Below are 57,069 nucleotides of genomic sequence, written 5' to 3'. Positions count from 1 at the left end.
AAAGCTTTACGTGTGATGGCCAGTAAACCTGCAGCACAAAGGTATTTTTTCTCTTTCGCCCACATTCCCATAACTAACCTCATCTAATGGTTTACGAAAAAAAATTTCTTTTTTAGTTTATCACAGAGGGAATTTTTTTCAGCGGGAATTGCTGAGCTGTGATAGCTGCCTTATCTCCGGAGGAAGGGTGTTGAGCTGGTTGTTACTTAAATCAAGCCTTTGCAGCTGAGATAGCTGCCATATCTCTGCAGGAAGGGTGTTGAGCTGGTTGTTACTTAAATCAAGCGCTTGTAGCTGTGATAGCTGCCTTATCTCTGGAGGAAGGTTGGTAAGTTGGTTACTGCCTAAGATAAGCCATTGCAGCTGAGAGAGCTGCACTATCTCTTTAGGAAGGTTGGTAAGTATGTTGTTATTTAAATTAAGTACTTGCAGCTGAGATAGCTGCCCTATCTCTGCCGGAACAGTGGTGAGCTGGTTGCTACTTAAACCAAGCACTTGTAGCTGAGACAGCTGCCCTATATCTACCGGAAGCGCGGTGAGCCGGTTGCTGCTTAATCCAAGCACTTGTAGCTGAGACAAATGCCTTATCTCTACTGGAAGTGTGGTGAGTCGGTTGCTGCTTAAGCCAAGCTCTTGTAGCTGAGAGAGCTGCCATATATCTACCGGAAGAGAGGTAAACTGGTTGTGATCTAAGCTAAGGCATTGCAGCTGCAAGAGTCGTCCTATCTCTGAAGGAAGGAAAGTAAGTTTGTTGTTGTTTAAGTCAAGCCGCCGCAGCTGAGAGAGCTGTCCTATCTCTGCCGGAAGGGAGGTAAGCTCGTTGCTGCTTAAGATAATCTTTTGTAACTGCAATAGCTGCCCTATCTCTACCGGAAGAGTGGTGAGCTGGTTGTCGCTTAAGTCCAGATCCCTCAGGTTTGATAATTGTCCTACCTCTGGAGGTAAAAAGGTTAAGCCAATTCCTTGTAAGTCTAGCTTCGTAAGTTTTTTGCCATGCCTTTTAATCCAATTAATAAAAAGCCCTCCTTTTTTTTCTAAAGGTAAGTACTTAATTGTTTCTCGACTTAAGTATTTCTCTCCACGGGGTAATTTTTTCCACATTAAGAGGCGATTAATATTTAATAGATAAGAGGAGTAATTAGCCAATGTGAAATATCTATTTTCCTCAAGTCCTTCTTTAAACTCTAAAGGTGAAAGCGAGCGGGCTAAAGTAAAGATTTGCCTAAAGATTGCATTTACCTTTGCTTTTTTAGAAAGCTCTTCTTCTAGCTTATAGATCCTATCTAAAGCAAGAACCTGCTCGTTAACATCTCCTTGAGGAACATGCACTTTACCTATTTGCTTATAAAGAGAAGGCATGACTTCATTAGCTAGGAGATGGTACCATCTTCCACACACGCTAAATAAGGAAGGGCTAGCATAGGCCTTTAAAATAGGGGTTAGTATTTCATTAGGTAAATGTTCAATGGTGATAGAAGAATTAGGATTCATTATAGGGTCTCTTTAAGTGCCAGACATGTTTTATGAGTTTTTTAGAGCAAAACATACATGAATAAAACAGAATGTACAAGAAAATTTTAGAGACAGATTCTTAGCCTTTAAATTTAAAAATAGAGAAATGCAATAGGCCGATAAAGAATCTTTAATAAAGAAAACTTTCGATGTTAATGTCTCTTGATAGGCCGGAAGGTTTATTTATATCCTTAAAACTTTCCAAGAATATCAATATGTTTCTTTAGCTTATTGGGTGATGAAGGAACAGACTTTTTCAGCTAAAGGCAAAAACGCTCCCTTATTTCATCTGGAATGCTTTGCAGCGGATTCCCATTCACCTGGAGCTTTTTTAAAGCAGTCAGCCCCTTCATTTCTACAGGAAGGGAGGTAAGTTGGTTGTTGCTTAATCCAAGCTCTTGTAGCTGTGATAGCTGCCTTATCTCTACCGGAAGGGAGGTAAGCTGGTTGCTGTCTAAGTAAAGTTTACTGAGCTGGGATAAATGCCCCATCTCTGTAGGAAGAGTGTTAAGCTGATTGTTGTTTAAGTTAAGTACTTGCAGCTGAGACAGCTGCCCTATCTCTACCGGAAGAGAGGTAAGTTGGTTGCTACTTAAACGAAGCACTTGTAGCTGAGAAAGCTGCTCTATCTCTGTAGGAAGGGTGGTAAGTTTGTTGTTGTTTAAGTTAAGTACTTGCAGCTGAGATAGCTGCCCTATCTCTGCCGGAAGTGCGGTGAGCCGGTTGCTGCTTAATCCAAGCACTTGCAGCTGAGATAGCTGACATATCTCTGAAGGAAGAGTGGTAAGTTGGTTGCCGTCTAAGTAAAGGTATTGCAGCTGAGAGAGCTGCCATATCTCTGCAGGAAGATTGGTAAACTGGTTACTTTTTAAGTCGAGATCTTGTAGTTGCAATAGCTGCCCTATTTCTACCGGAAGGGTAGTAAGCTGGTTATCCTTTAAGTAAAGTTTTTTCAGCTGAGACAGTAGCCCTATCCCTGCAGGAAGGGTAGTAATCTGGTTGTTGTTTAAGCCAAGCGCTCGTAGCTGTGATAGATACCATATCTCTGTAGGAAGGGAGGTAAGTTTGTTGTGGCTTAAATTAAGTACTTGTAGCTGAGAGAGCTGCTCTATCTTTGTCGGAAGAGAGGTAAGCTGGTTGCTACTTAAATCAAGCGCTTGCAGCTGAGACAGCTGCCATATCTCTACCGGAAGAGAGGTAAGCTGGTTGCTGTCTAAGTAAAGTTTACTGAGCTGGGATAAACGCCCTATCTCTGCAGGAAGGTTGGTAAGTTTGTTGTCATTTAAATTAAGTACTTGCAGCTGAGACAGCTGCCATATTTCTGCCGGAAGAGAGGTAAGCTGGTTTCTATTTAAATCAAGCGTTTGCAGCTGAGACAGTAAACCTATCTCTGCAGGAAGGGTATCGATCTGGTTGTCATTTAGGCCAAGTGCTTGCAGCTGAGAGAGCTTCCCTATTTCTGCAGGAAGGGTGGTGAGGTGGTTGTTGAGTAAGCGAAGCAATTGCAGCTGAGACAGTAGTCCTATCTCTGGAGGAAGGGAGGTAAGCTGGTTGTGATCTAAGCCAAGTCTTTGCAGCTGAGATAGCTGTCCTATCTCTGCCGGAAGGGTAGTGAGCTGGTTGTTATTTAAGCCAAGCGCTTTTAGCTGTGATAGCTGACATATCTCTGTAGGAAGGTTGGTAAGTTTGTTGTCATTTAAATTAAGTACTTGCAGCTGAGACAGCTGCCATATTTCTGCCGGAAGAGAGGTAAGCTGGTTTCTATTTAAATCAAGCGTTTGCAGCTGAGACAGTAAACCTATCTCTGCAGGAAGGGTAGTAAGGTGATTATCGGCTAAGCCAAGCTTTCGCAGCTGAGATAGCTGCCCTATCTCTATCGGAAGAGAGGTAAGCTGGTTGTGGTCTAAGCCAAGCGCTTGTAGCTGAGATAGCTGCCCTATCTCTGCTGGAAGGAAAGTAAGTTTGTTGTTGTTTAAGTCAAGCTTTCGCAGCTGAGACAGTAGCCCTATCTCTGAAGGAAGGGTAGTAAGGTGATTATCGGCTAACTCAAGCCTTTGCAGCTGCAAGAGTTGTCCTATCTCTGCAGGAAAAATGGTCAGCTGGGTATCGTTTAAAAAAAGGGCTTGCAGCTGAGATAATTGTCCTATTTCAGGAGGTAAAAAAGTCAATCCTGTTCCTGCTAAACTTAAGTTTTTAATGTCTTTGCCATATCTTTCAATCCATCCTTTAAAAAGTTCTCCTTTTCTTGCTATAGGCAAGTGCTTGATTCTTTGTTGATCTAAGTATTTCTTTCCCCCAGGGAGTTTATTCCATATTAACAGGCGACTGATATTTACCACATAAGAGGAGTAATTAGCTGATGTGAAATATATGTTTTCTTTAGGGTAATCTTTCCATCTTAGTGGTGAGAGAGGTTTAGCTAGAGTAAAGATTTGTTTAAAGATTGCTTTTACCTTTTGTCCTGGAAGAAGCTCATTATCTAGCTTATAAATTTTGTTTAAGATAACAGCATGCTCCCTAACATTTCCTCGAGGGACATGAATTTCAACTATTTGCTTATAGATAGATCGCATTATTTCACTATCATTAGCTAAAAGATCACGCCATTTTCTGCACACGCTAGATAAAGAAGGTGTGGCGCAATACTTCAAAATGTGTGTGAGCATCTCATTAGGTAGACTTTCAATGCTGATAGAAGGACTAGTATTCACTGTACAACCTCTTTAAATGTCATGCATGTTTATGATAACTTTTTAAAAAGTATAAGAAAGAAATAAAACATGCAAGAGAATATGAGGAATAGGCTATTAAGGGGTGTAAACAAAAGTATTGGCAATTTTTTTAAGCAGCCACTTTATAGCAATTTCGGTAAGCTTTGCGATAACCATTCAATTTACCTGTTTTAACCTTAGCATCAACTTACCATTTCCTGCCTTCTAACAAGCGCTTACTATTTTAACCTCTTTTTATAACAGATGCCTTCTAGCGAAATTAGGAAGCTAATTTTTGCTGTATGGAGCGTATTTTGTTGAATGGATAGGCTAGACGATAGGACGGCAAACGCAGTCTCTTTTTGCAAATTCATTCTTCCCAAATAGCTGTGGCAGTCGCGTATGCTTGACAATGGCTAATGGATATATGAATAAGAGGGTTTTTGAAATGTTTTTTGAAGGTGTCTGTAAGAGCAAGATAGGGTTTACCTTGTTCATTATTGAGGATAGCAAGATCTGTCCAACTCAGGCCTCCAGTTAAGCCTGTACCTAATGCTTTTACAACCGCCTCCTTAGCAGCAAATCTACCTGCAAAGTTTTTACTCGGTTGCCGGAAGGATTGGCAATATTTTTGCTCTTCTTCGGTAAAAACCCTATCAAGAAACTTTTGGCCATACTTATGTATGTTTGCCTCAATACGAGCCACTTCAATAATGTCAATACCAATGCCACGAATCATTTTAGTTGCCTTGTAATCTATCCAGTAAAAAAATATATCCCTTTTTAAAAGAAGGTAAGTCAACATCTGCGATAAAGCTTGCTGCAATTCTATTTAAAAGAAGCTTACACGCTATCAAACGTTCTGAGGTACTATGTTTTAACGTCCATACTTGCGTTTTAATGCACTCTCTAATAGGCTCAAGCACCTTCATTGGCCTCCTTCCTCACAGCTTTAATTTTAAGATAGCCAATAGCTTACCAAGTGGCAGGAATATATACCCTAAAATTAAGGGTGGTGCCACTTCACATAGGAGGCCAATGAAGTGAGGGGAAAGGCTTATCTCACTCACTGCCTTGAGTAATGAATTTTGAAATTTAGCACCTCTAACTAGAGAATGAGTGGGTATAACTTCAGAGCTTTTTTCTTAAATGTAGAAAAGATATAAAAAAATGGCCTTTATTTGTCTATCATTTAACCCTTTCTTTTTTCTTTATCTTATATCTTTCAATAGGTTAAATTTCTTTTTTATGAATACCATGTAGGAGAGGAAAATATGTTAAAATTAAGCCATAAAGCATTAATTGTTTTTTCGGGAATCATCTGGTTAGCGGTTGGAAGCTTTTTACTTTCCTTGGGGCTAAATTTTCTACTTCACGCTGCCCAAGATATGCATGTTCTAGAAAAAAATAGTTATCCTTTGCTTAATCTTTTTTCTTCTATTTTTTCAAATGCGGAAAATATTATTGTGTTTTTGATTGCTCTAGGATTGATTATAGGCTACTCCAAAGGACGTTATGTATTGGGTAAAGCGGCTGTTAAAGGGGTAGAAAGGATTTATTCTTTGCCTAATCCTACCTATTTACAGAATATATATGATTCCAAATATTATATTCTTTTAGCGGGGATGATGGGGCTTGGCTTCTCTATGAAATATTTAGGCATACCTGCCGACATCCGCGGCTTAATCGATGTAGCCATAGGCTCTGCTCTCATTAATGGCGCCATGATCTATTTTAGGCTTGCTTTTACAAAGCCTCTAGAAGATCGAAGTTAATAGAGAGCTCACGGGTAATAAATAAAGCGTGCTTCTTTAGAGTGGGTAGACTAGCCAGTGGATGGAGAAACGTCTAGCTTATTTATGGTAAGGAGTGCCTTTAGCAATTTCAAAAGCACGATAGACTTGTTCTATGAGTACTAATCTAATAATTTGATGAGTCATGGTTAAAGGGGAGAGGCTAAGGCAAGGATAGGAAAGTTTGATTTTCTTTGGCAATCCACTTGCTCCCCCGATAACTAAAGTTAAGCGCGAGCCACCTTCTATAAATTGCACCTGCAGGAAGCTGGCAAATTTTTCGCTATCGAAAAGCCTGCCTGCCGCATCCAAACAGATCACTCGCTTTTCTTTTAAAATGAGTTCTTGGAGGTGCTCATTATTTCTAGCTTCTACAAATTCAAATTTTAAAATAGAGGATAGACGTTTAACATATTCTTGGATGGCGTCATTGAGCCATTCTTCTTTTGTTTTACCAATAGAAATAATTTTCAGTCTAAGCATTTAATTATATATAAAAATTCAAAGAAAGCTTTCCTTAAACCTTAGGGAATTAACGGCTTTTCAGCATTTTTTGCATATAGCGTTTTTCGTCTCTTTCTTTAATGGCTTCTCGTTTATCAGCAGACTTTTTTCCTTTAGCAATAGCAATTTTTGCTTTCACTTTTCCCTCTTTTAAATAAAGGGCCAGGGCTACAATCGTTAAACCTTTTTCCTGCACGCTCTCGCGTAGTTTAAAGATCTCTCGTTTGTGTAAAAGAAGCTTGCGATCACGAGTTTCCAGATGATTGTGAATGTTGCCATACTTATAAGGAGCAATATGGGATCCAATAAGCCATGCTTCCCTGTTAATCACTTTGATATAAGATTCTTGCAGGCTCCCCCCATTATCTCTTAGCGATTTGATTTCCGTACCTTCTAGGGCAATACCTGCTTCAAAGGTTTCGAGGATTTCAAAATGATGGAAAGCGCGTTTATTAGATACGAGATCGGAAGATTTATTATTCATATGCAAATATATTAAATGAAGGCGCATAAACGAAGCAAGAGAGATTGCAGAATTCATCTCTCTTAGCGCCTTTACAGGCACCTCAAGTCTATAAATTCTTTCCTTGCTTGATTTTTTAGATAGGCAAGCATGAACACATCGAGAGCCCTATGTTTATTGCTTGACAAAGAGCTTATGGTCACTTATCTTGAGTCTCTCTTTTATTTAGCTTAAGGAATTATTCATGAAATTCGTCATAGCCACGCAAGAGCTTAATTATTTAATTAATAAGTGTCTTAATGCAGTAGCTCAAAAATCTACCATCCCTATCCTTTCCAACTTTTTAATCGAAGCTATTAATAATGAACTTATTATTACAGCTACGGATTTAACAGTAGGGGTCCGCTGCTTTACTGAAGCAAAAATTCTTGAAGAGGGGTCAACAACATTGCCTGCAAAGCGCTTGGCCCAGTTAATACGCGAGTTGACAGCAACCAATGTGGAAATTTCTACTTCAGCAAATGAAATCACTGAAATTAATGCCCAAACTTCGCGCTTTAAGTTAAATGGAATGAATAAAAATGAGTTTCCCGCCTTACCTAATGTGACAGATGCCGTGCATTTTAAAATTAAACAAAAAGTTTTGAAAGATATGCTTTACCGCACAGCTTTTGCAGTTTCTCGTGAAGACAATCGTTATGTGCTTACGGGAGTATGTTTGCAAGTGCAGGGAAAAACAGCTTCCTTTATTGGAACGGATGGAAAGCGCTTAGCAAAATCCCAAACTACCCTTAATATCGATCCATCTTTCCAAGGTACTTATGTGATTCCACTTAAGGCGGTAGAGGAAATTCTTAAAAATCTGGAAGAAGAGGGCGAAGCTATAGTGTTTTTAATGCAGGACAAAATTGCTATCAAAGCTTCTAATACGACGATTATTAGTAAACTATTATCAGGGGAGTATCCTGATGTTAACCGTGTCATTCCTTCTCAAACTGGGATAACCGTTAATCTCCACCGTGAAGAATTGATGACTTTATTGCGCCAAATTTCCCTTTTTGCTGCAGAAAATAATCATTCCGTTCGTTTTACTTTTAACGAAGGGGAGTTGAAATTGACAGCCAACACGATGGAAATAGGAGAAGGTAAAGTAAGTATGCCGGTAAATTATAAAGGGGAGAAGTTAGAAATTGCTTTTAACCCTCATTTCTTTTTAGATATTTTGCGTCATAGTAAAAATGAAACTATTTCTCTTGGGATTACCGATCCTTATAATCCTGGCTTGATTAGTGACTTTAATGATGATCAAAATGAAGAGGAGAAAGAAGCAGAACAAAATTCGCTGTTTGTACTAATGCCAATGCGCTTGAGTGAAGATTAGCTAAAATAAAAGGTGATAATTTTGAGTAGTGGTCTTTTTCTTCAAAAGCTATATTTACGATATTTCCGTCGTTACGAGGAAGCCACTTTTCACTTTACCCCCACCATTAATACGATTGTAGGCCCTAATGCTTACGGTAAAACAACTATTTTAGAGGCGATACAATTGCTGATAAATGGTCGCTCTTTCCGTACCCAGCAAATTTCCGATATGATTCAATATGGGCAAAAGTATTTTCATATTGAAGCATGCTTCATTAAGCAAGGTATAGCGCAAACACTCAAAATTCTTTATGATGGCAGTGAACGAAAAATTATAAATAATAGTACAGCTTTTTCGTCAGTAGCTAACTTATTAGGCATTTTGCAAGGAGTCGTCTTAACTCCTGATAGCACTTCTTTAATAAAAGGTTCTCCTTTATTGCGGCGACATTTTCTCGATCTGCAGATTGCCCAGATAGATCCTTTATATGTACATTATTTGACGCGCTATATAGGCGCTATGAGGCAACGTAATGCTTTATTAAAGAGGAACGAAATGCTTGCTATCCAAACTTGGGAGCAAGAGATGGCAGGAGCCGCGGCTTATGTGACTCTGCAAAGAGAGCAAACGATTGCAGACCTACAAAAATGGGGAAACGGATTGTATGGAATGTTAACTGCAGAGACTGCCCCTTTGAGTTTGGAATACAAAAATAGTAGCCGCCAAATAAAGGATCTGCAGCTTTTGCGTCAACATTATCTGCAGCAATGGGATAAGCTTCGTTTACGCGAAAAAGAAGTGGGAATGACCTTATATGGTCCCCATCGTGATGATCTATTAATAAAGATAGGAGATCGCGAAGTGCGTTTGTTTGCAAGTGAAGGGCAGCAGCGTAGTTGCGTCATGGCTCTTCGATTAGCGGAATGGCAGCGGCTACGGGAATTAAGCCAAGAACTGCCATTGATGCTGATTGATGATGTAGGGGTTAGCTTAGATACTACACGCCGTCAAAAACTTTTGATCCACTTAAAAACTTTAGGACAAGTTTTTATAACCTCCACCGAAGAACTTTGAGTAAGAGGTTTATCATTCGTATTGCCTGCTAACCTAAAGAGAGACGACCAAAAGGAGTTAAGCAAAGACACAGCTTATCATGGTGATAGCCTATAGCCACCATACCTGCTTGCATGAGATATTCGCAGATTATAAGTTTTATAAATTGTCTCTCATCTTCGTTATAATTAGGAGTGCTATATTTCCATCTTCTACCTTTATTAACTAAAGAAGTAGGTGCTACACTTCCTACGGCAGCTAAACAACCTTTGATGTAATCCTCGAAGTAAACCCACTTTCCATGAGCAAAATTCTTAAGGCTTTTCTCGACCTCGCGTAAATCTTTTTCAGAAAAAGATGAAAATTGGTCATTAGCGGCCAAGCGGTTCAGTGACTGTCGATAGAGGATGATGGCTTGGTCTGCGCGAGTTTTTTTAAGCCAGGCTTCCGTATAAGCTGATGCCACAATTTTTTGCTTTTCTTGCTTGGCAATTTCCAATAAAAGAGCTATTTCTAATAAATCTTTAGGAGCCTGGGTAAAAGAAATACTTTTTTTTAGCAACTTTTTTACAAAAGCATTCAATTCATTTAAAAATCCAAACTCTTTTTCATAAACAGGGGTAATAGAGGTAGCCTCTTGAATCGCGACTGGATTAGTATTCTGCACGAATAATAAGAATTCATGCCATTCATGAAAAGGAGTAACCACCTCTTCCCACACATCTTGAGTTTTAACATAGCGAAGGCAGCAAACTAGGCTAAACTCTAAGAAGAGCATATACTCTTCAAATTGCTCCCTAGTAAGTCCAAATTTTTCTATAAGTGCGCATGCACTCATTTTATAGTCGGGGGCAGCAAATACTTGTTTTGCAATCGAGCTTATGATAGGGTTATCGAAAACGAGATCTTGTAAATAACGTTCATAAATTTTGGGAGTGAACAAGAACTTTTCTATAATAGAATTAAAGATATTGTCTGAGCTACGGGGGATGGCATACCAGGAGGGAAGGGCATGAATGGGTGCTTTACTTAATAGTCCTTGTAAATACTCCATATCAGGACGAAAGTCATCATCAAATTTGATGATATGCGCCTCGTAATACTTGCGCATCTCTTTATCAACGAGTATCTCATTTCCTCGAATTTGAAAAAGACCGCTTTTGGCTAATTTATCTAAAATAGGACGAAGTTTAGAAGGAGTGATCTCCAAATTATCTGCAAGGGTAGTGAGGGTGGTTTTCAAAGAACCATTAATAATTTCTTGCAACACATCGACTTCTAAAATCGATAGCTCGGCCATGAAGAGACGATTTTCAATGTCTCTACGATAGTTATAATCGGTTAGAACAATTTTATTTTTTCGAGTAGTAAAAGTGGGCATAGGCTTTCTTTAAAGGAGTTATTGTTTCTTGCTGGAAAGCTCGTTAGCGCTCAAAGTTAGTGAAGAAGGTTTACAAAAGCATAGGGATAGTTCAATTCAATTGTTGAAAACATTGTATTTTAAAATGTTATTATTGACAACCCTTTTATTTGGCTAGGCATTTTGAAAATGCGAGCGTTTAAGCCTGGCAAAAAAATTGATTTATTAAATATTTTTTGTATAATCCTTTTTGTTGAACTATCTACCCCGGTAGGGTGGAAGGGCCTAATTAAAATTTAACAAAAGTGTAAACTTAAGTGGCGCCAGAAGAATTTCCTCTTTCCTCAAAGGATTTGATGATAGAATTTGCAGAGTTAATAACAGAAGCTCTTTTAAAAAGAGATGTACAGCATGCCGACCCTTTCGAGGCTTACGCCCATCGTTTAAGGAGCCATTTCTATAATTGCCCTGAAAGATTTAAACGGCGTTTTGCGGAAGGATATTGCTTATTAGTCAAGGAGCTTGAAAAAGAATCTATTCATTAAGATCTTGGTGGGAAACAATCCAAAACACGATCTCGGGATAATCGTTGGTAATTTTATCTGCCCAGCGCTGGGCCTCTTTTTTAGAACGGAACATAAGGGCAGTCGTGGCTAATCCATCAGCTAGTGCGCAAGAGGGGGCTAGAACACTTGCACTAGCCACATTTTCCCTCGTTATGGTGAGAGGTGTAAGTCTAGCGGGATCAAAAATATGAAAATAGGTAATAGTTGGATAAGCAGTGTCGCCTTTTTTAGTTTCTATCGTCCAGCTTTGAAAATAATCCCCACTGGTAGCAATTGCTTGATTGCGTAAACTTACCTTAGCAATAGCGTTTTCTGGATTATTATTTCCCAAGCGGCTAATAAAAATATTCCAAGGCCTACCTTGAGGATGCTTACCGCTAGTCTTTATTTCTCCCCCCCATTCCACAAATAGATTGGTATAGCCTGCTTCATAAAGTCTATCGGTAAGTAAATCTACGCAATAGCCTTTAGCGATTCCTCCAAGATCTATTTGAATATCGTCTAAATCTTTATAAAATTTTCCTTGGCCAAAATGAATTTTATTCCATCCTATTTTAGTAGCTACAGATAAGATTTCGCCTTCAGAAGGAATTTGTCCTTGCTCAAGATGTTTTTTCCACAGAGCTTGCAGAGGTTCTATGGTAGGGTCAAAGCGTCCTTCCGATAATAAAACTATTTTTTCTGTTAAATTTAATAGTTGCTCAAGCTCGGCAGAAATGGATACTACAGTACCTGCTTTTAATCGATTAAGACAAGAAAGCTCTGAGGAAGGATTCCATTTGTTATAAATATGGTTTACCTCTTCAAAAGTATTGCGGATAATATTAGAAACAAGGGCTTTTTCTGATGCGGTCAGCGGATGACCAATGAGAATACGATAGTTAATCGTCATCTCACTCCCTGAAAAAAGAGTCAATTTTTCATACGTGAAATTTGAGCAAGCATAAAGTAAGAAAATGAGAATGAAAAATTGGCTAAATGCATAATATTTCTTTAACTTGCCCTTTGTATAATACCCCACTTCCATCTTCATCTTAAGCATTTATTGAGCCTTTTGAAGGTTTGGCTTCAATCGCTTAGAGTAGCTCTTAAGAGTATTGCTCAATAACATAGCAATCGTCATAGGCCCTACTCCTCCTGGTACAGGAGTAATATAGGCACATTTGTCTTTAATATGATCAAAGTCTGCATCGCCCACCAGCCTATACCCGGCAGGACGGCTTAAATCGTTAATTTTATTTATTCCTACATCAATCACTGTTACACCTTCTTTAATCATCTCTGCTTTAAGAAATAAAGGTTGTCCCATAGCTAAGATGATAATGTCAGCTTGAGAGGTTAAGCTATCTAGCTTTTTAGTCTTACTATGGACGATGGTAACAGTGGCATTACCTTCAGAGTTATTCTGCATTAACATAGCGGCCATAGGTTTTCCTACGATATTGCTGCGGCCCGCAATTAACACATGGCGTCTTGCTACTTCTATCTGGGATCTGGCTAGAAGGGCACGAATGCCTAGCGGCGTGCAGGGAAAAAATCCATCCGTTTCCCCCATTAACATTTTGCCTACGTTAAAAGGATGAAATCCATCGACATCTTTTTCTGGTAAGATGGCTAAATTAACAAGCGATGGGTTAATGTGAGGTGGCAAAGGTAATTGCACAAGAATGCCATCGACTGTGGAATTTAAATTAAGAGCATGGATCTTGTCGAGGAGCTCTTTTTCTGATAACGAGGAAGGTAGATGAATTTTTAAGGATAAAATTCCTACGTTTTTGCAAGCTTGGGTTTTCCGTTGGACGTAGATTTGAGAAGCTGGATGGTCGCCCACAATAATAACAGCTAAGCATGGCGGACGGCCATGCATATTTAAAAGTGTAACTTTAATCTCTTGTTCAATTTCTTGAGCAATTTTTTTTCCATTTATAATCATAGGGGGAATTTAACTGTCGTGTTTTATGATTTCAATAAAATATTAGGAGTTAGACTTTAAGCTGCAGGTAAAAAAGGTTACTACTCTTATAAGCAAAGAAAGAGTGTTTAAAACATTTTTTATGTTTGCATAAGATAGATTAGCATAACCCATTTTTACTTTATAAGCCAACTTTTGCTTCTTCTTTTCTGGCAAAATTTAAGAGCCATCTACTCTTTATAAATAGCCTTAGATAAAGAGGAAATATCCCATAATGTTTTTCTCTTCTTTCTTTATACGGGTCTTTTTGGAAGAATGGGGCTGAGGATAAAGAATAGGAACAAGAGGGTCTAGTTTCTCTAAAAGCTAAATGTTTTTTAAGATTTGGGTAGTGAAATTTAGCTCCTTTTTATGAAAAAAGAAGAAGGTGAATCTGTCCTGACTTAAAAAATAAGGGATGAAGAAGAAAAAAATTAAGAGAATTTTCTTTAAGATAAAAGTCTTTTTTTTAGCTTAAATAAGATTGGTAAGCAGTTTTTTTATGTAATCATGTACCCTAAGAACTAGGCTTTACCACATAAACAGGAAGGATAAATGTTTTTAGCCAAAAGATAGCTTTTTTAAAGCATACAAGCAAAAGCCTTAAGAAAAGTTAGAAAAATTTACAGTAAGAGTATTTTCTCTAAAGCAATCCTTGCTTTCTAGAAAAAAAAGCTTTAGAAAAGCAAAAGAGTGCAAAAAAATAATAGTATATTGTAACGTGGATTTACAACTTTGGAAGAATTGTTGATGACAAGAACCTTTTTAGGAGGAAATATGTATAAATCGGTCTTCAAGACCTGTGTAGTGTCACTCTTAGGATTTGGTGCTCTACTTTCTACGCATGCTTTTGCACAAAACGCTCCTTTACAAACACCACCCACTACTCCTGTTGGGTTGAGCGATGAATGCTCTAAGGAATTGCTTATTTCCTATTTTCCTAAGGTGTTTGTACTAGAGACTTTAAAAAAGTATAACGTCCCCCAAGATAAGTGGGAGGCTATAGCTAGTGAACTTGCCCAGAAAGATAAGCAAGTCATCAAAACTGTGGAGGAAAAAGCAGCTAAATTAGATCCAAACCCTCTTAAAGACCCTCAGCAGCGCCAAGCTGCCGTCAGGTTATTTAGAGAAACTTTGACAGATTTATTTGCTTTGACCATGAAAGCTTATGGAATAAAGGATGGAAAGCAAATTACCGATATGTTGAATGATATTCAACAACAAAAAGCTAAACGTTTTGCTATGTGCATGCAAAGAGTATCATCCGAAGACACTAAAGGCGAAAACAAAGCTGAAAATTCAGCCACCTTAGGAGATAAGAATTAACATTTATAAGAGGAGAAAAAAAGTGTGATCTCCTCTTATTTTTTATTCACTCGGTAAATAGTGAAAGTTTTATTTTCTTTTAAAAGGGCAGGCTTCTATAGAGGATGGAAATCCTTCTAAAAATTTTAAAGGCTTATTTCGCCCTCTATGAATAGAGAAGCTAAAGCCAATCTTTTGTTTTAAAATCAATGCCATTTCATGAAGGTAGGTGGGTAGATCTAAAAAAATTAACCCCGCAAAGTGAATTTTTTGTCCAAAGGCATGATTTTTCATAGCTTTTAAGTCTGCATGAAAGGCTGCTCAAAAAGTATATAGCTTCTTTGCTATCCTCAATGCTTTATTGTAAAAAATTATTTGTTTTTCTTGATCATTCTTAGCTTATCGAAATAGCTTTGTCTTTTTTTCATTTCACGCTCAAAACCGCGTTCCACAGGGCAGTAAAACTTTCTAGGTGGTAATTCTTCCGGAAAATAATTTTGCCCTGAGAAAGCATGTTCTACTTCATGATCATAAAGATAATTTTTTCCATATCCCATTTGTTTCATTAGAGGAGTCGCTGCATTAATAATGATGGAAGGAGGTGCCATGTAAGTTGTTTGCGCAGCTAATTGCTTGGCTTCTTCATAAGCTTGGTAAAGAGCATTGCTTTTGGGTGCCAAAGCAAGGTAAACGACAGCTTGAGCTAAAGCCAGCTCACCTTCAGGAGAGCCTAGCATTTCATAAGTATCGCGGGCGGCGATGCATAAAGATAAAGCCTGGGGGTCTGCTAATCCTATATCTTCGCTAGCCATTCTGATAATTCTTCGCGCTAAAAATAAAGGATCTTCCTTACCCTCTAACATACGCGCCAGCCAGTATAAAGCTGCGTCAGGATCAGACCCTCTCACCGCTTTATGAAGAGCAGATATTAACTGATAATGTTGATCGCCTTGTTTATCATAACGAGCCGTGCGTTGCTGTAAGTATGTTTGCAAAGTGTGGACATCCAAAGTAATATTTTCATTAACATCTTGGAGATTCTCAATTAGATTGAGGAGGAAACGGCCATCCCCTTGAGCTGATAAAATTAAAAGCTGACGGGCTTCCTCGGTAAGAGGCAATGCTTTTTTCCGAGATTCATAGCGTTGTAGTAACTGCTGCAAAGACTTTTCATTTAAAGGCCGAAGCGCTAACACCCGCAGCCGTGAAAGCAACGCACTGTTGAGATGAAAAGATGGATTTTCTGCGGTTGCGCCGATTAAAACAATGGTTCCCTTTTCCACGTAGGGTAAAAAAGCATCTTGCTGAGCTTTATTAAAGCGATGAATTTCATCTACAAATAAGACAGCTCTTTGATGGAGTAGGGGAGTGTTCTCTATCTCTTCTATAAGCTTTTTGAGATCAGCAATTCCATTAAAGATAGCGCTTATGGAATAAAAAGGGATATTAAAAGCTTTCGCATATAGCCTAGCGATAGATGTTTTCCCACATCCCGGCGGCCCCCAAAGAATAATAGATAAGGGTTTGCCTGCAGAGATAATTTTAGTTATAAAACCTTCTGGCCCTATCAGATGCTCTTGCCCTACGATTTCTTCAATAGAGGCAGGACGCATCTGCTCAGCAAGAGGAGCTATAGGCGATTTTGGAGTGATCATAAAGAATATATTCTTTTACCGGCTTACCACCGATAAGATGTTGTTGAAGAATGATCTCTAAAACTTCTGGGTTACAGGAATGATACCAAATTCCATCAGGATAGATGACAGCAACAGGGCCTTTTTGACAAATTCTTAAGCAGCTTACTTTTGTTCTGTAGATGCCTCCCGCTCCTGTCAAGTTCAGTTCTTGAAGCCTTTGCTTTAAATATTGCCAAGAAGCGTAGGCTATATCTGTGCTAGAGCAGCGTGGATTTGCTTGGTCGCTGCATAGAAAGATGTGGCGTTTAAGGGTATCGACCCCACATTTTATCAACCTTTCGTTAAGATTTTGTTGCATATTAAATACTCCTGGGTCGGGATTTTTTTTGTAAGCTTAAAGGAAGGAGAATAAAATATAGAAAAGCAAAAAGAGCATCGCCTAAAGGCATTACAAAAAGGTCGGAAACTATCCATCGCATGCCTATAGAAAGGGGTGTTCCCAATATATAAAGAAAAATAACTTGGAAGAAAGTTATAGTAAAGGAAAAAAGGAAGGTCATAATGGGTAGCGTACTTAGATGATCGGCAAAAAAATGGCGTTTTTGAGGATAAATCACCGCGGCTCCTAAAGTATAGTTACTAGCATAGAAGCCGAAAGGAGGCTGTACTGACAGTAAGTCGAGGAGCAACCCACAAAAAAATGCATACCAGAGGCAGACAGAGAAGGTTTTTTGATAAAATGAAACAATAAGGAAAGGCACCAAAAACATCAGCCGGATACTAGGAGCTATAGCTGGCATGCCAAGGGTAAGTAACAAGCCGCTGAAAAATGTAAGAAATAAGTTTTTTCTACTTAAATGCATAAGAAATTTATAAAATTTTAAAAGGCTACTTAGATGAGATGTATAGTTTTTCCTGAAAAAAGAGGTTATTTTCTGGGGTTACACTCACCATATAGGCTCTTTTCCCATAAATCCTAGTATTCTCCTCGCTATCTTTGATTCTCTATTTAAAAAGCATGCCAAAAATTAATAAGCTCCTCTTGGGAAGCATACGATGGGAATAGTTTTAGCAATAATTTTTATATCGAGCAGTAAAGATTGAGATTCTATGTATTGCTCATCGAGTTTAATGCGATTAGCATAGCTAATATCACTGCGTCCTGAAACTTGCCATAAACCCGTTAGGCCCGGACGTACAGATAAGATTTTTGTAGCCTTATATCCTAAATGTCGAATCACTTCGTACTGAACGACTGGCCTAGGGCCTACCACACTAAGATCTCCTTTTAAAACATTTACAAATTGAGGAAATTCATCAAGAGAAGTCTTTCTAAGAAATTTGCCTATTGGGGTAACGCGTGGATCATTTTTTAGTTTATGAGCATTAGCCCATTCCCTTTTTAATTCCAAAGAGCTTTCTAGAATTTCATGCAGCCTTGCATCGGCATCAGGATACATGGTGCGAAATTTATAACAGCGAAAAGGTTTGCCACCTCGGCCTATTCTCTCCTGAGCATAAATAATTTTACCTTTCGAGGAAAAATAGACAGAAATAGCGACTATTGCCAATACGGGAAAGGTAATAATAAGCACGCAAAGACTAAAAATAATATCAAACAAGCGCTTAGTTGGATTACGTTTAACCGTTAAACCCAGAGAAGGGGAGAATCTTAGAGCTGTAGATTCTTGCATCCATTGAGGGGAATTATTCATAATTTTTTGCTTGCCAACCATTTTTTAACTTTATGCAAATATTTTCTGTATAGAGGTAATGCTACCGACTAGACTTCTTAGATAGCATTCAAAGTAATTTTTAGGCAAATAAAAAAATAGCAAAATTATTCATAAACATTTGCCTATTTGTTTGTAATATTAAAAAAATGTTAAAATTTTTAAACTTAAATGAAGCTAGGTGATATTAATCATTTTTAAAATAATAAACTTTTTTTGCCTCCGTCCCACTTTAAGTAAGAGTTTTACGATTTCTGGGGGTAATGACACTTTTCATGGCACAATCCTATAAAAGGCCTAAACGCTTTTTGTATATTCCTTTGAAAAAATCTTGGCATCCGGCTAGACAATTATACGCTGTTAGGCAGTTTTTTAAGCAATCATATACTTGTACTTGCTAAGAATCTCTTTTAAAAGAAAGGAGCTGCCAGAAAGGCGCTTCCTTTTTTGGTTTTATTGAGAGAGTCTTTCAAACGGCATTATTAAATAGGGGAAGAGATCAGATGCTTAAGAGACCTGGGTGACAAAAAATAAAGGAGGCAAAAAATATAACTTCTTATCTTTCTCTGATCGTTGATTGAGTGACTTAAGTTTATCGCTGGCCTACTAGAGCTAGGAAAGGTTGCACTTTTATTCAAATTATTTACCCTAGCACCTTTTTTTCTCGATGATCTATCAGCAGTTTCGATGAACCAATAAATCTGCAAGAGAGACGAGCAAGGCTGTATCATAGGGTAGCTTTTTCAGCAGCACCCTAGCTGCCTGATCATATTCAAAGGCTAATGCTTGAGCTTTGGAGAGCCCCAATAAAGTAGCGTAGGTAGTTTTATGGTTTTTTATGTCTGAGTTTTTGTTAGAAGTTACATCTAACACATCATCAATGATTTGAAAAGCAAGGCCTATCTTTTGACCAAACGATTTTAAAATTTCCCGATCTGCTGGGCTGCCATTTGCTATGATAACCCCACATTCAATACAGGCAGTGATGAGAGCCCCTGTTTTACGTCGATGAACCTCTTGTAGAAAATGAAGGTCGATAGCCTTTTCTTGAGACTCGATATCCATGATTTGCCCACCAATCATTCCCTCGGCCCCGGCGTTTTTGGCTATAACATTTACCAATTCTATTTTTTGATGAGCCTGAAGGCCGGTTCCATTTGCAATGATCTCGAAAGCATAAGTAAGTAAATAATCACCCGTTAAAACAGCATGTCCTTCGGTAAAAGCTTTATGTAACGAAGGTTTACCCCGTCTAAAATCATCATTATCCATGCAGGGTAGATCATCATGGATTAAAGAATAAGTATGGATCATTTCCAAAGCACAAGCTGGATCCAATGCTAAATCTTCTGAGCCTCCTAAAGCTGTAGCAGTAGCTAATACAAGAAGAGGACGTATGCGTTTGCCCCCAGCGAGTAGAGAATAGCGAGTAGCCTCTAAAAGATTGAAATAAGCCATATTCTTTCCGGCAGTTAGTTCAGCAAGCCGTTTTTCTATGCTTTTGCATCTATCGTGAAAATAGTCAGGGGTGTTGGGTTCTACGCTTTTCATATTCATTGGCTTAATTTCTTGTCGATGCGCTGTCTCATAAATAAAGCTTTTTAAGCATGTTTCACTTCTTCTCTGTAATACGGCTTTTGACCTATACTTAAGTAATCCAATCCTTTCTTAACTACTTCTAAAGGATTATATTGATTGCGGCCATCAAAAAAAGCTCTGCCTTTCATCTGTTTAAGGAGAGCGCCGAAATCCAAAAAGCGGAACTGCTTCCATTCGGTCATCAACACGATTGCATCTGCTCCCTTAGCGGCTTCTATTTCGTCATTACACCAGAGGATAGCGGAATGAGGGGCGATGATTTTTTTAGCATTTTCCATAGCTACGGGATCAAATAAGCGCAAGTGTGCTTGTTCTTGCAATAATTGTTGAATTAAGACTAAGGAGGGAGCTTCTCGCATATCATCTGTATCGGGCTTAAAAGATAATCCTAAAATAGCAATAGTTTTATTAGCCAAGCCAGAATATTTAGCAAAATATTCAATAATTTTATATCCCATTAGCTGTTTTTGCTGTTCATTGACATAGGCTACTGCATCAATAAGCGGTGTGTCATAGCTAACTTGATCAGCTTGCTTGCGTAATGCCGAAATATCTTTAGGTAGGCAGGAGCCTCCATAACCTGGGCCAGGATATAAAAATTTATAGCCAATACGATTATCAGCTCCAATGCCTCTACGCACTTTATTTATATCTGCTCCTAAATGTTCGCATAAGCCAGCTAATTCATTCATGAAAGAGATGCGCGTAGCTAACATAGCATTAGCAGCGTATTTAGTCATTTCAGCAGAAGCAATATCCATGATCATCAAACGCTCATGACTAAGCATGAAAGGACTGTAAATTTCTTGCATGATTTGAGCTACCGTCGCCTTATCAGTTCCTATGATCACTCTATCAGGCTTCATAAAGTCCTGGATAGCACAGCCTTCTTTTAAAAATTCAGGGTTGGAGGCTACATCAAAATCAATTGACAGGCCCCTTCTTTGCAGGCCTGCAGCAATGACGCTAGAGACGAAATTAGCAGTTCCTACAGGCACTGTGGATTTGTTAACAATTACTCGATAATCTGTCATGTGTTCTGCAATGGCTGCGGCTACATGATGGACAAAACGCAGATCAGCTTCGCCATTTTCCTGATGAGGAGTATCTACACAGATAAAACACACTTGGCTATTGGCTAGAGCTTCAGCGTAGCTAGTAGAAAATTTTAAACGCGACGCTTTCACATTTCTTTTAACCATTTCCTCTAAGCCAGGCTCGTAAATAGGAATATAGCCTTGTTTAAGCTGATGAATTTTTTTTTCATTGATATCAAGGCATGTCACATGATGACCCATTTCAGCCAAGCAAGTCCCTGACACCAAACCTACATATCCTGTTCCAATAATGAGCAGTTCCATAAAAGCCTCTAGCTATATTCAATTTAAGCCCACACATCTTACCAGATGATTTAAAATCCTAAAAGCAGAAAGGCTTTAGAATTTAAAGATTTAATAGGGGCACGGCAGGCGGATAAGGGGTATGGCTGGGCCGACTTAAACCTAGATTAAAATAAAGGGCTATGCGGTTATCTTTCTTATCATATTCTTTCCTTTGATAAGATAACTTAATATTCCATGCTTTTTGTACAGTAGCTAAAATGTCGATTTCATATTCACTGTAATTGGGTTCATGGCGACGGTTCCATCCATGCCGCGATTCAAATTCTACCGCCCAGTTGGGGTGCCATCGATAAAATAGATGGATTAGCAAAGTATCTCTTCTATCAGAAAGTTGAGAGCCTTTTAACTTTTTCTCCGAATGAAAAGAATCTAAAATGAAATTCCATTGATCAGCTTTACGCCAAGCAAAAGATCCGCGATGTCTCCATTCTAAAGATAAGGCCGCCTGGCGATTAATCGTCCATTCGTTGCGAAAATTGAAATGATCCCATTGATGGCGTTGCATATCCCAGCCTGCAGTAAAAGTATGACGCAAGGTGGGAAGCAAATTCCAGGTCAAACGACTGTAAATTTTAGGAGTCGCACGTTTAATGGTAGGCGTGTTAATAAAAGTATGAGCAAATAGTTGCCATCGCATCCAGAGGTCTAAGCCTTTTTCTTGGCGAGCATAATAAAAGCTGTGATCGACTCCCCAAGTAAGCATATTCAACTGGTACCATCCATCCTGTATGTCAAAAATGTAATGTTTATTGGGTTTTATACCCGGTCTAGTATAGTACTTATATTTTACGTAAGGTTTGATGACATGCTTGAAACCAGAATAATGGCGTCTAAGCTGAGTATTTGTTTCCACAGAAAACATTCCTAGGGTCACCCAATGGTTAGGTGCGTGAGGATTGCTTCCATAATAGATCGCCGAAGCTCCAACTTCAGGAGTGGTGGTAAAAGGACCGGTTCGATACGAGCGGTATAATTTATGATAAAATTGCGCACGCGTAGAGTTGAAATTATAAACATGCTGGGAATGCTTAGCATACTGAAAGTCTAGATAAGAAAGGCGCCAAAAATTTTCTGATATTATTCCGGTAGAACCCAGAGAAAAAGGCCGAATGCTTATTTCCAAAGAGGGTAATTCTTGCTTAACCGTTTGAAAAGTATTGGCTCGTATACGAGCAAAAAAATTAGCTTTCCAAGCGTCACTCTGCTGAAATTTAACTTGCAATTGGGTTTTGCCTGCCGTTTCAATATCTAAATTTTTATCCATATAGTCTGTAGCCATATCGATATCGCTAAGTTTATCCCAAGTTGTATGGATACTGACTCCTTTTCTATCACATATTTTAGTATATGCACCCTGGAATCTATAGCGCGTGCGTTGGCTTGGTTGATCTACCGATGAATCTCTTGCTATATAATTGATCATTTCGAGTTTTTCTTGATTGTTTTCTGAATGATAAAGGGTATAGAAGCCCCCTCCTAAGCCCCTCTTAATTCTATAATCAAGCCGCAAAAAGTTTTTAAGGCTTCCCCAAGAAAATAGTTTATACTGCATTTCAAGGCGAGTATTCTGTCCTCCGCGCCATGTAACATTAAAGCGTAGAGGGTTATCGAACATGGCGTTTAAGTTAGCTTTAAATGAAGGAAGGCACAAAATTGGAAAGTGGACAAAATGAAATTGAATGTTTTTAGCATCAAAAAGGTGCTTTTCGCGAAGTCGCGCTTTGGCTGTTGTTACTTGCCAATCAGTATAGTAATTTTCTGAAGTGGTGACAAAGCCTTCATTAATAAGGTAGGAACCATCGGCACAAAGCTCGATCGCACGTCCTCCGAAATACCAGGGTTCGACGGCAGACCGTGCCTCATAGATCTTCCCTGTTTTAGTCAAAAAATTGTACTCAAGAGACTCTCCTATAAAAAAATTTTCTCCCCAGTCTAAAGCTACGTCTCCTTTGGCTGTCACCTGAAAGATAAGTCCTTCTTTTGTAGCCTTGCGGGTGTAAATAATATGACGGGCTTGAATACGTAAATTTGGGCCTGTAATAACACCTCCTTCAGAAGTAGATAATACACCCTCTACGAAAACGGGACTGCGTAGATCCACTTTAATCTCTTTCTCTACGTTGCTATGCAGGCTTTTAATTTCTTCAATGGAAGTGCTAAAAAGAGAAGCGATCGTGAGAATAAGAAAAAGAGGAATAAAATATTTAACATTTAGCGATAAGCTCATGCTATCTACCGGTCTAAGAAAATAAAGGAATAGTTTAGCTATTTATCTTAGACGGTGCAATAGGCTTTTTCTTTAACTTTTAAATGAAGAGAAAAATGCTTGTATTAGTTAGGTACATAGATGGCTTTTCCCCCGCCAAGCTTTTATTTTGGAAAAAAAGTTGAACGGGCGCTTTTAAGAAGGAAGTTTTTGAAGAAGGTAACTTTATTGGCATTGTAGCTTACCTATAAGGTTTGCCGATAGTCATACTAGGTATGTTTACAAGGCCTTCATTTCCCTGGTTAAAGGACTAAAAAGCAGTTTATCTTTTTCTAGCCTTTGCTGCTCCCAACTCCTCCGATTAAATTGTAAATTTTTCAAAAGATAAAACATTTTATACAGTGCAATTTTAAAATAGCATTAAACTAATAAAAACCACTAATGATTAATCCTTCAAGCTTTATGCAAGATAAAAAGCTTTTAATGAATAGCACGCATGAGCAGTCCTGCGAATGCGTACCTATTGATAGGATTTCCATCTTGCATAGCCTCTAATAAAAGATTAACAGCTTGTTCATCTTTATTTTGTATAAGAGCTTCAAAGGAAGCGATCGCTAGTTGTGAATGCTCTTCAAGGGTTAAGTGGTAATTATCTTTTGAATCACGCAATTGGCTAGGTAAAAAGGGGCGAAATTGAAGAAGCTCATTTTTCTTGCTGTTGACAACCCAACTATAGAGATTCTCCTTATAAGGGCCTTTTACTTTCAAAGAGTAGAGAGCTAGATTACAGTAATTACGGATAAGCGGGGCGCCTATTTGCTGTTGATGCTCTTTAAGTAAAGCAATGGCGGCAGGAGTATTTAATTTTTTAAGTAAATCTGTCAAACTAGGGATAAGATCGTTTTGCTGGCAAGTGAATAGCATTTTAGCTACCTGTAAAAAAGCTTGTTCCGGAAGGTCAAGAGCTTTTGCTAGGGCTGATTCTCTCATCTTTAACGATCTTTCAAAAGCATAGAGGTTATCCTTAAAATGCTGGTGTGCGCAAGGAGTTGCTCTCCAAGCCGTAAGGCTTCTACCTGGAGAACATACGGAGGAATAACACATGTCTTGGTGATTGGTAATTAAAATATCTTGTAGCAAGACTTTTAAACAACGTGGATCTTGAAGGTAAAGCAGCGCCATTGCTGCATTAACTCTTACCTGTATATTAGGGTCATTAACTAATAGGGCTAAACAGTCCTGGCTTTCCTGCAGTTCACCTAACAAAAAAATGGCATAGATATCCTTTTGCTTAGCTGCATTTTCTATAAGTATTTTGTATTCTTTACAGCCTAGATCATATAAAGCTTTCCAGGCAGTAAGCTGTACATAGGATACATTCGAGCAAGATAAATTTTTAAGCGCAGGAATTGAGGTATCATCTTTAAGTAGGCCTAAGGCAAATGCTGAGGCTTCTTGCTGTGCTTTTTCTTGATGAGTGGCAAGAGTATGAATTTTATATAAAAGTTCATCGCAGCCATATTTAGCGGCATTAATGATGGCAGCTAAACGTACTTCTTCATGAGGATGACTCATTAATTTGCATAGCATATGGAGGGCTTCGGGAGTACCAATCATCGCAAAGAATTCAGGAAACACCTCTTCCAGAATTCCTTCCCAACGATACATTAATGCTTCCGCATAGGCATAGGCACGAGGAGATTTTTTTTGCGCTAAAAGATAGGCGGCTTCTAAACGAATTAATGGATGCCTAGTGTTTAAGGCGCGTTGTAAATTTTCATCCGCTTGATCATTTTGATACTGAGAAAGGAAATTAAGGCTAATAAGTTGCAGTTCTGGGATGCCGCTGCTTATTCCTTCTTTCAAGATATAAAGGGATCTTTCATTAAGACTAATGCCTGCTCCAAATAAAGTCATCAGGCGGGTGTCAAAGTCAGAACAGCGATAACCTTGGTCTAATAAAAGAAGAGCCATTTCTTGAAGGAACTCAAAATCATGCTTCCCAGTTCGCTTGTGGTGACACTCATAAGCTTTTATAGCTTGAGAAACATTCCCCATACGTACAAGAAACAACAAATGTGAGTGGTTATACTCGGTATGTTCTTTATCATTATCTGCTATTATAGAGGTGTAAGGGAATAAAAAGCATAGTAAGCCATACAACCACTTAATTTTTATCTTAAGGTACATAATCCAACAGGTCTATTCCACAGTTTTTTAGCAAAGAGCGAAGGGTGTTAAGGGGAAGCCCCATTACATTATAGTAACACCCATCAATTTTATTTACGATTAAGCTGCCCGCTCTTTGTATTGCGTAGCCACCCGCTTTGTCGGCCCAATGAATTTTTTGATGATAACGGTAGATATCTTCTTTTGTTAGGTGATTAAATAAAACGCGGGTCTCTTCCCAACCCGTGTATAAATTCGCATTGTATAAGAGCACGACTCCTGTAAAAACACTATGCCATTTGCCTGCTAGGTTCAAGAGCATATTAAAAGCTTCTTGCTCAGTTTGGGGCTTATGATAAACTTTACCGGAGCGGTATACAATTGTATCTGCTGCTAAAATTGCCTCATGCTTGCAAATCTCTTTTACCGCTTGTGCTTTACCTTCGGCTATTGAAGAAACATATTTTATAGGGTCACGTTTATAAATAACACTATGTTCATCAAAGGATGGGGAAACTTGTTTGAAAGGCAGATTGAAATAACTTAGTATTTCTTTACGACGTGTTGACTGTGAAGCAAGAATAAGGTGCGCCATGCAATAGAGTCCCCGTGATGATCTTTTACGAGATAAAAACTTGCGAAAATATAAGTGTTTGGATTTTTTCTGTCAGCAATAGAGGGCAGTAGGTGGCCAGTAATTGTAAAATTTCTTTTTCTATTTTCTTTAAATCCATTAAGGAAATTTTATCTGTAGTTGAATAAATGCCTATATAATCTTTATCCTTAAAATGTATTTCTCGTAAAGCACTATTTAGCGCTGGCACTATCTTGTTTTGTTTCCATAATAAGCTTTGATTAAGATGCATGCGCAATTCAGAAGTGATTAAACATCCTATAAAAATTTTAAGGTTAACTCCATCTTTTAGCTCTGACATATGCATAAGAAAATTAACACACCTTTCTTTAACTTGTAAAGGTTGGGATAAAAAGAAGCTTAAAAGAACAATGCTATGCTCTTAGGCAGCTTCTTAGGAAATCGAATTTTTGAAAAGCTTAAAGCACATTAAATAAAGCGATACCATATAAAGGCTAATTCCTTTTTTACGCTGGCAATTATTTTTTTAAAGCACATAAATCTTCAAGGAATAAAAATAAAAAAGGCTGGCTTTTGAAGAGCCAGCCTTTATATAAAGAGCCTAATGACTACTTTATTAGTTCACTATCGTGCTTTCTTGTTGAACGATAGGTGTCTTGATTGCATCTGAAGAAACTTCAAATTTAACGCGTGCATCGCCAGATTTTTTAGCTTTGGCATCCACACGATATCTTAGTGTTTGTCTAGCTGCTACATTTTTAACAGGTGCAAACTTAACTGTATTACCAGAAATTTGGCCTGAAGCATCACCAGATACTCCTATTGCTTGAACTTCCTCTGGGAAGGTAACTACAACTTGTACATTACTGTCAGGTTCTGAACCTTGGTTCACAACTACAATATTGTAAGCTGTAGAGTCATCAATGCAGATAGGATTCTCTGTCTGAGCTACTGACACGTTTAAGGCAGGGCGTCCTTTCCAATGAGTCATCGATTCACAATGACCATTGCAATTCTGACAGTTTGTAACATCTACCTTATTAGTAAAGCAGCCCGCTACGCAGGTGGTGAGTGTAGTATTGAAAGATACTTTTTCACCTGGTTTCATTTCTCTTAATCTCCATGTCGCTGTATTACCGCTAATTGTTGCTCCATTAGCAGTTACAATCGATGTTGAAGGAGGCGCATGGTCAACGATTACCACATCTGTCAAAGGTAGGTCACCTGTATTCATGACTATAATTTGGTAATCAGCGTTTTTGCCGATTTGCTGCTCTTTTGGTCCTACTTTTGTGCACTCCATTTGACAGCAAGAAATGCATACTGTTGATTCGCAAGATACCGAATCAGCATTGCAGGCAGTCACAACGGCAGTATTGGTGAACTTGCCACGTTTAACAGCTGTAGTGCAGATGTTAACAGTTTTAGATTGGCAAGGTTCTAAAGAGCCAAGCTTATAAACTAAAGTTTTTTGGCAGCTTACATGCTCTACACCTTCTGGGAGGTTATCTGTGACCACCACATCTTCTGCTGTGCAGCTTCCATGGTTTGTTACAGTAATGGCGTATTCAACAGGCTCGCCTGGAGCTACTTGCTCGGGTCCAGATTTTTTGCAAGTAAGAACTGGTTTAGCACAAAGGATGGAACAAAAACGAACAGGTACTGCTGTAGCACAGAAGCAGGCGCAAAGTTCACCTTCGATATCACACTTTAACCATATTTTTGCTGGGCGGCATTCGCCTTTACTCATAGAACCAAAATTCCATGATATTTTACGTCCTTCAACGCGTCCTTCAGGCTGGCTTCTAATGTAGGTAACGCCATCTGGTAATGTAGTTGTTACATTTGCTTCACAAAGATCATCGCAAGCTTTAACATCAAATTCCAAAGGATATTGATCATTTAGCATGCATATTCTTGGGTTATGAGCAGTCACAATCAGACCGTCTTTACAGACAAGTTCACTTCCAGAAGGATGCTTGCAACGAGCTGGAGATTTGCACTCTGGCTCACATTGAACATCAGAACTAGCTTGCTTGCTAGAGAATTTTGATGCGAAAAATGCTTTTGCTGCAGCAACTGGTGAAGTCGAAGTTACTCCCTCAGATGCTTGGTTTGTTTGATAAATTGGTGCTGGCTGTTCATAAACAGGGGCTGAATTGCTGGTTCTGTTATCAGCGCAACCTACCCACATGAGTGCGGTAGTGCACAAAAAAAGCAACGAGGCTATTATTCCTAGTTGTTTCTTCATTGATGACTCCTTTCGTTTGTTTTTGGTCATAGTAGATTAAATAACTTAAATGTTGGTCTAATCTCGTTTCTGCAGTAGATGTATATAACACGATTGAACAAAACCTTCACTATTTTTTATTGTAGAGAGTGTGTTCGTGAATTTTAGCGATAAGTTATCATGGATCTAAGAGCTTATCATTTAATCTCAAACCTTAATCTAATGATGGCTTCGACTGGCTCAAAATATATTGAGATCCCTTCGATTCTGCTTTTCCTTGTTTATCTCTGCATTTAACATATTTATATGTCGTTTAGTTTAATCGCCCTTTTTTTTAGCTTAAGTTAAGGCCTAAGCCATGAAAAGGGGCAATTATTGTGACACCCATTAGGTCCCGACAGCCTTACAGCTGCCGGAATCATAACTAATAATAGGTTGTATCACTATTGGTAGTATTCTCCCAAATATAGGGGGAAGGTGCTTGACGAGGCTCACAGATTCTTGGAGCACATGAAGTGTCAGTCTCGCTGTTAGACCACCAGCCGCAACCACAGCCAGTTAATGCTGTGGCCACTATTGCTAAAGATAATAAGTTAAAGATTCTTTTCATTTTTTTCCTTCTATTTTGTTTCAATAGTCATTAATCGCAATTTAAGAAAATGCTTAGTTTTTTACTTAATTTCTTAATAGCAAACAGGGTCACAGACTGGTGCTGGAGCACATGGTCTAGGAGCATTTTTAACATAAGGCTTGGTATAGTAGGGCTGTGGAGAGCAAGGTTTTGCACATGTCTCATAGCCAGCACGATTTCCACAGCAGCTCGTTAATGCAACTACACTTACAAATAAGGCCATTGATGAAAAGAATTTTATAGCTTGTTTCATACTAACTCCTTGGGTTTAAATTTAATTTACTTTGCACCATCATTATTGATTAGGTAATTTTTTTTGTCTCATTCCTTTCCGTACTACAATTTGTATACTTCGAAAAAAAAGGATTTACCCTTTTTAGATACGCATTAGCTAATAAACTTTCCACTAGAATCTTTAGTTTCATCAATTTTTGGGGATAAAATTATTCATAATCTTCTTAAAAACAAATGCTTAAATTTTTTTTAGCTTGAAACTAATTTTAATAGATGCCTTGTTAAGATTCAAAAATAGTGCCTTAAAAAAGACAGTTTCTTGATTGCTATTATGCTTGAAGAGCAAATATAGAAGTATTAAAAAATTATAAAAGAAGGAAAATAATGAAGAAATTGGAGGGTTTTTTAAGAGTATTCATATTTCATCTGTCTTTAATTTTCCTGACCAACCCAGCTTAGAACGCAGTGTAGAGTAAAAATCATGATGGAGCAGGTTAACTAAGCGAAACTTTTTTTTAGCACAACTTAAATAAAATTTTTCCCCAGTTTTCATTTGGAAGCTAGAAAATCCATCATAGGTAACTTCAATGGGTTTGAGTTTACTTATGTATTCAATACGGATTTGATGGGACGGCAGAAGAACGATAGGGCGATTGGAAGTAGTGTGAGGGCAGATAGGGGTAATGACCAAAGCTCTTAAGTTAGGAGCTAAAATAGGGCCTCCTGCGGCCATCGAGTAAGCTGTAGAGCCACTAGGTGTTGCCACAATAATTCCATCGGCGCAGTAAGTATTTAAATAAATGTCATCGACAAAAATTGAAATTTCGATAAGGGAAAGATTTTCAGCCCGGTGGAAAATAATGTCATTCACAGCATAGCATGTTCGATTATCCTCTGTTCTCCCAGCCATCATCATGCGTTCACTTATAACCATTTTATTTGCTAAAAGGTTTTCAAGACTTTGATAAGTTTCCTGAATAGGTATGTCGGCCATAAATCCTAAGCCACCAAAATTGATAGCCATTAAAGGTGCTGTTAGTTCGGGATGACGTTGAATCACACGAAGAATAGTTCCATCACCGCCTAAAGAAATAATATAATCAATCTTTTCAGGCGAAATACTTGATAGGCGGGCTGCATCAACCTCATCAGCTATCTCATCTTCCGCATAAACACACGCGTTTCTTTTTTTAAGAAAAGCAGCAATTTGCTGCGCAATTTCCCCTGATGTTTTTTTTATCATATTAGGAAAAAGCGCAATATGCATGTCTATACCTTAAGCGTGAGCTTTCTGAGTTGTTTGCAAGGAAAAATGTAAGAGAATACGTTGAGCAATTTGGGGTGCGGTTAAACCAATTTCCTGGATAATATCTGCATGGCTCCCTTGATCAAGAAAAATTTCTGGGATACCGAAATTTAATACTTGAATATTTGTATAGCCATTAGAAAGTAAAAAATGATTGATAACATTACCCATTCCCGAAGCGACAGAATGTTCTTCTAAAGTGACAATTTTTTGATGAGACATCAGCAATTTACAAATAAGATCTGCATCTAAAGGTTTTACAAAAATAGGGTCCATAATAGTAGGATGATAGCCTTGCTGTTGGAGAATCTCACGTACTTGAAAGGCTATAGTATTCATATGTCCTAAAGAAATAATTAAAATATCTTCACCTTCCGCTAGAATTTCTCCTTTCCCGGGAAAGCGGTAATTTAAAGGTCCTTCCCTATCTTCTGTAACCATATTAGGATAACGTATCGCAGCTGGATGGCCCCATATAGGTGCTGATTCCATCAGCTCGCGTAACATATGGCCATCACGAGGCTGACTGATGATCATATTGGGCATAGCATTTAAAAATGAAAGATCATAAATTCCATGATGAGTAGCGCCGTCGGGGCCTGAAATTCCACTTCTATCTACGGCAAAGATGACAGGGAGCTCTTGTAGACATACATCGTGAAAGACATTATCTAAAGCTCTTTGAAGAAAGGTCGCATAAATAGAGGCAAATACCTTCATTTTACGACCATATGCTAAGCCTCCACAATAAGTAATTGCATGAGATTCGGCAATTCCGACATCATAACAACGCTCAGGAAATTTCTTCATAAAGTCTTCTAAACATGAACCTGCAGACATAGCAGGTGTGACGGCCACTACACTCGGATCGTTTTCAGCCATCTTTAAAAGATGGCTTCCAAAAATTTTTGGAAAAGTAAGTTTGGCGGTTAATGCTGGTAAAAATTTACCTGTGCCTGGGTTGAAGGGCCGAGCTCCATGATAAGAAATGGGATTTTTAACGGCTTCTTCCATGCCTTGCCCTTTATTAGTTAATATATGGAGAAGGACAGGCCATTTTGCATCTTTAATTTCTTCAAAAACTTCTACCATTTTTTTGATATCATGGCCATCAATGGGACCGATATAGGAAAGTCCGTAATGCTCAAAGAAAGCCGCAGGGCTTACTAAATTTTTCATTGATTCAGTAATTTTATGGCTCTGTTTGGCCAAAAAAGGTCCATAGCTAGGGATTTTTGAAACCAGAGTATCTAGCTCTTGATAAATCTTATCGGTAGTTGGGTTGCTAAGTAAACGACTTAAAATTCGCGTAATAGCGCCTACATTTTTAGAGATGGACATTTCATTGTCATTTAAGATCACAATAAAACGTTTTAAATCTCGAGGAATATTATTTAATGCTTCTAAAGATAAGCCGCAGGTAAGGGTAGCGTCGCCAATAATAGGGAGGATATACTCAGAACGCTTGGTTAGATCGCGGTTTTTTGCCAGCCCCAAACCTAAGGATAGCGCGGTACCAGCATGTCCTGCATAAAAGTGATCATGGGGGGATTCTTTAGGATGGCTAAAGCCGCACAATCCTTTGTACTGGCGGATGGTGGGAAATAGTTGATTGCGTCCCGTTAAAATTTTGTGCGTGTAGGTCTGGTGGCTTACATCCCATAAAAATTTGTCCACAGGGGAAGAAAATGCTTTATGTAAGGCAAGAGTTAGTTCAATAGCTCCTAAATTGGAAGCAAGATGCCCTCCATTAATTGACATGACCTCAATAATACGCCGTCTGATCTCATCTGCAAGCGTGTTTAAGGCGGCTAAAGGAAGCGGTTTTATGTCTTCGGGGGATTGAATTGTCTCCAGGATAGTCGTGCTCATTTTATTGTTTCTTTCCTTACTATGAATTAAATTCTTGCGTGAGTGGCTTTTTATCTGGATCTAATACTACCTCACCATTACGATTTTTCACTAATATTTCAATTTTACGCTCTGCTTCTAATAGCCTCTTTTGGCAGCTAGAAATAAGCCTATCGGCTTCTTCATATAGCTTTAATGATTCATCTAAGCTAATTGCCCCTGAATTCATTTTCTCTAAAATTTCTTCCAGCCGTACAAAAGCGGCTTCAAAGCTAAGGTCTTTTTCATTCACTGGCTTTAATTTCCTTTACAGTTGAAAGAACTTCCCCATCTGATAAATATATCCGAAGGTCTTGATTCTTATGGATGTTAGTTACGGAAGTTATAACTGAATCATCCTTTTCAGAAAAGAGAATAGAATAACCTTTGGTTAAAAGGTTTTTAGGATTGATTAGGTGCAAAGCTACTGAAATACTTTCTAATTGCTCTTTTTTGGAATCTATAATATGCCTTATTTGATGGTAAATATTTTTATCCCAATATTTTATTTTCTCTTGCAAGTATACAATTTGAGATGAAGGTTTGAGAGTTTGCAGCCTTTTATTAGAAGCTTCTAAGATAAGGCGAAGACTAAAAATTTTTTGCTTGATTAAATAATCGAGCTGCTGACGGTTATCATCCAGCCTTTGGATCCACGGTCCTAACAGATAATAAGGCGAAGAAAGCATCGGCTGCTTAAGAAATGCGCTTAAGTGTTGCCTGGATTGAAGCACTTTGTGAGAAATGTTTTGCGTAAGCCTTTTTTTTATTTGTTCTAAGTGTTTAAGTTGCTCAAGTTTATCAGCAATGACGATTTCTGCAGCTGCAGAAGGCGTAGGAGCTCGAACATCAGCAACATAATCGGCAATGCAATGATCTGTCTCGTGTCCTACTGCAGAAATAATGGGGATTTGGCTATAAAAAATTGCTTCCGCTACAATTTCTTGGTTAAAGCACCACAAATCTTCAATACTTCCCCCTCCTCGGCCTACAATTATTACATCTACTAAATTATGCTCATTAAAAAAATGGATCGCTTGGGCGATTTCCTGTGCTGCTTCTTCGCCTTGAACTCGCACCGGATTAATAAGAAGGTTAAGCCCTCCCGAACGTCTTGTTAAAATGTTTAGAATATCTTGAATAGCTGCTCCTGTAGGACTAGTAATTATACCTATACGATTAGGCATGCAAGGAAGGGACTTTTTATGCTCTTTTTTAAACCATCCAAAGCGGTGAATTTTTTGTTTTAGTTCTTCTAGCTTTATCAATAACTCTCCCAGGCCTACTGGCTTCATCTCATAGATCACAATCTGATAATTTCCTCGTGTAGGATAGACATTAATTGCCCCCCTAACTAAAACTTGCATACCGTCTTTGGGAGGGGATCGCAATAAAGCAGCTTCTTGCCGCCAGATGATAGCGTTGATCTGCGCATGGGCATCCTTAAGAGAGAAATATATATGCCCAGAAGAATGAGGTTTACAGTTGCTAATTTCTCCTTGTAACCATACATTGGGGAAAGTGCCTTCTAAAGACAGTTTGATTGCCTGAGTCAATTGGGTGACAGATAAAACTACTGGTTCTGAGGTGGGGAGATTCATGGAAATGAAATTTATATCCTATTTTTTCTAAGGTAATATAGAGTATAAAGAAGTTTGTATTTAAGAGAAAAGAGAGGCTAGGTAATTTTATCTCTCCCTTCGTGGTTTGGCTATAAAATGTTGTGTATGCTAGAAAAAGAAAAGTGCATTCAAGAGCAAAAAAGAAACTTAATAAACCTCATTAAGTTAAAAAGATTGGTGGTAGAATAAAGTATATGATTATTCATTTTCCTTAAATTGTGTGCCTTATACTATTCCTCTTAAGATGAAGCAAAACATTCGTAGGCATGGCTTGCTTTTTAGGTAGAAAAAATGATAATATCGCTTTTAAAAAAAGGAAATTCATGACGTCCGCAAGCCGTCCAGTAGTCATTGCTGGCAATTGGAAAATGTATAAAACAATTGAGGAGGCTATAGCTTTTATTCAAGAGCTAGTGTCACTACTTAATACCCCTCAAGCCCAAATTTATTTAGCGGTACCTTTTACTGCTATTAAAGCAACTTCAGAAGCAGCAAAAGATACTGTTTTAGTCGTGGGAGCCCAAAACATAAATGATGCATCTGAAGGGGCTTTTACCGGGGAAATTGCCGGGAAAATGCTAAAAGATGCAGGGGCCGAATTTGTGATCGTAGGTCACTCCGAGCGGCGGCGCCTTTTCCATGAAACAGATGTCCTTATCAATAAAAAGGTTAAAAGGGCTTTACAGGATAATTTACAAGTAATTTTTTGCGTGGGTGAATCAAAAAAAGAGAGAGAGGCGCAACAGACTCATGAAGTGCTGGCTAGACAGCTCAAAGAGGGGCTGACGGATATTTCAGCAGAACAGCTCAAACATATTATTATAGCCTACGAGCCTATATGGGCTATAGGTATGCCTCAACCCGCAGGAGTTGAAACTGCCCAAGAAGCGCAAGCATTTTGCCGCCAGTTAATAAAAGAAGGCTGGGGTGAAAAAGCTGCTGAGCAGATTATTATTCAGTACGGGGGAGCGGTGAAACCAGAAAATGCAAAAAAATTTTTAGAGCAGCCCGATGTTGATGGTTTACTGGTAGGGGGAGCTTCTCTTTCAGCAAAAGATTTTGCTCAAATTATTAATTGTTATAACTCTATTTATGAAGAAGGGATGATTAAATGACATTTTTATATTACACCACTATGGTTTTTTTCATGATGCTATGTGCTTTATTGTGCTTTGTCATTTTGATCCAAGAAAGCAAAAGCTCAGGGCTAGGAGCCTCTTTTGGGGGGGAAGCAAGCGAATCATTATTTGGAACATCTACCGCTGACGTTTTGAAAAAATTTACTGCTTGGCTAGCCGTAATCTTTTTTGCTGCTTGTATTATTCTCTCTTTATGGACTAATGCCATAGGCCGTGCCAAGCAGGTGCCAAGCGTGCCATTTACCCTAGAAAACACCGAAGCTCATTAATATAAAAAGCTTCATGCATAAAGTTTATAAACTTTATGCATGCTTTCATATCTCTTGATTAATCTGCTTTATCGACTGATCAATCCATTTAATCTGCCGCAAGGGGGCAGCCATAAGGACACCGAAAACTGCTCCTGCCACTAGGCAAGTCGCTGCGATGAAAATAATTTTGGAGGCGACTAAAGTGACCAGAGCGATAATTGCTACTAAGCTTGCTAGATTCGACACCAGGCTAGAATCATGATATTGTTCAATCTTACTGTAATAAAGACGTATATTATAAAGAGAATTTCTACGTAAATTATTATTTACATTTACTTCTCGAAGTTCTTTGTCAAGGGTCTTGAGGATATATTTGGTAACAAATTTGCCTATAAGAGGAGTGAGTGATAAGATTTTAAAATTTAGCTGAGTTTGAAAAAGAGGTTTGTTATTCAGCAAGGCAGGACGATGGGTTGTATCCATTCCGTCACGTATAGTGTCTGGGGAAAACATTTTTACTCCTGCCTTGATTAGTTTTAACAATTTTTGCAAAGGACACACTTCAAAAAACTACCTCTATAGGTGTTTTAGAGAAAAAGGAGGTCTTAGCTTTTATAAAAATTGCTTATTCGATAAAGAGCTAAATTTTGCCTTTTTGCAAAGTTTTAATAGGAGAAAAGGGAGCAGTTTTTTAGCTTTCTCTTATGAACAACCCTGTAGAATTTATGATAGCGCCTTGGAGGCGGAGCAATTTTATAAAAGTACAGGCTTTTGAAAGCCAGCTAAAATATATAAAATTTAGCTTTTAAAAGAATATTTCCTTTTAATTTCTCGAAGTTTAGATTCTATATTCTGACGGTCTGTTCGGCTTGCCATGCGATCAATAAATAATTTTCCATTGAGATGATCATTTTCGTGTAAAATGCAGCGAGCTTCATAACCTACAAATTCTTCGGTAAATGTTTTGGCATCTAAATCCATCGCTTGGACCACAATTTTTAGAGGGCGCGTAACTAACCCTGAAACTTTAGGGATAGAAAGACAGCCCTCTGGTAATGTGTCGCTCTCTTCGCTATAGGAAAGAATTTTAGGATTAATAAAAATTCTTTCCACTCCAGGAAGGCTAGTCTCATCATTGATATAAGTAGGGACGCAGGTAACAAATATAGCAATAGATTGGCGGACTTGAGGGCCTGCCAACCCAATGCCTTTTTCTGCATACATCGTATCTAACATATTGGCTGCAAGCTGGCGTAAATCAGAATTAATTTCTTTAATGGTCTCCGTTTTTTTACGAAGAATAGGATCTCCATAGTAGGCAAGCTGTAAAATCATAAAAGCTGTGAATAAAAGTGATAATAATAAGGGAAGATAACTCACTACAATTTTTTTTGCAATCCTAATTGCTAGGTTAATAACCATAAAATGAAAAGTTTTCTCTTTATTAAGAGGTGCATAATATTTTCTACCTGTAAAATTTAAATCGATCTGCCCTATCAAACTTTTTCTTAATAAGATGCTTTAAAGCAACCTGGGGGGAAGTTAGAAAGCCAGAACCTATCTTTCTATCAATTCTTTATCGCGATTAGCTCAAATCAGCTTGCCTACCCTCATCAAACTCTTTCGCTTAATTACTCAACCAAAAAGCTAGCTTTTTTATAGCGGTTTGGGCTTGATTAATTACATATTTATTAATTTTTCATTATAATCTTATATTTAACTATTATAGTTTTTTTGCAAATTATACGTTTTTTCATCTACTCTTTATGCACTCACGTACTTTATAAAGCCCCTTTTGTTAAGCATAGGCGGATCTTTCAGAAGATTGGGTATGCAGGCTAAGTTTTTTAAAGCGTAGTATAATAATTTATAAATTATTAAATCCAGCTAGCTGCTTTTAAAGGATACTTTAACTAATGTCTCTTGATTAGATTAAAAAAATAAAGAGGCTAAGAAGGAAAATATAAAAATCATTGAAGAGAAATACATTATCCACTAAATTAGGAAGAAAAATATTTTGCTGGTTTGTTTTTGTAATAAAATCCATGTTAAATTTTGTTTTATAAAATAATTTAAATTGATTTGTTAAAATTTAGCTTTATTTATTTTTTTAATATAAAATATAATAATTATTAAATAAAAAAGAGGAGATAATATGCTGCATGGTTCTACCCCTAATTCTCCTGTATCCAATATTCATAAATTTTTTGATTATATTCCTATTGTAAGCATAGGATCAGCGATTGCTCACTTTGCTATCCTCTTATTTGAAAAGTTTTCGACAAAAAAAAATGGGTCTAACGCTCCATTAAGTGAGCGCGATATCCAGGTTATTTCTTCAGATAGCTGGGGGCACGGAACAAGAGGTTTACTAGACTTCGTGCCTATTGTAGGAAATATTATTCTTGGTATCCATGACTTTTGCCATAAAAATCATGAAGTTAAGCGCGAGCAAAAATTGCCTACCTCATCGGACTCTTATATTACTTCCACGTTGGATACAATAAGCAGGACAGAAGAGCTTTTTAAGAGTAAAATTGCCCAACTTGAAGGGGCTTTAAAGAATAAAGAAGCTCTTATTCAGCAACAAAATATAGTAATTAGAAGTCACGAGCAAACAATAGAAAAATTAGACAATCAACTAGCTGCAGCAAAAGATGAAAATAGAAAGCTAAGTAAAAAAATTGAAAAGATTAGAAGACAAAATGAAAATCTTATTAGCGAGAAAGAGAAGCTTCAACTTTTGATAGAGAATAAAAATAATGAACTTACAGGTGCTGCAAATATCTATCAAACTTCGCAAGAGGAATTGCAACAAGCCTATGCCAATTTGGCAGAGGCAAGAAAAGCTCTAGCTCAACAGCAAACATTTGCTCAACAACATCCTAGCATTGCTTCCACAGAAGACTTGGAGAAATTAAATCAGGATTTGCATCGACAACAAAAATTAGTGGAAGAACTGGAAAGAAAAGCAAATTCTATACGACAAAATTTAGAGAACGCTGAAAAAGAAAAAAATGATCTGATTCAGCAGTTGCGGCATACGCAAGAGAGCTTGCAGCGCAAAGAAGCCGTCCTTGAAGCAGCAACTAGAGCTTCGCAACTGGCTCATGAAAGCTTAGCAGATGCTCAAAAAACGGTAGAAAGTGCGCAAATAGAAAATAGCGAGCTAAAGCATCAAATAATGAATCTTACAAGTCATTTGAAAGCTCGCGAGCAACAAAACCTGAAGTTACAGCAGAGGATTGAGAAGCTAGAGCTAAATAAGCAAGAAGCCATGGATTTAAGAAAAAAGCTTGCCAGCCAGGAAAGCTTTATGAGCGAATTTTTAAAAGAAGAGCATCAAGCACGAGAGGAGCTTAGAAGTGAATTATCACAAGCCCAAGCGTCGATAGGAGAATATGTAGCTCAAATTGAGCAACTAAAGTTAAAATATAAGGGTTTAAAAAGTAAATATCGGACTTTAAATGATGAACTACCTTTAAAACAAGAATTAGAAGCGCTAGAGCGTAAGTTAGCAGAAATTACAGCACAAAGAGACCATTTGCTAGAGCAAATTGAATTTGTCAAATTTGCTCAGACGCTTCCTTCTTTAGATAGATCTATAAATCTTAGCAGGTCTATACATCCCACGGGTAATATTTCTTCTGATCATATCTCTCAAGTGACAGATTCCGGAGAAATGGCAGAATGGACTTTAATTGCGGTTAAAGAGAAAACAGAAGATGAAGGAATAAATTTTGCTGGCAAATTCCCCTCGCGTTATAAAAGGGAAAATATTGATACCTATATCCAACAGGTTCTGACAGCAGGCAATCATGCTGCAGATGATCTTGCAAAACAGATACAGGAAATACTTAACTCTGAAATTCCTCCTGCTTTTCTTTCTGAATTAATCTTAAATTTTAATGAGCAGATACGACAAAAAGCGCTTTTAATCCACGAAAAATTAGGCATTAACAGCGATAACATCGAGCAATTCATTAAACCGAATGACCCTATTGTGGAGAAAGGAAAAAGGCTTGCGAAAGAATATGAAAACGAGATCATGAATGCGTTACAGAATGCATGTAGGCAGGCTGCTGAAAAGTGGCCTTTGCATAATAAAGATCTCCTTTCTTTAACAGACGAATGCTTTAAAATTTATCAAAACGCCTATTTTCAAGGGGTGGTACATTTTAACCATTGGTGGAGAGAAATGTACGATAAAACAATCAATTTTAGTAAGGAGGAGCTCGGCTCAGCTCACGTGCAGCTAACAGCTGTGGGGGAACCTTACAGCTCAGCGGCCCCGCGCAATCGCCAAGATACTCAAAACCCTGCTGTTCCTAACTTCTTTAGAACAACCTATCTTCCTTATCTATCCTCTCCTACCTCGGACATGAAAGCGATCAAAATGGACAATGTGACTCGTTCGGCTATCCCAGTGGAGTTTGACCAGACAAACAAAGAAATTCGCGAGCAAATTAATAGACAGATTATAAAAAAAATACTAGAAGAACATGCCCTAGAATATATAAAAAAACATGCTGGACAAGCAAGCAGTGAAATTCCTATCAAATTGGATTTTGCAGCCGTCACTTTATTATCACCCTCATCAGTGCTGGATTGGGCTAATTATTTTGGAAAATTGGCTAACGCAGATAATGAAGCCATGCTTCTAAAAGAAGCAAAAGGGGCTTACGAGTATTGGCATGGAAAATCTTTAGTCGTAGAAGGCCAAAATTTTCAATTTCAAATTACCTATATGAACATACCCTGCAATGACCTTTATTTTAAATCTTTAGAATGGTCAACGCAGGCTTATGCGCTAGAACGGGAGGCCAATCAGATAGCTATAAAACACTTAGCGCAAAAAGTCTTAGAATATGAACGAGCTGTGAAAAAAGAAATAGAGGAGAATAATACTTCTCCTAATTTAAAAGCAAAAATAATGAAAGTTAAAATCTTACAAAAACTTTTGAAAGATGTAGAATTTATATTAAATATCCCTGAAGGTAAAAAATTAGAAGCTTTTGGTAATAATTATTATGCTCTAGTCTCTCGGGTACTGATGCTAACTAGCTTAGTAAGTGATGGGGTACACTTTGGATGTCGAAGTGGCAAGGACCGTACGGGCCTAGCCAATCTTGAGGTAGACAAATTACTACAACTTACTCATGCATTAGAAGATTATCCTTCATTAGAAGCAGAGGTGAATGAGCCTAAAATAAGGGCTATGGCTAAAGAGATAGGGCATCAACTCTATATAGATTCAGGCAATCTTGATGTAATTCCTGAGGCAAATTTAGGATGTCCTCTGGGAATGAATATAGGAGTTTGTGCCAATCCAGGAGACAAAGAAGCTAAAGAATATGCTCTTGCAGGAGCAAAAGCTTTCGTGCGTCCAGGTCATTAATCTAAAAAAACAAACAAGCTTGATTATCAAATTGTTAAACTTGTATTTACACAGGTTTTTTTAAATTAATCCTTTAATGACCTGAGCCATAAGAAGAGAAGTGCACATTTTTTTGCTGAACTTTAAATTTTTCTCTATTAAATTAACCAGGAGTAAAAAATTTGGCCTCGGTATTTCTCGAAATTCTTTTAAGGAAAATTAATGAAAATGAAGAATGTTTTTAATCGACCGGGATAGTTAATTATAAAAGTAAAGAGGCCTGTAGAAATATATATTCAGTAGCTTTTTACTGCACAACGAAGGAGCTAAAAAATAAAAACTAGGGGAAAAAAGAAAGCTTATAAATGGGGGAATAATAAATTAAGAGCTGTAATAAAAGAGAGCATGCCCGTCAACTTCGCTAAGTTTAGGATTGAAATAGGGCTGGAAGATAAAGCTAGGACTGGAGTAGAAGAGTTTTCCTTTAGTAGATTACTCTTTCTCATTTAGAGGAGGAGAAGATTCAACGGGTTTGATACGCACTTTTTCTACTGAGCGCTCGCTAGATTCTAAAATCTCTAGCTCAAAATTATTATGATGGATGATAAAATTCGTAGAAGGAATGGCGCCAGCCACATGGAATACATAGCCGCCCACGGTATCATATTCTTCTTCCTGGGGAATTTGAATGCCAAGCTGCGCCTCTACATCGAAAATGCTCATTTTAGCATCAATAATCCAGGAGCCGTCCGCTAATTGTTTAACAGTTTCTTCTTCTTGATCATATTCATCTGCAATTTCTCCTACAATTTCTTCCAATATATCTTCTATAGTGATGACCCCTTCCGTACTCCCATATTCATCAACCACAATAGCAAAATGAACTTGTTTTTGGCGAAATTCTTGTAAAAGATTGGAAATTTTTTTTGTCTCCGGAGTATACAAAATGCTTTTTTGTATAGCTTCAATTGGTGTATCCAGAATCTTAGGATCTTTTTTTTCCTCATATTCCATATATTTTTTCAAAATATCCTTATACATAAGTACTCCTACGATATTGTCCAATGAATGGCGATACACAGGCGTACGGCTATACCCTTCATGTTGCAAAAGCTGGGCTGCTTCTTTGATAGATGTGTCTGCGGATAAGCTAAACATATTGAGGCGGGGCACCATCACTTCACGAGCGCAGCGCTCCTTAAAAGTTAACACAGATTCTATAAGCTTTTTATCAAGAGGATTGAGGATAGGGCTAACTTCTGCTTCCTGAATTAATTCAATAATTTCTTTTTTAGCTTGAGCACTAGGTACCTGCGTTGAATCGAAGTATAAATCGTAAGATCTTAAATGGGAGATCCTTAGAAAAATAAAGGCTAGAGGAAAAGCAAGGAAAAAGTAAACAGAAGAAAAAGAAAGTCCTATTTTGAGAGCCTTTTCCGGTAGATGTGTACCTAATAATCTTGGTAGGTAATCCCCCAAAACAAAAGAGGCAAGGATTAAAATGAGAAGGCTTATAACTATCCATGATGCATTCAGGTAATGAGGCCTTTGGTGAAGGGAAGCAAAGAGGCTTGTCTGTAAAAGAAAAATGATGCCGCACGCTGTATAACCAAAACGCACTAAGTTCTGTGCACAAATTGCTGTGAAAAATAGGCTTTCGTATTCATGATGTGGAAAAAAAATATGATGAAAGGATTTGTACAAAAAAAAAGAATCCATCGCTTTGATTTGCTTTTGAGCATCTTTTTTATGCATACGACGGAAAGAGCTAATCACTGCTGTGAGGAGAAAAGATCCGATGAGGAAGAAAAGCGTTAAAAAGAACATCCAAATGAGAAACAACTATCTCTCCTTTATTATCTATTTAGGTAATAGTAACAGATTAAGGTTCTTTAAGTTAATCATGTGTTTTTTTTCTGCTTTTCGCATAATTAGCTTTTTCTTTCTTTCCGTATCCTCGTATCCCATCAAATGAAGCAGCCCATGCACAATATATAGAGTGCATTCTTCGTAAGGATCGCCTAAATGTTTTTTAGCATATTCAAATGCAGTTTGAGGGCAAACAAAAATTTCTCCTAAAATTCTATATTTCTCCGGGCCTTCTCCATGATCATTCGTATCCATAGGGAAAGAGATACAGTCAGTTATCGAGGGATCATCAAAATATTGCTGATGTAGCTTAGAAATTACGAGAGGTGTTACAAAATATATAGATAGCTCATCACACCTTTGGTTTTCTAGCTTAATAACAGCATCAGCAATTTTTTTGACTAACCGAAGAGAAAAAGAAAAGTTTTTTTGCTTATTGTAGACGTGTATTTGCACAAAGATAATAAATGGGTTAAAAGCTAATTTGTTAACAGAAAGACCTATCGAATGCACGGGAAAGAATAAAAAACTTTTAAAAGATGGAAAGCCAGGAGCCTGTAGGGGCTCCGTAACTCTTCTAAAGAACTGGTGTTTTAGGTAAACCTGTTATGCGAGTTTTCTTTTCCGCATCCCAGCGTCCTAATTTTTTTAATACATCGATTCTTTCAAATCTTTTTAAAACGTTACGTTTGGTGGCCCCTTTGTTGGCTTTTCCAAAGCTTGGATGTCTTGACATAACTCGATCCTTAGATTACTTAATTTTTGGAATAAAAGCTTGTTTGGCAATCGTGCCTTCCAAAGCATTTGAGTGAGATTTAAATCCCTCTTTCAAATTTTCTTTACGGGGTCCAGTTTTTTTAGCAGGAGGGCTAGGCTTGCGGTGGGATTTGCTGCGTCTTTCTGCTTGTTTACTAATACGAACCATTTTATACTCCTAAAGTCATAAAGCAAGCTGATTATAAGGATTTAAGCCAATTGATGCAAGTAAAATGAAAATTTAGAGGGATAGAAAGCTTATAGACGATTATTTCACTTGATAATAAATGCAAAATTCAATTAAAATTTATTATAAATAATATAAGTGTCTAGACTAAATTAACCAAAATATAAAGATACATGAAAGGCCCTGTAGCGCGCGACAGTATAGGAAGGTGTACGCCAGGCAATGATCTCTATGCCATGATCCGTAATCCTACGGCAAGGGTAGCGCCCGTGGTAAAGCCGGTAGACACAATAAGATCTTCTCGTTTGCGTCTTGAAAGAGAAGCAACGGCTAAGATTGGCAAATTTATGCAGAATTTTCTAGTGGTTGCACGCGCAGGCAAATACATCTTTTTGGCATTCACTTTACCTCCTTATTTATTGCTATACGGATTACCTAAATGGATGGTTGAAAATACTGTCCCTCTTTTATTTTATTTCTCCTTAAAACCTTTCCAAATGATGCATCACAAGCTAAGGCACACACTTAAAAGCCATGAAACTAGCAAGAATGCTATTCATAATATGAAAAATCTTTTTTCGCATGCCTTTAAGCATACTATAGAATATATCCAATGGATCCAACGTACAAGCCAGGCTTTGTTTGTACATCTGAAACATTCTATGGTTGCTTTAAGCTATCGTTTGTTGCAGCCTTATTTGCCTATCATGCAAAGAAGCATTCAAACCGCGGAAGCAGTTACAAAAATGCTCTTACAAAAGACTTATCAGCGAGGCGATAAGCAGGTAGAAATGGCCCGCCAATTTGCATCATTGATGTGGAAAATAGTTAAAGAAGAGTTTTCTGGCTCTCTTAATCTTTATATCAATGATTTAAAGGTTAGATTTAATGCCTTTAAGAAATATTTAAAAAAGCAGATAGAAAAACCTCGCCTGGAAATCCAGAGGTTTAACGATAACCTAATCCATCAGCTAAAGCGCATCAATGAGACGCTACAAACTTTAGGACTAAAGATTTCTAAACATGTAGAAATAATGGCTTCAACTGTGGTCAATGTGACTCTTCCCTTTATTGGATGGGCTAGGCCGCAAATCCAATGGAGCGTCAATCTTTTCCAAAGCGGCAGGGCAAAGTTAAACCACCATTTGACACACTTAAGTAGTATTATTCAAAACTTAACCTTATCGGCTTTAAAAGCATCGCGCTTTAGCCAACATCTGATGGTGAATTGGGCAAAAGATGTTTTTAAAATAATAGTTCCTCGCTTTATTAAGCAATTTTTTAATCCTAAAGGCGGGTTTAAGCAAAAAAGGCAACAAATGCTAGAATTTTTTTTAGGGAAAGCGAAAAAGATTCAGGGAGGGGCCAAACAATTGTTAAGTAGTGCTTTAGAAGCCTCTAAAAAAGGTTTGTTTAAGCTTTTGCAAAAATTTTACACGTTTATCTTCTTAATCGGTAAGCAGCTTAAAGAATTGCCCATGCGGCTTACTAAAGCAATTTTCAGCGGTTATCTTTTTGCCTGCAATTCTTTTGTTCAGATCAATCATCTTATGCGCTGGTTTTTTATCTTAAGTTACGTGCTCGTACGTTTAGCATGGCAAGAATTGCGTGAGATAGCAGGACGTATTTTCGAAAGTGATAGCTTTAAGAAAATTTAGTTTCTTAAAAAACATTATATTTATTCGGCTTCTGCTACTAAACTCCACCCTTCCTCCTAGGGGTTTACTTTTCAAAATTAATTTAATCTATTGATTTTTCAGTGTTTCAGCAAAATGGGCGGAATCATGGATAAAATATGAAGGCATGCTTGCTCTTTGGCTTTTTATTAGTAAGTAAGCAGATCTGCATAGGCTATTATTTATTCCTAATATCTCCTGCTTTGTGAAATTCTTCTTTTAGCATAAGCTTTAAACATCTATCAAATAACAAGTAGGGCTTTGACTTTTAAGAGGGTTGAAAATTTAATTCTATCCTTAGTGAAAGAAATGTCTAGAGCTTCTTAAGAAGCTTTAGCGATCATTCAGCAAATGGGGCAATTGAAATAGGAAGGAGTTCTTTCCTAGAAGCTTTAACGTCGGTCTAGCTTTAGCCAATCATACTTTTATCCCATTTTTTCCCTATTGTTATGGTATGCAAGCCCAATTTAAAGATGATATCCAATATATAAGCCCTCCTATAAGGCCAGAAGGGGAGGAGGCTTAAGTAGCTTCATAGAGAAATTTCAGAAAAGAGTATGTAACATCCACTTTTTTAAGTTATCGTTTTAGAAATTTGAATTGCTTATAGAAAGTTAGCAAAAATTTGTGCAAACTTTTTTGATTGCTATCTTGTACGGGTAGCTGAAAAAAAGAGCTTAATAAGTTTTCTTCAAGTACTATGAGTGTTGCATGTTAATGGGGCCATGAGCAACTTACGAAGCAGAGTTTAAGTTAATAATCAGTCATCTTTGCCTTCATAAGGGTTTAGGCATGCAATGAATAAAGCATTTAATCAATGCAGCATGCCCAGAGGGTGGTCATACAATTACAGCAACGATTCTTTTGGAAACAGACAAATGATTCATGTCTATCAGAAAATAGCTTTTATTAAGCAGACAGAGAGCTTAGCCATCCATCTACATATTACAGGACTAACTACTTAGCAAGGATTTTATATGAAAAAAATTGTTTCATTAATTGTAAACAGCGTAGCTATCTTTATTACTGCTAATCTTTTACCTGGCATTCGCCTTCCAAATTTTAGAAATGCTCTAGGTGTTGCTCTAGCCTTAGGGCTTATCAATACTTTTGTTCGCCCTCTTTTATTAATTTTAACTTTTCCTCTTACAATCTTAACATTAGGCTTATCCACCTTATTTGTTTCCGCTTTTTGCGTTATGTTAGCTTCTTGGATAGTTCCAGGGTTTTTTGTAAATGACGCGTTTTCGGCGCTAGCTTTTGCTGTGGTAGTGGCTATTATCAATACTTTTATTAGCTTTTTTATAAAAAAAGGGTAATGATTGGTTAGTTTTAAAAGAGACAACTTCACCTACTATCTATGAAAAACAAGAGAAGATAGATAAATGAAACCCTAAGCTGCGGGCTTCTTGATTGGATAGCCAAAAGAATTGTTTTCTATATTTGGTGATTTTTCTATGTGAAACATAGCTAGCTTTAAGGCATTTCCCTAAGAAAAAGCGAATAATGTAGTGGATAAGGCTTCTTAAAATACTCTCTAAATAATTAGATAAAAATTTGACATGGGGATGAACAAGGCAATGAGCTCATATCTAATAGAGGCATGAATAAATTAACACGCTTTTAATCAGCCCTTTATGCAATCGTGTCTTTAAGGAGAGAGCGAGATTTCGAAGAGGAGCTCCTCTTAAACGGCTTGGGGGGAATCTATAAAATTGTTTCTTGCTTGGCTGGAAAAGGATTGATCAAGTTTGTTTACTGGCAAGAAATTGCCAACGCTCATAAAGTTTTTCCAACTCTGCTTGCACCTGATTTAATTCAATACAGCTTTTCTGTAGCAAGTTAGCATCCGAAGCACTTTCTATGTCTTCATGAAGTTTTTTTTCTTGACCCTCGTATTTAATGATGCTCGCTTCTATTTGCTCTAATTCATATTTTTCTTTGTAGGATAGTTTAGGTATTAAAGGCTCAGTTTTATCATGAGCTTTCTCAGCTGGCTTTTCTTTTTTAAGGCTATCGAGAGTATCAAATTTAGCTTTATATTTTTCCCATTGAGAATAGTCAGCAAAAAGCTGAATAGGCTCCTTTAACCCTAATCCTAAAACCACATTGCAAACTTTATCCATCATGTAGCGATCGTGTGTAATAAGAACTATCGCACCAGTAAATTCACATAGACTTTCTTCCAAGACTTCAAGAGTAGGTATATCCAAATCATTGGTAGGTTCATCGAGCAATAATATATCTGCCGGCTGTAGCATTAAACGAGCAATCAATATACGAGCATTCTCTCCCCCGGATAATTGGCTAATAGGTAAATCTAAACGATCAGGAGAAAATAAAAAGCGCTTGCTCCAAGAATTGACATGAATATGTTGTCCCCGATAACTTACATATTCTCCGTTGGTTGCTAGAGCTTCTCTCAAAGTAAGGTGAGCAGGCATCTGAGAACGGTGTTGGTCAAAATAGACAATACGCAAGCCTTCTGCCAATTTAATTGTTCCTGCATCCGGTGGTATCATTCCTGCAAACATCTTTAATAATGTTGTCTTGCCGGTTCCATTAGCTCCAATGATTCCTAGGCGCATTCCAGGAGAAAGAGTAAGATCTAACTTAGAAAATAACAATTTATTATCCACAGATTTGGAGAGGTTTTTGGTAACGAGCAGCTTTTGGGTTAAACGGTCAGTAGAAGTAAAATTAATAAGAGAGCGTGTTTGCTTATTTCTTGTTTGAACATCTGCTAGCTCATCAATTAGCTTGCCTGCTTGTTGAATGCGAGCCTGGGCCTTAGTCGTGCGTGCTTTAGGAGATTGCTTTAGCCATTCCTGCTCATAACGTACTTTGGATGATAAAGATTTTTGGTACTGCGCCTGGCCACTTAAAAATTGTTCTCTCCTCAGTAGGAAGTCTTCATAATTGCCTACTGCCGTAAATAGCCCCTTAGGAAATTGAGCATTTAATTCAAACATGCGGGACGATATCTTGGCTAAAAAATATCTATCATGGCTTATTACCATAAAGGTCAGATTTTCCTGCTGGAGCAATTTTTCAAGCCATTGAATGCCTTCTAGATCTAAGTGGTTAGTAGGCTCGTCTAAAAGTAGTAGTTGAGGATCGCAAATAAGCCCTTTGGCAATATCTAAGCGTTTTCTCCAACCTCCTGACAAAAGTTTAGCACTTTGTTGGATGTCTGGAAATCCAGTTTTACTCATAATAGATTCAATACGTATGGCTGCTTCATGAGGTGCTAAATGAGGATCATTAGAGTTTAAAGTTTCTCTTAGAATTTCATAAATTGATTGATCTGGATAAGAAGTCATTTGAGAGACATAAGCAATCCGTAAATTGCGTCTAATCGCTACTGTCCCTTCGTCGGCACTTTCTTTACCAGCCAAAATTTTCATAAAGGTAGATTTTCCAGCCCCATTGGGCCCAATAATTCCAATTTTATCTCCTTGAAAAATGCCGGCGGAGATACCTTTAAATAAATGATGAGTTCCAAAGGATTTACTTATATTGTCACAGTTAATATAAACGGTATTGCTCACGAGACGTCTGTAGGTTTTTTTATGACAAGTGTAGCTGCTTGCTTAACACAAAACAAGCAGTATTTAGATAAAAGCTAAAGTTAAAGCGCAAATGAAGCCAAAGCCTACTTTAAGTCCTACTAAAAAACTTTTGGTAAGCTTTAGGAAGCTTTTAAAATAGCTAATAAGAAGGTGTAGATTTTCAAGGTAAAAATAGCTTCCTTTAAAGGAGATAAGCTGCAAAAGATATTATCTAGCTATCCAAAAAGGAGATTTATGCCCTAGCTTTTAGAAAGAAAGTGATTAAAAATGTTGAAGAATTACACGAGGCTGTGGATTAATGAATGAATAGTATAATAATACGCCTTTAATCTATTCTTTTATCCAGTCTCATACTTTATAAAGCTCCTTTTGCTAAGCAGAGGGATATCTTTCAGAAGGTGGAGCATGCAGACTAAGTTTTTTTAAAGTCTATAATGATAGAAATAGATAGGAAAAAAGTAGCGTTTTGGCAAGCGGCTTTCATAAACATTTTTAATGTAACTTGCCTTGCGCAAGAGAAGATGCTAGATCTAGATAAAGATGCGAGATAAGGTATAGCTGCAAGAAATAGTTTTTGCTATATAACTTAAGTTGGCTCCTTCCAGTATTTTCTAGGATACCTTAATGCTTGGAAAGGTAGCATGAGGGGGTTAAGAAGGGCAACCTTCTTAAGGTCTTATAGGAACGGATGCTTTGCTTTATAGTTGATTGATAAAAAATCCCTTTCATTAGAATTTTAAAGTCAGCCTCCTAAAATTGATAGAGTTTTAAGAAATTAATTTAATGGATAGTTGCCAGAAGGCTCTGTTACTAAAAAATGCTTTTATTAGTGCCTTTATTTTAATATAGCTGTGGTTAATTTTAAAAAACCTAAGCAAATTTTATACTCTAGGGTTTAAGTAGCTTTATTAGGGAAACTTGTATGAAAATACAGACGATGGATGAAATTTTTTATTCAAGCTCTTCAGCTGCCAAAAAGCTATTGATTCCCTTATTCCAAGATAGTGTTTCGGCAGGTTTCCCTTCACCAGCAGAAAATTATATAGAAAAGCGTTTGGATTTAAACGAGCTGGTGGTCAAGCATCCTGCAAGTACGTTTTTTGTACGGGTGCAAGGTGATTCTATGCGTGAAGCGGGGGTTTGTTCAGGAGATATTCTGGTGGTGGACCGAAGTTTAGCACCTTTAAGTGGCAAAATCATCGTAGCTATTGTAAATGGCGAATTTATGGTCAGACGCTATGTATTAGGGTCCCAAGGCATACAGCTAGTTTCAGCTCATCCATCCTCTTCGATTTTATACGTAAATGCTACCCTTGATTTTCAAGTATGGGGGGTGGTTACTTATGTCATCCATCGGCCGCAATAAACTTATGTATGCTTTGGTGGATTGTAATAATTTTTATGTTTCTTGTGAGAGAGTTTTCAATCCACATTTGATGGGAAAGCCGGTAGTAGTGCTCTCGAGCAATGATGGGTGTATTATAGCTCGTTCCAAAGAAGCTAAATTTTTAGGAATCTTAATGGGTGCTCCCGCTTTTGGGTATAGAGATTTATTTAGAAAATATGATGTAAAAGTTTTATCCTCTAATTATACTTTATATGGGGATATGTCTCATCGTGTGATGCGCACGTTGCAGCAATTTTCACCCGAAATAGATATATACTCTATCGATGAGGCTTTTTTAAGGGTAGATGCTGTAGATAAGGAAGCTTATTGCAGAGAAATTCAGCGCATCATCCTCCAACATACAGGGATACCCACATCTATTGGCCTAGCGCCTACCATGACTCTTGCTAAAATAGCCAATGATATGGCTAAAAGATATTCTGTTTGCCAAAATGTTTTTTCCATGGAAACTATGAAAGTGTGCGAAAAGGTGCTGAGCCAACTTTCTGTTGATGAGATTTGGGGGATTGGAAAGAAAATTTCCTCTTACCTCCATCGCCAGAATATACACACAGCCAGTGAGTTTAAAAATTCTGAGGACTTATGGATAAAAAAAAATCTTTCAGTCACAGGCTTACGAATAGCATGGGAACTGCGAGGAGTATCATGCCTATCTTTAAAAGAAGCTCCGGCATCTAAAAAATCCATCACTTGTTCACGCTCTTTTAGTAAAGCTGTTTCAGATTTAAATGAGTTGCTAGAAGCTATTTCAACGTATGTTTCCATAGCAGCTGAGAAATTGCGTAAACAGCAGAGCAAAGCTTCATTTATAGATGTGTTTTTGATGACTAATAAGCATCATCAGTCTCCTTACTATTACAATAACATGCAAATTACTTTACCTCAACCTAGCGACTATACACCCAAAATGATCACTTATGCTAAGGAAGGTGTAACTCGCCTATTTCGCGAAGGTTTTTTATATAAAAAGACAGGTTTGACTCTGGGAGGCCTAGTATCCAAAGGTGATTATCAACTTGACCTTTTTGAAGAAAATCATTTTAGCAATAAAAAAGAGCAAGTCTTAATAAATCTAATAGATCAATTAAATCATCAATATGGCCGCCGAGTAATAAAAATGGCTGCAGAAGGCATTAAGCAGCCATGGAAAGCTAGGCAAGAAAATTGCTCTCCTCGTTATACTACCTGCTGGCAAGATATCTTAACTATACAGATATAAAATCTATCTTTCATCAGTTTTATCTTTTCCTATTGAACTAATTCCTCTCTCTCTACTATTTTTATTTTTTTTCATTAACCAAAATCAAAGAGGAAAACTAATGTTGTCATACGAAGATGGATTTTTAATCGTATGCGGCCTTTTAGCCTTGTTCTACGGAATTTTGACAATACGTTCTGTCTTATCCCTAAGCACAGGTAATGAAAGGATGCAAGAAATAGCAGCAGCTATTCAAGAGGGGGCTCGTGCCTATTTAAATCGTCAATATCAAACGATTGGTCTAGTGGGAATCTTAGTATTTGCACTTTTAACCTGGTTATTGGGTTGGTATGTAAGCGTGGGCTTTTTAATTGGAGCTGTTTTATCTGGGCTAACAGGCTATATTGGCATGAATATCTCTGTGCGAGCAAATGTTCGTACTACAGAAGCTGCAAAGCAAGGTCTTCAGCAAGCCTTAAATGTATCCTTCAAATCGGGAGCCATTACGGGTCTTTTGGTGGTTGGCTTTGGTTTAATAGGGACCGCAGGATATTACATTTTTTTAAAAAATTCTACTATTCCTGCTCGCGAACTTCTTGAATCTCTCGTCGCTTTAGGTTTTGGTGCTTCCTTGATTTCCATTTTTGCTCGCTTAGGAGGAGGAATTTTTACCAAAGGAGCAGACGTTGGTGCAGACTTAGTAGGAAAAATTGAGGCAGGTATTCCAGAAGATGATCCTCGTAATCCAGCTGTTATTGCTGATAATGTAGGGGATAATGTAGGGGATTGTGCAGGAATGGCAGCAGACCTTTTTGAGACATATGTAGTTACCATCGTAGGGACTATGCTTCTTGCTGGCATGTTTTTTCAAGATATTATCTTAGAAAAAATGATGTATTATCCTTTAGCTATTTGTGCAGTTTGCGTAATAGCCTCTATTATCGGGACATTTTTCGTACGTCTTGGAGCTACTCATGATATTATGAAAGCTCTTTATAAAGGATTTTTTGCTACCGCAGTCTTTTCTGCCATGGCTATTGCAGGGTTGACTCATTGGCTGCTAGGCTTTGATATTGCTTATCAAGCAAACAATCATGTTTTTAATGGATTTAATCTTTTTTGTTGTGCGCTTACTGGTCTGGTGGTAACAGGTCTACTTATGTGGATTACAGAATATTATACTTTGACAAAGTATAGGCCTGTGAAAAGTATTGCAGAAGCATCTACAACAGGACATGGCACGAATGTTATCCAAGGTTTAGCTGTCTCTTTAGAGGCTACAGCCCTTCCAGTCGTGGTGATTTGTGCTGGTATTCTCGTCTCCTACTTGAATGCAGGCTTATTTGGGATTGGGGTGGCAGCTACAAGTATGTTAGCCTTAGCCGGAATGGTCGTTGCCTTGGATGCCTATGGTCCTGTGACAGATAATGCGGGAGGCATTGCAGAAATGAGTAATTTGCCAGAAGCTATCCGTAAAACTACCGATGCGCTTGATGCTGTGGGAAATACCACTAAAGCTGTAACAAAAGGTTATGCTATAGGTTCAGCTGGCTTTGCTGCACTTGTCCTTTTTGCAGCCTTTATACAAGACTTGGCTCACTATTTTCCTGAAAATATGGCGAGCTTCCATTTGCAAAACCCTTATACAGTAGTAGGTTTGTTTATCGGTGGCCTTCTTCCCTATCTATTCGGAGCTATGTGTATGATGGCTGTAGGCCGTGCAGCGGGCGCTGTAGTCGTAGAAGTACGCCGTCAATTCAAAGAAATCTCAGGAATTATGCAAGGAACTGCACGTCCGGATTATGGAAGAGCTGTCGACATGCTGACAAAAGCTGCAATCAAGCAAATGATTGTTCCTTCCTTGTTGCCAGTATGCGCTCCTTTTCTCGTCTATTTTGTCATTCTGTATGTTGCAGGGCAAAATGAAGCCTTTGTCACCCTAGGCGCAATGCTTCTTGGGGTAGTAGTGACAGGGCTTTTCGTAGGTTTATCTATGACCTCTGGTGGAGGCGCATGGGATAATGCTAAGAAGCTAATTGAAGAAGGAAATTATGGTGGAAAAGGTTCTCTTGCTCACCATGCTGCTATCACCGGGGATACTGTCGGCGATCCTTATAAAGACACGGCAGGTCCTGCAATTAATCCCATGATAAAAATTGTTAATATTGTCGCTCTTCTCTTGCTAGCTATTCTTGCAGCATGGAATTAACCATTTTTAATCTTTTTAGGATACCCCCTTTTATTAAAGGGGGGTTAATCTATTCTATGATTCATGCATCAAAATAGTATTGCAAATTATTTAATTAGTGGCTATTGTGCCATGGTCAACTACTGCTTTAGATTCAAACTCAAACGTTTGTGTGCTGAAATTTATTATAAATTGTATGATGGAGTAATAAATGATAAGTTGGCTTTTTTCCTTCTATGATTCTACTTATAGTTGTGCAGCTAGTTATGCAGCTGATTTCAGCAATTATGTAATGAGGATGAGGCTTTCTAGCTACTCTCTTGGTGCGCGGGTAGATAGGAGTGATGAAGCTTCAGAAAAAAATTCTGCAGGTTCCTTCGCTAAATCCAAATCTACAAGGTCCAAATCTCTACCCCCCTCGCGCCTCCATCGTCAAGATATTTCTCCTTCAGAAGTTTTATTATTAGGCGATGAAAGGGTTAATAAAATTGTCTATAGGATCCTTGAAGAATTGCATAATAACGTGAGAGTGGCGACGGGCCATCTAAAAGAGTATTCATTTCAGTCGATGTATGGAGCAAGAAGCAAAGATGAAGGACCTTTTCCTTTTGCAAATTTACATGAGCATACAGAGGGTGCTATACCACCCTGGGAGCTTGAAAAGTTAGTAAAAAAATATAATCTTTATTACGATGAAAACAAGAAGGTTTGGAGAAGGAAGAAGACGCCAACAAAAAATGGATTAGAAAGCCATGATATTACTAGACTTACCTGGCAAGAAATTGAAGAAAAGTATAGCATGCCGCTAGGTACATTTTTACACGAATTGTGCTGCGTGCCGGTTAACCAGCCCCTTCTTGAGCAATTATCTTTTAAGTTTAAAGAGGAATTTTTAAGTAGGAAATTTGATGCAACCTTTGGACCGATAGGCAGTATCTTAGATAGAATCCCTCTAAGTGAACAGCTTTTGATTATCTTATATCAAGCAGAGCTAAGCAATATTATTTATAATGAGCTCATGTTTGGCTTGTATGTAGTGCCTGTACCTAGCGTATTTATTGAAGAGGTGGAACTTCAAATTAAAGCTGATGAATATGAGCACATTGAAGAAATGCCCATTGATAAAATTGAGCAATTTATCGGATACCTTATTAACCCCAAACATACCCTAGATGTCTTACTAACGGATAGCGAAAAAAATAAGTTTAAAAGAAAGCTGCAAGGTAGGTGGAGAGATAAAGTAGGCCAAGATCCACAGAAAAAGATGGAGAATCTGGAAGAAGAGTGGAAAAGCTTGCTAAACATGACATACGTAGAAGCCTTCGAAAAAGTGATGAATGATGAGCTTGATCAAGCTGAACTAGATATTAATCAGCAGATTAATAGTCTATTAAAAAAACAGAAAATTAAACTGCGTCCGAATGTATTTGATGCCAGTAATCCCATTACTATTAAATTAATTTTTGAAGTTATGCGTCATTACTCGCTAGGTGAATTTTTTGCTTGGGCATTGGCAGCTTCGGCCTACATTGCAGCTGATGAAAAGGAACGAATAGTTGGCTTGACAGTGGATGGCCCTCAGAATACTGCCAATTCAATAAATAATTTTTATGATCAAATAGCTATTATTAAAGCCTTGCGTAAGCATTATCCTGCCGTTAAAGTTACCTATCATACTCTTGAATTTGCCAATTCGCATTATGATAGCATCCAAAAATATGTGAAAGATGAGCTTTCTAGTGTCTTAAAGGTATCTGAACGTATAGGGCATGGAACGATGATCGCGGATACAACAAATCTAATAAAAAATTTAAACCTTTTAAAAAGGAATAAATTGGTTGAAATATGCCTGACCACTGTACAAGCCACCACAGGTGTTAAAATAGAGGAAGTGCCTTTAAAAGCTTTCTTAGAACAAGGTATCGCCGTTAGCTTAAATACCGATGATCCTGCTATTGTAGACACTAACTTGCGGGAAGAATTAAGAAAAGCGATAAAATTAATAGGAATTTCTCCTGCAGACACCATTAACATGATGCGCAGTGCCATTCATTTTTCTTTCCTACCCGGTGAAAGCATTTATAATGCTGTGGAAGCAAGAACAAAGATCGATGGGCTGCTTGTAACCAAAATTTGGTACGATTTGAAGTTTCCCAGAGAACATGGTACTCGAGACCTAAGCAAAGTAAGTGCTAAAGAACTCAAGCTGTGGCAGCTGGAAGATGAATTACAAAGGTTCTGCCAATACATTTATAGTAATATGGACCCTTTATTTCAGCTGGGCTACATTAAAGAAGAGTCTCTTGATGATGAAGAAAGCTTTATTGAATAAACCTTTTAAAACAGCAGCTTGGCAACAAAGGGTAGAGGCCGTTGGCAAAACTTTTATAAAAAAGGCCATTTTGGTTAGTAGCTGCTTCAACAATAAGCTGTAGTTAAAAGGACTTAAAAATTAAGCGGCCTCCTAAATTATTAAAAGACCATGCATTGTAGGTTAATTTTATCAAAAGCTTCTGGTCTGCCTAACTTGCATCTAAGGAGTAAGAATCACTAAACATAAAATATTTCCCCACTTTGCAAGAAAATTTTGAAGCAAAGCTATGATTATCTTTTTGTTATTGTCTCGTCTGCTGCATTCAGTTTTTTAATTTCTTTATTCAAGCCAACCTTAGTAATTGTCAGTAATTCCCCCAAGCTCTTTGAATATTTCTTTTTGTACCCTCTATTTCAGCAGCTTTTTTTGCTAAATTGTGTCTAAACTAGGCAATGCTTAGCCAACAAGAGAGAGTATATTAGTAACCTCTAAAAAATTAACATTTTATGGCTTAAGCACTCTTACCATTTTATTGAATTTTACCTTAGGTCTTTTAGATGAAAGCACACCAGAATTAATCCTTAATTTAAACCCTAGAATGAGACATGATTTGACAGTTTTTCGTTCCCTTTAGCACAAATTAGATGATGAAGGAGATTAACTTGTGGAATGTGAGATTAACAAAGTTTAGATAAACTCTTTATGCCTACTCTGAAAGGTGATTAACCCTAGAAGCTGACTCTTTCCTTTTCTTAAGTGCTGCCCAAGGTTACTTTTAAAAGCCATCTAATCTGCTTTATAAGAAAAGCTTTAGAAAAGGCTAAAATCTAAGAAAGTTTTAAAGAGTAGACCAAGCTAAATTTCTTTGTTATGAAAAGCTTTTGTTATTCACGCCAAAGAGTTAAATGATAAGTAGTGCAAGCTTATTGGTTTAAAGGTCCGAGTGAATTACTCATGAAGGATTTGTCTTCCTTTTGCTAGCAACTTGCAAGGCGCATGTTAAAGTTATAAGGGGGTGCTAAAGACGATGTAGCCAAAATAATAGTGGAATAAAAAAAAGACTGTGATATACTAACTCTCACAGTTTAAGTCTTCTAAATAAGTGTTTGCCGTTTATAATATTTTCTAATTTGTTCTTTTAAGCTAATGATTTTACCTTTACCTATAAGGCAAAGAAAACTAGGTGCCAAGGATAATTAAGAGAAAAGCTTACTAATTTTCAGAAGCTTAGGAAAAAAATAAAGAAAAAGGAAAATAGGAGTTGCGGAAATAATTCGATATTTTGTATGTTTACTGCT

At 37.7% G+C, this 57,069-nt stretch carries 47 protein-coding genes; 15 read left to right on the top strand and 32 right to left on the bottom strand.

Annotated elements, in window-relative coordinates; genetic code table 11:
- Positions 1–138 precede the first annotated feature (138 nt).
- The 3 genes from NEOC95_RS05015 to acpS form a co-directional block, all read right to left on the bottom strand.
- Positions 139–1,491 (bottom strand): leucine-rich repeat domain-containing protein, encoded by a 1,353-nt coding sequence (locus NEOC95_RS05015; RefSeq protein WP_213151961.1) that lies wholly within the window; start codon positions 1,489–1,491, stop codon positions 139–141.
- Between the two features lie 281 nt (positions 1,492–1,772).
- On the bottom strand, positions 1,773–4,223 hold the full coding sequence (locus NEOC95_RS05010) for a leucine-rich repeat domain-containing protein (protein WP_213151960.1): 2,451 nt from the start codon (positions 4,221–4,223) through the stop codon (positions 1,773–1,775).
- Between the two features lie 370 nt (positions 4,224–4,593).
- The gene (acpS, locus tag NEOC95_RS05005; RefSeq protein ID WP_166158691.1) at positions 4,594–4,962 is read right to left on the bottom strand and encodes a holo-ACP synthase; all 369 of its coding nucleotides are present in this window, start codon (positions 4,960–4,962) and stop codon (positions 4,594–4,596) included.
- Positions 4,963–5,497: 535 nt separating this feature from the next.
- On the opposite strand from acpS, the gene NEOC95_RS05000 reads away from it, so the two are divergent.
- Positions 5,498–5,998 (top strand): hypothetical protein, encoded by a 501-nt coding sequence (locus tag NEOC95_RS05000; protein ID WP_213151959.1) that lies wholly within the window; start codon positions 5,498–5,500, stop codon positions 5,996–5,998.
- A gap of 78 nt (positions 5,999–6,076) precedes the next feature.
- On the opposite strand, the gene NEOC95_RS04995 is transcribed toward NEOC95_RS05000, so the two are convergent.
- Together NEOC95_RS04995 and smpB are read right to left on the bottom strand one after the other, a co-directional pair.
- Positions 6,077–6,499: a 23S rRNA (pseudouridine(1915)-N(3))-methyltransferase RlmH gene (locus NEOC95_RS04995; RefSeq protein ID WP_213151958.1), complete on the bottom strand. Its 423-nt coding sequence runs from the start codon at positions 6,497–6,499 to the stop codon at positions 6,077–6,079.
- A gap of 49 nt (positions 6,500–6,548) precedes the next feature.
- Positions 6,549–7,004, bottom strand: coding sequence for an SsrA-binding protein SmpB (smpB, locus tag NEOC95_RS04990; RefSeq protein ID WP_166158721.1), 456 nt, complete (start codon positions 7,002–7,004; stop codon positions 6,549–6,551).
- 223 nt (positions 7,005–7,227) lie between these two features.
- Between smpB and dnaN the strand changes: the two genes are divergently transcribed.
- Both dnaN and recF read left to right on the top strand, forming a co-directional pair.
- Positions 7,228–8,364 (top strand): DNA polymerase III subunit beta, encoded by a 1,137-nt coding sequence (gene dnaN / locus NEOC95_RS04985; protein WP_166158681.1) that lies wholly within the window; start codon positions 7,228–7,230, stop codon positions 8,362–8,364.
- 21 nt (positions 8,365–8,385) lie between these two features.
- A complete protein-coding gene (gene recF, locus NEOC95_RS04980) occupies positions 8,386–9,420 on the top strand; it encodes a DNA replication/repair protein RecF (RefSeq protein ID WP_213151956.1) in 1,035 nt (344 codons plus the stop codon).
- Between the two features lie 28 nt (positions 9,421–9,448).
- Here recF and NEOC95_RS04975 read toward each other — a convergent pair whose 3' ends face one another.
- Complete coding sequence (locus tag NEOC95_RS04975) at positions 9,449–10,780, bottom strand: hypothetical protein (protein ID WP_213151954.1); 1,332 nt, start codon at positions 10,778–10,780, stop codon at positions 9,449–9,451.
- 335 nt (positions 10,781–11,115) lie between these two features.
- Here NEOC95_RS04975 and NEOC95_RS04970 point away from each other — a divergent pair, with 335 nt between their 5' ends.
- Entirely contained in the window at positions 11,116–11,304 is a 189-nt protein-coding gene (locus NEOC95_RS04970; protein ID WP_166158672.1) for a hypothetical protein, read from the top strand.
- Here the strand turns inward: NEOC95_RS04970 and NEOC95_RS04965 are convergent.
- A complete protein-coding gene (locus tag NEOC95_RS04965; RefSeq protein ID WP_249270176.1) occupies positions 11,294–12,217 on the bottom strand; it encodes an FAD:protein FMN transferase in 924 nt (307 codons plus the stop codon). The genes NEOC95_RS04970 and NEOC95_RS04965 overlap by 11 nt on opposite strands.
- A 150-nt stretch (positions 12,218–12,367) precedes the next feature.
- Positions 12,368–13,258: a bifunctional methylenetetrahydrofolate dehydrogenase/methenyltetrahydrofolate cyclohydrolase FolD gene (gene folD / locus NEOC95_RS04960; RefSeq protein WP_213151952.1), complete on the bottom strand. Its 891-nt coding sequence runs from the start codon at positions 13,256–13,258 to the stop codon at positions 12,368–12,370.
- Positions 13,259–14,053: 795 nt separating this feature from the next.
- On the opposite strand from folD, the gene NEOC95_RS04955 reads away from it, so the two are divergent.
- Complete coding sequence (locus NEOC95_RS04955; RefSeq protein ID WP_166158666.1) at positions 14,054–14,602, top strand: hypothetical protein; 549 nt, start codon at positions 14,054–14,056, stop codon at positions 14,600–14,602.
- 350 nt (positions 14,603–14,952) lie between these two features.
- On the opposite strand, the gene NEOC95_RS04950 is transcribed toward NEOC95_RS04955, so the two are convergent.
- The 17 genes from NEOC95_RS04950 to xseA all read right to left on the bottom strand — a co-directional run bounded on the left by NEOC95_RS04950 (position 14,953) and on the right by xseA (position 33,815).
- On the bottom strand, positions 14,953–16,236 hold the full coding sequence (locus NEOC95_RS04950; RefSeq protein WP_213151950.1) for a replication-associated recombination protein A: 1,284 nt from the start codon (positions 16,234–16,236) through the stop codon (positions 14,953–14,955).
- A complete protein-coding gene (locus NEOC95_RS04945; protein ID WP_166158660.1) occupies positions 16,199–16,576 on the bottom strand; it encodes a (2Fe-2S) ferredoxin domain-containing protein in 378 nt (125 codons plus the stop codon). Before NEOC95_RS04945 ends, NEOC95_RS04950 begins: the two co-directional genes overlap by 38 nt.
- Before the next feature lies 1 nt (position 16,577).
- Entirely contained in the window at positions 16,578–17,081 is a 504-nt protein-coding gene (locus NEOC95_RS04940; RefSeq protein ID WP_213151948.1) for a mreD, read from the bottom strand.
- Positions 17,082–17,246: 165 nt separating this feature from the next.
- Positions 17,247–17,933 (bottom strand): sugar transferase, encoded by a 687-nt coding sequence (locus tag NEOC95_RS04935; protein ID WP_242678257.1) that lies wholly within the window; start codon positions 17,931–17,933, stop codon positions 17,247–17,249.
- 693 nt (positions 17,934–18,626) lie between these two features.
- On the bottom strand, positions 18,627–19,502 hold the full coding sequence (locus NEOC95_RS04930; protein WP_249270175.1) for a polyprenyl synthetase family protein: 876 nt from the start codon (positions 19,500–19,502) through the stop codon (positions 18,627–18,629).
- Between the two features lie 50 nt (positions 19,503–19,552).
- Complete coding sequence (locus NEOC95_RS04925; RefSeq protein ID WP_166158651.1) at positions 19,553–20,911, bottom strand: UDP-glucose dehydrogenase family protein; 1,359 nt, start codon at positions 20,909–20,911, stop codon at positions 19,553–19,555.
- An 82-nt stretch (positions 20,912–20,993) separates the two neighbouring features.
- Positions 20,994–23,180: an LPS-assembly protein LptD gene (locus NEOC95_RS04920; RefSeq protein ID WP_213151945.1), complete on the bottom strand. Its 2,187-nt coding sequence runs from the start codon at positions 23,178–23,180 to the stop codon at positions 20,994–20,996.
- Between the two features lie 459 nt (positions 23,181–23,639).
- The gene (locus NEOC95_RS04915) at positions 23,640–25,349 is read right to left on the bottom strand and encodes a HEAT repeat domain-containing protein (protein WP_213151943.1); all 1,710 of its coding nucleotides are present in this window, start codon (positions 25,347–25,349) and stop codon (positions 23,640–23,642) included.
- Positions 25,339–25,923 (bottom strand): nucleoside triphosphate pyrophosphatase, encoded by a 585-nt coding sequence (locus tag NEOC95_RS04910; RefSeq protein ID WP_213151936.1) that lies wholly within the window; start codon positions 25,921–25,923, stop codon positions 25,339–25,341. Before NEOC95_RS04910 ends, NEOC95_RS04915 begins: the two co-directional genes overlap by 11 nt.
- Before the next feature lie 25 nt (positions 25,924–25,948).
- Positions 25,949–26,269, bottom strand: coding sequence for a hypothetical protein (locus NEOC95_RS04905; protein WP_166158639.1), 321 nt, complete (start codon positions 26,267–26,269; stop codon positions 25,949–25,951).
- A gap of 270 nt (positions 26,270–26,539) precedes the next feature.
- Positions 26,540–27,673, bottom strand: coding sequence for a DUF11 domain-containing protein (locus tag NEOC95_RS04900; protein WP_249270177.1), 1,134 nt, complete (start codon positions 27,671–27,673; stop codon positions 26,540–26,542).
- 424 nt (positions 27,674–28,097) lie between these two features.
- Entirely contained in the window at positions 28,098–28,265 is a 168-nt protein-coding gene (locus tag NEOC95_RS04895) for a hypothetical protein (protein ID WP_162180922.1), read from the bottom strand.
- Between the two features lie 312 nt (positions 28,266–28,577).
- On the bottom strand, positions 28,578–28,763 hold the full coding sequence (locus tag NEOC95_RS04890) for a lipoprotein (RefSeq protein WP_166158633.1): 186 nt from the start codon (positions 28,761–28,763) through the stop codon (positions 28,578–28,580).
- Positions 28,764–29,433: 670 nt separating this feature from the next.
- Positions 29,434–30,285 carry an NAD(+)/NADH kinase gene (locus NEOC95_RS04885; protein WP_213151932.1) on the bottom strand — a complete coding sequence of 284 codons (852 nt, stop codon included), beginning with the start codon at positions 30,283–30,285 and terminating at the stop codon, positions 29,434–29,436.
- Positions 30,286–30,294: 9 nt separating this feature from the next.
- On the bottom strand, positions 30,295–32,196 hold the full coding sequence (locus tag NEOC95_RS04880) for a 1-deoxy-D-xylulose-5-phosphate synthase (RefSeq protein WP_213151930.1): 1,902 nt from the start codon (positions 32,194–32,196) through the stop codon (positions 30,295–30,297).
- Positions 32,197–32,215: 19 nt separating this feature from the next.
- Positions 32,216–32,467 (bottom strand): exodeoxyribonuclease VII small subunit, encoded by a 252-nt coding sequence (locus tag NEOC95_RS04875; protein WP_166158625.1) that lies wholly within the window; start codon positions 32,465–32,467, stop codon positions 32,216–32,218.
- On the bottom strand, positions 32,460–33,815 hold the full coding sequence (gene xseA / locus NEOC95_RS04870) for an exodeoxyribonuclease VII large subunit (RefSeq protein ID WP_166158622.1): 1,356 nt from the start codon (positions 33,813–33,815) through the stop codon (positions 32,460–32,462). Before xseA ends, NEOC95_RS04875 begins: the two co-directional genes overlap by 8 nt.
- Positions 33,816–34,159: 344 nt before the next feature.
- On the opposite strand from xseA, the gene tpiA reads away from it, so the two are divergent.
- Together tpiA and secG are read left to right on the top strand one after the other, a co-directional pair.
- Positions 34,160–34,951: a triose-phosphate isomerase gene (gene tpiA / locus NEOC95_RS04865; protein WP_166158619.1), complete on the top strand. Its 792-nt coding sequence runs from the start codon at positions 34,160–34,162 to the stop codon at positions 34,949–34,951.
- Positions 34,948–35,244: a preprotein translocase subunit SecG gene (secG, locus tag NEOC95_RS04860; RefSeq protein WP_166158616.1), complete on the top strand. Its 297-nt coding sequence runs from the start codon at positions 34,948–34,950 to the stop codon at positions 35,242–35,244. The genes tpiA and secG overlap by 4 nt, the downstream gene beginning before the upstream one ends.
- A gap of 45 nt (positions 35,245–35,289) precedes the next feature.
- Here secG and NEOC95_RS04855 read toward each other — a convergent pair whose 3' ends face one another.
- Together NEOC95_RS04855 and def are read right to left on the bottom strand one after the other, a co-directional pair.
- A complete protein-coding gene (locus tag NEOC95_RS04855; protein ID WP_166158613.1) occupies positions 35,290–35,739 on the bottom strand; it encodes a hypothetical protein in 450 nt (149 codons plus the stop codon).
- A 285-nt stretch (positions 35,740–36,024) separates the two neighbouring features.
- Positions 36,025–36,648 (bottom strand): peptide deformylase, encoded by a 624-nt coding sequence (gene def, locus NEOC95_RS04850; protein ID WP_242678255.1) that lies wholly within the window; start codon positions 36,646–36,648, stop codon positions 36,025–36,027.
- A gap of 733 nt (positions 36,649–37,381) precedes the next feature.
- Here def and NEOC95_RS04845 point away from each other — a divergent pair.
- Positions 37,382–40,624 carry a coiled-coil domain-containing protein gene (locus NEOC95_RS04845; protein ID WP_213151929.1) on the top strand — a complete coding sequence of 1,081 codons (3,243 nt, stop codon included), beginning with the start codon at positions 37,382–37,384 and terminating at the stop codon, positions 40,622–40,624.
- A gap of 471 nt (positions 40,625–41,095) precedes the next feature.
- Here the strand turns inward: NEOC95_RS04845 and NEOC95_RS04840 are convergent, their stop codons facing one another.
- The 4 genes from NEOC95_RS04840 to NEOC95_RS04825 form a co-directional block, all read right to left on the bottom strand.
- Complete coding sequence (locus NEOC95_RS04840) at positions 41,096–42,358, bottom strand: hemolysin family protein (RefSeq protein WP_349305252.1); 1,263 nt, start codon at positions 42,356–42,358, stop codon at positions 41,096–41,098.
- A gap of 105 nt (positions 42,359–42,463) precedes the next feature.
- A complete protein-coding gene (gene ybeY / locus NEOC95_RS04835; RefSeq protein WP_349305251.1) occupies positions 42,464–42,985 on the bottom strand; it encodes an rRNA maturation RNase YbeY in 522 nt (173 codons plus the stop codon).
- Positions 42,986–43,049: 64 nt separating this feature from the next.
- Complete coding sequence (locus tag NEOC95_RS04830) at positions 43,050–43,208, bottom strand: small basic protein (RefSeq protein ID WP_079979899.1); 159 nt, start codon at positions 43,206–43,208, stop codon at positions 43,050–43,052.
- A 15-nt stretch (positions 43,209–43,223) separates the two neighbouring features.
- Complete coding sequence (locus NEOC95_RS04825) at positions 43,224–43,397, bottom strand: hypothetical protein (protein WP_166158607.1); 174 nt, start codon at positions 43,395–43,397, stop codon at positions 43,224–43,226.
- 191 nt (positions 43,398–43,588) lie between these two features.
- Between NEOC95_RS04825 and NEOC95_RS04820 the strand changes: the two genes are divergently transcribed.
- The 3 genes from NEOC95_RS04820 (at position 43,589) to NEOC95_RS04810 (ending at position 46,410) form a co-directional block, all read left to right on the top strand.
- Positions 43,589–45,073 carry a hypothetical protein gene (locus NEOC95_RS04820; protein ID WP_213151927.1) on the top strand — a complete coding sequence of 495 codons (1,485 nt, stop codon included), beginning with the start codon at positions 43,589–43,591 and terminating at the stop codon, positions 45,071–45,073.
- A gap of 815 nt (positions 45,074–45,888) precedes the next feature.
- Positions 45,889–46,056 carry a hypothetical protein gene (locus NEOC95_RS04815; protein WP_166158601.1) on the top strand — a complete coding sequence of 56 codons (168 nt, stop codon included), beginning with the start codon at positions 45,889–45,891 and terminating at the stop codon, positions 46,054–46,056.
- A gap of 12 nt (positions 46,057–46,068) precedes the next feature.
- A complete protein-coding gene (locus NEOC95_RS04810) occupies positions 46,069–46,410 on the top strand; it encodes a phage holin family protein (protein WP_166158598.1) in 342 nt (113 codons plus the stop codon).
- A 426-nt stretch (positions 46,411–46,836) separates the two neighbouring features.
- On the opposite strand, the gene NEOC95_RS09425 is transcribed toward NEOC95_RS04810, so the two are convergent.
- Positions 46,837–48,642, bottom strand: a complete 1,806-nt coding sequence (locus tag NEOC95_RS09425; protein ID WP_347566671.1) for an ABC-F family ATP-binding cassette domain-containing protein — start codon at positions 48,640–48,642, stop codon at positions 46,837–46,839.
- 943 nt (positions 48,643–49,585) lie between these two features.
- Between NEOC95_RS09425 and NEOC95_RS04800 the strand changes: the two genes are divergently transcribed.
- From NEOC95_RS04800 to NEOC95_RS04785, 4 genes are all read left to right on the top strand, one after another.
- Positions 49,586–50,029, top strand: a complete 444-nt coding sequence (locus NEOC95_RS04800; protein WP_249270174.1) for a LexA family protein — start codon at positions 49,586–49,588, stop codon at positions 50,027–50,029.
- A complete protein-coding gene (locus NEOC95_RS04795) occupies positions 50,007–51,290 on the top strand; it encodes a Y-family DNA polymerase (protein ID WP_213151926.1) in 1,284 nt (427 codons plus the stop codon). Before NEOC95_RS04800 ends, NEOC95_RS04795 begins: the two co-directional genes overlap by 23 nt.
- A gap of 100 nt (positions 51,291–51,390) precedes the next feature.
- Positions 51,391–53,478 carry a sodium-translocating pyrophosphatase gene (locus NEOC95_RS04790; protein ID WP_213151925.1) on the top strand — a complete coding sequence of 696 codons (2,088 nt, stop codon included), beginning with the start codon at positions 51,391–51,393 and terminating at the stop codon, positions 53,476–53,478.
- Between the two features lie 190 nt (positions 53,479–53,668).
- The gene (locus NEOC95_RS04785; protein ID WP_213151922.1) at positions 53,669–55,789 is read left to right on the top strand and encodes an amidohydrolase family protein; all 2,121 of its coding nucleotides are present in this window, start codon (positions 53,669–53,671) and stop codon (positions 55,787–55,789) included.
- Positions 55,790–57,069 lie beyond the last annotated feature (1,280 nt).

Source organism: Neochlamydia sp. AcF95, from assembly GCF_018342455.1.
Classification (GTDB): domain Bacteria; phylum Chlamydiota; class Chlamydiia; order Chlamydiales; family Parachlamydiaceae; genus Neochlamydia.
The sequence above is the reverse complement of the archived record's forward strand: the minus strand, read 5'-3'. Positions and strand labels throughout refer to the sequence as shown.

Coding starts and splice junctions, on each gene's coding strand:
- NEOC95_RS05015 (WP_213151961.1), bottom strand. CDS start 1,491: ATGAATCCTAATTCTTCTATCACCATTGAACATTTACCTAATGAAATA.
- acpS (WP_166158691.1), bottom strand. CDS start 4,962: ATGATTCGTGGCATTGGTATTGACATTATTGAAGTGGCTCGTATTGAG.
- NEOC95_RS05000 (WP_213151959.1), top strand. CDS start 5,498: ATGTTAAAATTAAGCCATAAAGCATTAATTGTTTTTTCGGGAATCATC.
- NEOC95_RS04995 (WP_213151958.1), bottom strand. CDS start 6,499: ATGCTTAGACTGAAAATTATTTCTATTGGTAAAACAAAAGAAGAATGG.
- smpB (WP_166158721.1), bottom strand. CDS start 7,004: ATGAATAATAAATCTTCCGATCTCGTATCTAATAAACGCGCTTTCCAT.
- dnaN (WP_166158681.1), top strand. CDS start 7,228: ATGAAATTCGTCATAGCCACGCAAGAGCTTAATTATTTAATTAATAAG.
- NEOC95_RS04975 (WP_213151954.1), bottom strand. CDS start 10,780: ATGCCCACTTTTACTACTCGAAAAAATAAAATTGTTCTAACCGATTAT.
- NEOC95_RS04970 (WP_166158672.1), top strand. CDS start 11,116: ATGATAGAATTTGCAGAGTTAATAACAGAAGCTCTTTTAAAAAGAGAT.
- NEOC95_RS04965 (WP_249270176.1), bottom strand. CDS start 12,217: ATGACGATTAACTATCGTATTCTCATTGGTCATCCGCTGACCGCATCA.
- folD (WP_213151952.1), bottom strand. CDS start 13,258: ATGATTATAAATGGAAAAAAAATTGCTCAAGAAATTGAACAAGAGATT.
- NEOC95_RS04955 (WP_166158666.1), top strand. CDS start 14,054: ATGTATAAATCGGTCTTCAAGACCTGTGTAGTGTCACTCTTAGGATTT.
- NEOC95_RS04950 (WP_213151950.1), bottom strand. CDS start 16,236: ATGATCACTCCAAAATCGCCTATAGCTCCTCTTGCTGAGCAGATGCGT.
- NEOC95_RS04945 (WP_166158660.1), bottom strand. CDS start 16,576: ATGCAACAAAATCTTAACGAAAGGTTGATAAAATGTGGGGTCGATACC.
- NEOC95_RS04940 (WP_213151948.1), bottom strand. CDS start 17,081: ATGCATTTAAGTAGAAAAAACTTATTTCTTACATTTTTCAGCGGCTTG.
- NEOC95_RS04935 (WP_242678257.1), bottom strand. CDS start 17,933: ATGAATAATTCCCCTCAATGGATGCAAGAATCTACAGCTCTAAGATTC.
- NEOC95_RS04930 (WP_249270175.1), bottom strand. CDS start 19,502: ATGAAAAGCGTAGAACCCAACACCCCTGACTATTTTCACGATAGATGC.
- NEOC95_RS04925 (WP_166158651.1), bottom strand. CDS start 20,911: ATGGAACTGCTCATTATTGGAACAGGATATGTAGGTTTGGTGTCAGGG.
- NEOC95_RS04920 (WP_213151945.1), bottom strand. CDS start 23,180: ATGAGCTTATCGCTAAATGTTAAATATTTTATTCCTCTTTTTCTTATT.
- NEOC95_RS04915 (WP_213151943.1), bottom strand. CDS start 25,349: ATGTACCTTAAGATAAAAATTAAGTGGTTGTATGGCTTACTATGCTTT.
- NEOC95_RS04910 (WP_213151936.1), bottom strand. CDS start 25,923: ATGGCGCACCTTATTCTTGCTTCACAGTCAACACGTCGTAAAGAAATA.
- NEOC95_RS04905 (WP_166158639.1), bottom strand. CDS start 26,269: ATGCATATGTCAGAGCTAAAAGATGGAGTTAACCTTAAAATTTTTATA.
- NEOC95_RS04900 (WP_249270177.1), bottom strand. CDS start 27,673: ATGAGTAAAGGCGAATGCCGCCCAGCAAAAATATGGTTAAAGTGTGAT.
- NEOC95_RS04890 (WP_166158633.1), bottom strand. CDS start 28,763: ATGAAAAGAATCTTTAACTTATTATCTTTAGCAATAGTGGCCACAGCA.
- NEOC95_RS04885 (WP_213151932.1), bottom strand. CDS start 30,285: ATGCATATTGCGCTTTTTCCTAATATGATAAAAAAAACATCAGGGGAA.
- NEOC95_RS04880 (WP_213151930.1), bottom strand. CDS start 32,196: ATGAGCACGACTATCCTGGAGACAATTCAATCCCCCGAAGACATAAAA.
- xseA (WP_166158622.1), bottom strand. CDS start 33,815: ATGAATCTCCCCACCTCAGAACCAGTAGTTTTATCTGTCACCCAATTG.
- tpiA (WP_166158619.1), top strand. CDS start 34,160: ATGACGTCCGCAAGCCGTCCAGTAGTCATTGCTGGCAATTGGAAAATG.
- secG (WP_166158616.1), top strand. CDS start 34,948: ATGACATTTTTATATTACACCACTATGGTTTTTTTCATGATGCTATGT.
- NEOC95_RS04855 (WP_166158613.1), bottom strand. CDS start 35,739: ATGTTTTCCCCAGACACTATACGTGACGGAATGGATACAACCCATCGT.
- def (WP_242678255.1), bottom strand. CDS start 36,648: ATGGTTATTAACCTAGCAATTAGGATTGCAAAAAAAATTGTAGTGAGT.
- NEOC95_RS04845 (WP_213151929.1), top strand. CDS start 37,382: ATGCTGCATGGTTCTACCCCTAATTCTCCTGTATCCAATATTCATAAA.
- NEOC95_RS04840 (WP_349305252.1), bottom strand. CDS start 42,358: ATGCATAAAAAAGATGCTCAAAAGCAAATCAAAGCGATGGATTCTTTT.
- NEOC95_RS04830 (WP_079979899.1), bottom strand. CDS start 43,208: ATGTCAAGACATCCAAGCTTTGGAAAAGCCAACAAAGGGGCCACCAAA.
- NEOC95_RS04825 (WP_166158607.1), bottom strand. CDS start 43,397: ATGGTTCGTATTAGTAAACAAGCAGAAAGACGCAGCAAATCCCACCGC.
- NEOC95_RS04820 (WP_213151927.1), top strand. CDS start 43,589: ATGAAAGGCCCTGTAGCGCGCGACAGTATAGGAAGGTGTACGCCAGGC.
- NEOC95_RS04815 (WP_166158601.1), top strand. CDS start 45,889: ATGAATAAAGCATTTAATCAATGCAGCATGCCCAGAGGGTGGTCATAC.
- NEOC95_RS04810 (WP_166158598.1), top strand. CDS start 46,069: ATGAAAAAAATTGTTTCATTAATTGTAAACAGCGTAGCTATCTTTATT.
- NEOC95_RS04800 (WP_249270174.1), top strand. CDS start 49,586: ATGAAAATACAGACGATGGATGAAATTTTTTATTCAAGCTCTTCAGCT.
- NEOC95_RS04795 (WP_213151926.1), top strand. CDS start 50,007: ATGTCATCCATCGGCCGCAATAAACTTATGTATGCTTTGGTGGATTGT.
- NEOC95_RS04790 (WP_213151925.1), top strand. CDS start 51,391: ATGTTGTCATACGAAGATGGATTTTTAATCGTATGCGGCCTTTTAGCC.
- NEOC95_RS04785 (WP_213151922.1), top strand. CDS start 53,669: ATGATAAGTTGGCTTTTTTCCTTCTATGATTCTACTTATAGTTGTGCA.